This is a genomic window from Streptomyces sp. ACA25, from assembly GCF_028200735.1.
Lineage (GTDB): Bacteria > Actinomycetota > Actinomycetes > Streptomycetales > Streptomycetaceae > Streptomyces.
In genome coordinates, this window is record NZ_JAQKPV010000018.1 from 1 (window position 1) to 56841 (window position 56841).

Here is a 56841-nt window from a genome sequence, read left to right on the forward strand (position 1 = left end):
AGGAGTTGTTCGCACCTTCCGGCGCGAGCCCCACCGTAGAGGATCTTCGCCCGAATTCAAAATCGTCCGCCGACTGCAAATCAGCAGCCGAAAGAGACCCTGACGGGAGAACTCTCGAAGTGGTTGCCACCGGAGGGGGCAAAAATTGCCACTGGGCTTCGGCAGCCCCGCGGCAACCCGGTCAACTATACGGAGGAGGTCCGGCACCGTCAAACCAGCTCCCGCCCCGGCGTCAAGAGGACACCAGGGGCGCCCGAGTGCGCCTCCCCCGCGCATCGACCGGCCCTCAGCTGCTGCGGGTGCTCCCCGGCTCGGGCCGGGGAGCGGGCAGGGTGAACTCCGCCCACACCGCCTTCCCTCCCTCGGGCAGCCGGCGGGTGCCCCAGTCGCTGGCGACGGCCGCCACGATGGAGATGCCCCGCCCCGCCTCGTCGGCCGGCTGCGCCTGGCGACGGCGCGGCAGGTGCTCGTCGCCGTCGGTGACCTCCACGATCAGCCGTCGGTCGGTGCGGCGCAGCCGGAGCCGCATGGGGGCCTTTCCGTGCTGGACCGAGTTCGCGACGAGCTCGCTGGCAGTGAGCACTCCCAGCTCGCGCAGCTCGTCGGGGAAGCGCCAGCTGGCGAGCACCCCGTCGGCGAAGGCCCGGGCCCGGGGGGTGGCTTCCACTCCGCCGAGCAGTTCCAGGGCCGCGCCACGGAAGAGCAGCGCCTCCTCCGGTGTCCGCTCGGGGTTGGCCAGGACCAGCACCGCGACGTCGTCGTCGTGCTCCTCGGTGATACCGAGGGCACGGAGCAGCCGGTCGCAGATGATCCGCGGGCTGTCGACGGACCCGGCCAGGGCGGCTTGCAGCGCGTCCAGCCCGACGTCGATGTCGGCGTCCCGGCGTTCGACCAGCCCGTCGGTGCACAGCACCGCGCTGGCGCCACGGGGGAAGGGCAGGGTGCCGGAGTCGTGCACCCAGCCGCCGGTGCCCAGCGGTGGGCCGGTCGGCTCGGCGGCCCGGAGCACCGTGCCGTCCGGTTGTCGTACGAAGATCGGAAGATGCCCGGCGGAGGCGAAGACCAGAGTGCTCTCGTTCGGGTCATGCACGGCGTAGACGCAGGTGGCGATCTGGCTGGCATCGATCTCGGCCGCGAGCACGTCGAGCAGTTGGAGCACCTCGTGGGGCGGCAGGTCGAGCCGGGCGTACGCGCGCACGGCGGTGCGCAGCTGCCCCATGACCGCCGCGGCGCGCACCCCTCGGCCCATGACGTCCCCGATCACCACGGCGGTGCGGCCCGCGCCCAGCGTGATGACGTCGTACCAGTCTCCGCCGACCGCCGCCTCGGTGCCGCCCGGCTGGTAGATCGCGGCCACCCGCAGGTCATCGGGCTGTTCCAGCTCCTGGGGGAGCAGACTGCGCTGCAGAGTGACGGCGGCGGCGCGCTGCCGGCCTTCGCTCTCCCGCAGCCGCTCCGCCGAGACCACCTGGTCGGTCACATCGGTGGCGAAGACGAGCACCCCCCGGCCCGCCTCCTCGTCACTCACCTTCAGCTCGACCGGGGTGCAGGTGAAGGTGAAGAAGCTGCTGCGGACCTCGCCGACCACCCGCCGGGACTTCAGCGTGCGGGGGGTACCGCTGCGCCGCACCTGGTCCATGAGCGGCAGCAGACCCAGCTCGACGAGTTCGGTGAGCGCCGCCCGGGCGGGCTCGCCCGCCGTGCGGGCACCGAACACCCCGGTGTAGGCGTCGTTGACGTAGGCGACACGGTGCTCCGCTCCGTGCACGACGGCCACGGGGGTGGGGACCTGACCGAGCAGCTCATGGACGGCTGCGACATCGACGCGGCGGACGGAGGCCAGGGCCTCGGCGGCGTCAGGGAGCTCACCGCGGGCCGCCGGTACGGCGCGGGTTCCCGGCGGGCGGGCGCCCGCGGCCTGCGGGGAGGGCGTGCCGTTCTCCGACCGGCCGGCTGCGGCAGCGTTGCGCCTCTGCGTTCCGGGCAGCCGGAGGCCCCAGCGCGTCAAGTTCACAGCGATCCGTTCCGATCCGGTTCATGTCTGATGTTGTTGCGGCCGGCCGGGGCACCCCGCCCGCTCCAGGTGCGGCCGCCGGGGTCCTAGGATCCGCCGGGCCGGCTGGGTCCGTCAGGGCGCTGGGCGGCGCCCGCGGCGGACTCGAACTCGGCGCGGGGGTGCTCCAACGAGCCGAGGGAGACGATCTCACGTTTGAAGAGCCCCGCAAGGGTCCATTCGGCAGCCACGCGCGCCTTCCGGTTGACGGTGGGCACCCGGCTGAGGTGATAGGTGCGGTGCATCAGCCAGGCCGGGTAGCCCTTGAGCCGTCGGCCGAAGACCCTGGCAACGCCTTTGTGCAGTCCGAGGGAGGCGACCGAACCGCGGTAGGAGTGCCGGTAGTCGGTGAGCGGCCGGCCGTTCAGCCGGGCGACGATGTTGTCGGCGAGTCTCCGTGCCTGGCGCACGGCGTGTTGAGCGTTGGGGGCGCACAGCGGCAGCCGCCCGTCGGGGCCGGGGTCGTCGGCGCTCAGGTCGGGGACGGCAGCGGCGTCCCCGGCGGCCCACTCGTGGGAGGCGCCCTCGACGCGGAGGTCCGGGGTGCAGCGCAGCCGCCCGCGGTCGTCGAGAGGAAGTCCGCAGGAGGCGAGGACGGGGTGCGGCTTGACGCCGGCGGTCCACACCAGGGTCCGGGTGCGGTGCCGGGAGCCGTCGCTGAGCGCCACCACCCGGTCGGTGCAGGAGTCGAGGCGGGTTTCGAGCCGCACGTCGATGTTCCGGGCGCGGAGTTCCCGGAGCGCGTACCGGCCCATGCTGAGCCCGACCTCGGGCAGGATGCGGTTGCTGGCCTCGACGAGGAGCCACTTCAGTTCCCGCGGGTGGATGTTCGGGTAGTAGCGGCAGGCATAGCGCGCCATGTCCTCCAGCTCGGCCAGCGCCTCCACGCCGGCGTAGCCTCCGCCGACGAAGACGAAGGTGAGGGCGGCGTCGCGGACATCCGGGTCGCGGGTGGAGGAGGCGATGTCGAGTTGTTCCAGGACGTGGTTGCGCAGCCCGATGGCCTCCTCGACGGTCTTGAATCCGATGCCGTGTTCGGCGAGGCCGGGGACCGGGAGGGTCCGGGACACGGAGCCGGGGGCGAGCACCAGCTCGTCGTACGGGATGCGGTTCGGCGGACTGCCCGCCTCCTTGCTCCCGAGGCTGCAGACTTCGGCGATCCGGGCCTTCGGGTCGACCGCGGTCAGCTCGCCGGGAAGGAATCGGCAGCTCTTGAGCACCCGGCGCAGGGGCACCACGACGTGGCGGGGCGAGATGTTGCCCGCGGCGGCCTCGGGAAGGAACGGCTGGTACGTCATGTACGGCTCGGGGTTGACCACGAGGATTTCGATGGCGCCGCGTGCCAGCTCGCGCCGGAGTCTGTGCTGGAGGCGCAGCGCCGCGTACAGGCCGACGGAGCCGCCGCCGGCCACGAGGATGCGGGTGGACCGTTCGGCCTTGGCCGGGTGTCCCGCTGCTTGTTCCGCTGCTTGTGCCGTCACCTGACCATGAGGCACCGGGCGGGCGGCATTTGTCCACAGCTTGTGGCCGGGGATGCTCCGATCGGGCGGTCGGCTCGCGAAGTTCGTCCCCTTCTCAGTGCCGGGGGCCTGAACTATGTTCGTCTGCGGGGAGAGGTGGGCTGCACCTCTCCGAAGGGTCGCCGAGGCGTCTCCGGGGGAGACGGCGGTACGGGGGGAAGCACACATGTGGACACAGCAGAAACCGGATGCACGACAGGAGCCGGCCGCAAGCGGGCCGGACCGCCCGGGAGAGGCGTCACGGCGGCTGCCGCGGCAGTCCTCCCGCGCACAGCCGTTACGGGTGGACGCGCAGCGCAACCTGCGGCATGTGCTCAGTGCGGCGCGGGACGTGTTCGCCGAGCAGGGTTACGACGCGCCGATGGAGGAGGTCGCCCGCCGCGCCCGGGTGGGGGTGGGGACCGTCTACCGGCGGTTCCCCAGCAAGGAGGCGCTGGTTCAGCACATCGCCGACGAGGAGACCCGGGTGCTGACGGACCGGGCATGGGAAGCGCTGGAGTCGGAGCCGGAGCCCTGGGGTGCGCTGGAGTGCTTCGTGCGGGCGTCGGCCGCTTCCGGCACCGGCCGGCTGCTGCCTCCGGAGCTGCTCACCGCCTGCGCGGTCGGTGGTCCGGCGGACCGGGTCCCGCAGCAGCGGGGCACCGAGGGGGCCGGCTCCGCGCAGCGGTCGGACGCGCGTGAGCTGCTTGCGGTGATGGAGCGGCTGGTGGAGGGGGCTCGGAGCGCCGGGGAGCTGCGGCCGGACGTGCTGGTGGGCGATGTGGTGCTGGTCATCGCGACCATTCCGCCGGCGCTGGGCGAGGCGCGGCGTCAGTCGGTGGCCTCGGCCAGATTGCTGGAGATTCTGTTGCAGGGGCTGCGGCCCGCCGCACGGTGACGCCCGGACGAGTGGTTCTCGCGTTCCCCGGACGAAGGCGCGTCTTTCGTGTGGCACGCTACGGGCGTAGCCGGACAGCGACAGAGGGTACGAGGGCTTTGCCGCCATGAGCGTTGAGGAGCAGGACGGTTCCGCGAGCCCGGGCCGCCTGGCCCGGAGCGGCCGTGCTGCGGGGGCCTCCGGCGGTGGGTTTCCCGGTCGGCACGCGGCCCCCGCGGGGGGCGCGTTCCCGCGGCAGCGGGCCCCGGTCCCGGACCGTTCCCTGGTGGCGGATCTGGCGCTGGTGGACCGGATGCGGGTGGGTGACGCGGCGGCGTATCAGGAGCTGTACCGGCGTCACGGCTATGCCGTGCGCCGTTACGCGCGCCTGTGCTGCCGGGATGTGGAGTCGGCGGGCGCCCTGACGGACGAGGTGTTCTCCGCGACCTGGCGTGCGGTGCGTGGCGGGGCGGGTCCGGAGACGGCGGTGCGGGCGTACCTGCTCACCTCGGTGCGGTGGATCGCCGCGGGCTGGGCGGGTACTCCCCGGCGGGAGCGCCTGGTCGAGGAGTTCGCGGAGTTCGCGGTGACGGCGGTGGCAGCGGTCACCACGGGGCGGGCGGATGGAGTTGCCGGGCGGCACCGGCCGGTGCCGCCGCGCCCCCTGCTCCGCTTCGGCGCGGGCCTGGCGGGCCCGGGGGCCCCGGTGGCTCAGGTGCAGGCCATGCTGGAGGCCGAACGGTCGATGATCGTGCGGGCTTACCGCTCGCTGCCGCAGCGCTGGCAGACCGTGCTGTGGCACACCGCCGCGGAGGACGCCTCCGCGCAGCGGGTGGCGATGCTGGTGGGTTTGACTCCGGAGGCCACGACAGGTCTCGCGCACCGGGCCCGGGAGGGTCTGCGGCAGGCGTACCTGCAGGCGCATGTGAGTCGTGCGCTGGCGGCGGGCGGGGACTGCGCCCGCCATGCTGATCAGCTGGGCGCTTTCGTCACCGGCGGTCTCCGGATGCGGGTGGCGCGCGCCCTGTGCCGGCATCTGGCGGAGTGCACGGCGTGCGGCGCGGCTGCTGAGGAGGCCGGTTCGCTGGACATCCGTCTGCGTGCGGTGCTGCCGGTCGCGGTGATCGGCTGGCTAGCCCCCCGGGCCGCTCCGGGGTCGGGTGCCGGTGCGGGGTCCGGTGGGTCGGGCGGTGCCGGTGGGCGTCGGCCGGCGGGTGGGGGCGGGCCGGCGGCCGGGGGTCTGGCAGCCGCGGTGAAGGCCGGGCTGGCGGCGACGGTGACGGTCGCGGTGACCGCGACGGTGCTGGCGATGGCGCTGCTCGGGGGTTCGGTGCCCGGGCAGCAGAGCCAGTCGCTCGAACCGCCGTCCGCGCCGCCCGGTCCGCGGTCGCCGCTTCCGGAGACCGGGCAGGGCCCGGAGCCCGCCGCGCCTCGGGAGGAGCCGCCCGCCGCCGTGCCGGAGGGTCCGGTTCCGGGGGCTTCCGGGCCGGCCGCGGAGTCCGTTCCGGAGGCAGTGCCGGAGCCGACGCCCGGTGACGGCCACGCCCCCGGTTCGGCTTCCGGGGGCGAGCGGGAGCCGGAGGCGCTCCCTCCTGCTCCGGCCACGGTTCCGGTCCCGCAGCAGGAGCAGCGGGAGTGGGAGCGGGATGATGCGACGACCGGTCCGGTGCCCGGGGCGCCGCCGGAGGGTCCCGCTGAGGAACCGGGGCGTGCCGCGGAGGACGCCGCGGGGGTGACGACGTATGTGGTGGCGGAGCTTCCCCGGGTCGCGGTGAGCGACGGGCGGCAGCCGGCCGTGCGCAGCGGCTGGCTGTGGCAGCGTCATGGCTTGGCCATCGGTGGCCGGCACTACGCGCATGGGGTGACGCTGACGGCCCGGACCTCGGTGTCGATCGACCTCAACCGCGCGTGCACGTCCTACCGGGCCCGGGCGGGCATCGACGATCTCAGCACGGACGCGGGGGCGGCGGTGCTTTCCGCGTGGGGGGACGGGAAGCTGCTGTGGCGGTCGGAGGTGCTCCGCAGTGGCGAGGCCGCGGTGCCGCTGCACGTCCCGCTGGCGGGGGTGCGGACACTGCGGCTCGACGCGCGGCCGCACGGCGTGTGGAGTGCCGCGGCGTTCGCCGATTGGGCGGAGTCGGAGATCAGCTGCCGCTGAGGGCGTGCCACCCCACCGGGGTCGGGGCAGCCGGCGCGTCACAGCTGACGACAGGTCAGGCCTGACGGCGGTTCAGGGGCTGACGCCGCTGCTGACCGCGCGCGGTTCGCGGTTGCCCTCGCCCGTCCAGCAGGAGCCCCGGCGGGCCATCAGCCGGCGCAGCCACACTTCCATGGAGACGAGCTCGGCCAGTCCGTCGAGCGGCAGCGGTTCGCCCTGGGCGGCGGCGCGGAGCGCCCTGCGGACGACGCGGGCCTCGATGAGGCCGGCGTCCGCGAGCAGCGGTGCTTCGAAGAGGTCGACGAGGTCCCCGACGGCCAGCCGCAGCCCGGCCTGCACCGTTTCGGCCTGCTGCATGCGGTTGGTGGCGCCCCAGCCGGGGGGCAGCTCCCGGACGCCGGCGCTGTGCAGCACGGCGCGCAGCACGTCCGGTCGTGCTCCGGGCTGGACGCGCAGCGTTTCCGGGAGTGCGCGGCAGGCCCGGACCACCTGGTTGTCGTAGAAGGGTGCGTGCAGCCGCTGGTGCCGGGCTTCGGTGGCCTGCTGGAAGATCCGGTGGTCGGCGGCGTGGTGGGCGAGGGCGGCGCGGGCGCGCAGTACGCCGGGGCGGCCGGTGGCGTGCGCGGACCGCGGGCTCAGGGCTGCTCCTTCCAGCCGCATCGAGACCTCGGCGAGGGCTTCTCCGGTCAGCCAGCGGGCGGCGGGGCCGGGGCGGCTCCAGGCGAGGGAGGCGAGGGAGGCGCCGAGGGCGCCGTCGGTGAGCGCCGCCGCGTCGTCGGGGGACTCGCGCAGTCGCACGGCTGCTCCGGCCAGGCCCTCCGGGTAGGGGGTGCGGGCCAGGCGGCGGGCGGCGCGGTAGACGGTGAAGGGGACGAACATGGTGGACCGGCCGTTGCCGCTGGCTTTGGCCAGGGCCCGGACGGGGCGCAGCAGGTGCCGGCGGTGCCGGTCGAGCAGCAGGTCGGCGAGGCGGGCGGGGTGGGCGTCGAGGACCTGCCGGGCTCCATTGCCGATGAGGTGGTCGGTGCTGCCCGCGGCGAGCCGGTGCCGGTGCCGGGCGGCGCTGACGAGGCTGGGGCCGGGTTCGTCGGTGAGCGGGCCGCTGTCCAGCTCGGCGTAGGGGAGGGTGGTTTCGTCGCCGGTGACGACGATGTGGTGCAGGCGGGGGTTCGCGGCGATGGCGCGGGCCCGTTCGAGCTCGGCGAGGCGGGCGGTGTGGGCGGCGGGGGTGCCGGCGGTCAGGTCGTTGAAGGTGACGGCGAGGAGCCGTTCTCCGGCGAGGGTGTCGCCGGTGCCGAAGACGGTGCCCGGTTTGCCGGGCAGCCCGGCGGCGAGGAGGGCGAGGGTGCCGGAGGCGGTGCCGCCGGACAGGTCGGCGCCGACGCCGGGTGCGGGTTCGGGGCCGGACCGGGCGGTGCGCCGGTCGGCGGGCCCCATGCCGGGTACCGGTCCGGGGTCGGGTGCGGTGTGGCGGGGGGCGGCGAGCCGGGTGCGGACGGCGTCGACGAGTGCTTCGCGGACACCGGCGACGGCGGCTTCGCGTTCGACGGGCGGGGCGGCGACGACGAGCGGGGTGGCGGGCTCGTAGTCGACGATGTCGCGGCTGCCGCCTTCGCGCAGGACCAGTGCGTGGCCGGGCCGGACGCGGTGGACGCCGGAGTAGGGGGTGCCGTCTCCGAGCGCTTCGGGGGTTTCCGGGCAGGCGAGGACGGCCGCGAGGTGGGGGATGTTGAGCTGGGCCTCGGTGAGGTCGGCGAGCGGCAGGGCCGCGGTGGCGTAGGCGGTGCCGCCGGCCCAGGGGGTGTGGAAGACGGGGCGGCTGCCGGCGAGGTCGGCGGGGATGGCGGTGCGGCGGCCGAACCGGGCGACGGCGGTGTAGCTGCCGGGCCAGGTGGTGAGTTTGCGCAGGGCTCCGGCCCGGGCGGAGATGAGGGAGCTGCGCAGCTGGGCGTCGTCGGCTCCGCAGTAGCCGAACACGGCGAGGTGGGTGTCGCCGTCGGCGTGCACGAGGCGGATCTCGTCCGGGCGCCAGTCGCCGACCGCCCAGAGCGGGTCGGGTCCGTCCCAGAGCGGCTGGGCACCGAGCGGCTGAACGTCGCGCAGTGCGCCGGCGGTGGCTCCGCACCATCCCACCAACCATCGCATCGCCGCCTCCCCTATGGAAGATCTAGCCCGCAGGTCACGCGGGCAACCACCTGGTGCTGAGGCCATGCTGCCACGGCACGGGCGGGAACGGTGCACACCGGGGGGGCAGTTAAACGGGCAGGACGAAGCGGCCGGTCCGGCCTCCGGCGGCGGGAAACCGGCTCTTTCCGGCCAATGTCCGTAGGGAACAGGGCCGTCGTGCGGTTGCGTGCCGGCGGGGGCGAAGTCGGGTTCCAGGAGGTGCTGCTCACTTCGCGGGCACCTCTGTCACCAGCGGGGACGGCGGTGGCGGCCGGCTCCGGCCGGTCGGCGGCCCGGTGCGGCGGGCCGACCCACGCGGCTCTCATCCAAGGCCTCCGCCGCTCACCGGCACAGAGCGCACGCGGCGGCGCACGGCCACATGCCCGGAGCACAATCCACTTCCGGCCGGGCGCGTCGCACTGGTGGACGAATGCGGGGCGCCCGGGACGCCGGGACAGCACGGGAAGGTACAAGTCCAGCCATCCGGGGTCGAACCTCTTAACGGTCAGAACGTGCCGAACTACGCTGGGTTCACGGAAGTGCGGAAGGTTCTGTGCCGGGCACGGGGTCGCCGTCGGTGTGTGTCAGGGGTGCGCGCATGTCCAGGGAGCCACGCGGGCCGAACGAAAAGCTCGGTACCGTCCTCGCCCTCGCGGGTATCAGCAACGCCGGACTCGCCCGCCGGGTCAACGATCTCGGCCGGCAGCGGGGGTTGACGCTGCGCTACGACAAGACTTCCGTCGCCCGTTGGGTCACCAAAGGCATGGTGCCGCAGGGCTCCGCCCCGCATCTGATAGCGGCAGCCATCGGCAGCAAGCTCGGCCGGCCGGTCCCGCTGCACGAGATAGGGCTGGCCGACACCGATCCGACGCCCGAGATCGGCCTGGCGTTCCCCAGGGGCGTGCCGGCGGCGGTGCGGACCGCCACCGAGCTGTACCGGTTGGACTCGGCTCCCGGCCGGGGCCTCTGGCAGACGCTGGCGGGCTCGTTCGCCGTCAGTGCCTATGCCACGCCGGTCTCCCGCTGGCTGATCTCCCCCGCCGACGCCACGGTGGCGCGGGAGACGGCCGAGGGCGACGGGCCGCCCCGCGAGGGAGCCGCCCGGGCCGGGTCCGGCGGCGCTCCCGGCACGGGGCCGGCGGGTGCTGCGGGCTCCGACACGGAGCCGGGGGCGGCGGCCCACGGCCCAGGGGCCCGGGTCGGGCACAGTGATGTGGCGAAGCTCCAGGAGGCCGCCGTGGAGGCCCGCCGCTGGGACTCCAAGTACGGCGGCGGTGACTGGCGTTCCTCCATGGTGCCGCAGTGTCTGCGATCGGACGCGGCACCACTGCTGCTGGGCAGCTACAGCGAGGAGGTGGGGCGCTCGCTCTTCCGGTCGACGGCCGAGCTGACCCGGCTGGCCGGCTGGATGGCGTTCGACACCGGCCACCAGGAGGCCGCACAGCGGTATTACATCCAGGCCTTGCGGCTGGCGCGGGCGGCGGCCGATGTGCCGCTGGGCGGCTACGTCCTGGCCTCCATGTCGCTGCAGGCCACCTACCGGGGCTTCGCCGACGAGGGCGTCGATCTCGCCCAGGCTGCCCTGGAACGCAACCGCGGGCTCGCCACCGCCCGGACCATGAGCTTCTTCCACCTGGTGGAGGCGAGGGCGCAGGCGAAGGACAACGACGCGGTGGCCTGTGCCGCGGCGCTGTCCGCCGCGGAGAGCTGGCTGGAGCGCTCCCGCCCGGGTGACGCGGACCCCAGCTGGCTGGAGTTCTACGCCTACGACCGGCTCGCCGCGGATGCCGCGGAGTGCTACGCGGACCTGAAAATCCCCGGGCAGGTGCGGCGCTTCACCGCGCAGGCGCTGTCCGAGCCGACCGAGGAGTTCGTGCGTTCGCACGGGCTGCGGCTGGTGGTCGCGGCGGTTGCCGAGCTGGAGTCCGGGAACCTGGACGCGGCCTGTGCGGTGGGGGCCCGGGCGGTGGAGGTGGCGAACCGCATCTCCTCGGCACGGACCACCGACTACGTGCGCGACCTGCTGCACCGGCTGGAACCGTACGACAACGAACCGCTGGTCCAAGAGCTCCGGGAGGCTGCTCGCCCGCTCCTCGTCGCTCCGGCATGATGTCGCACATGACAGGGGCACGCACCAGAACACGGCATGGCTGACTCCGGCAGCCTCTCCGGGGCGTCCAGGGCGTCCGGGTCCGCCCGACGACCCGTGCCGGGCGGGCGGGCCGGGCGCCCCCGGTACGACTGCGACGTCCTGGTGGTCGGCGGCGGCATCGTGGGGCTCGCCACCGCTCACGCGCTGCGCGCGGCGCGGCCCGGCCTCGCGGTGACCGTGCTCGAGAAGGAGCCGGGGCCCGCCCGGCACCAGACCGGCCGCAACAGCGGAGTGATCCACAGCGGGGTGTACTACCGGCCCGGCTCGCTCAAAGCGCGCTTCGCGGTGACCGGCGGGGCCGAGCTGGTCTCGTTCTGCGCCGAGCACGACATCCCGCACGCGCTGCCGGGCAAGGTGATCGTCGCCACCAGCCGCGCGGAGCTGCCGCGGCTGGGCGAGCTGGCACGGCGGGCCCGCAGCAACCGGGTGCCGGTGCGCGAGCTCGGCCCCGCCGCGCTCGCCCGGCGGGAGCCGCACGTCCGGGGCCTCGCCGCACTGCATGTACAGAACACCGGGGTGTGCGACTTCACGGCGGTGGCGGACCGGCTCGGCACCATGACGGACCTGCGCGGCGATTCCGCGGTCCTGGCGGTCGACCGTCGCCCCGGCAAAGGGGTCGCGGTGCGCACCGCCCGCGGTGAGGTGCTGCGCGCCCGGGTCATGGTCAACTGCGCCGGCCTGTACAGCGACCGGATCGCCCGCCTGGCCGGGGACGACCCGGGGCTGCGGATCGTGCCGTTCCGCGGCGAGTACTACACGCTGCGCCCGGAGCGCGCCGAGCTGGTGCACGGGCTGGTCTACCCGGTGCCCGACCCGGCGTTCCCGTTTCTCGGTGTCCATCTCACCACCGGTTGGGACGGCCAGGTGCACGTCGGTCCGAACGCGGTCCTGGCGATGGCGCGGGAAGGCTACCGCTGGAGCACCTGCCGTCCGGGGGAACTGGCGGAATCACTTGGGTACCCGGGTGTGTGGCGGCTGGCGGGCCGGCACTGGCGGGCGGGTGCCGGGGAGCTGCACCGTTCGCTGTCCCGGCGCGCCTTCACGCGGGCGGTGCGCCGCCTGCTGCCGGCCGTCACCGAGTCCGATCTGCTGCCCGCGCCCGCCGGGGTGCGCGCGCAGGCGGTGCTGCCCGACGGGACGCTCGCGGACGACTTCCGGATCACCGAGGGCCCGCACACCGTGCACGTCCTGAACGCTCCCTCCCCGGCGGCCACGGCCTGCTTCCCGATCGGCCGTGAGGTGGCGGACCGGGTGCTGCGGCAACTGTGAGCCACGGCCGTCCCCGCCCCGGAGTGCTCCGGGGCGGGGGCGGCAGGGTGGGAGCAGGGGCGGGGGCGGCAGGGTGGGAGAGGGCGACGGGCACCCGGGCGCGGCACGTAACATCGAGGCACTGTGTCTGACAAACCCACCATGTTCCCGCCCGGCGGCGGCCCGTCCGCCGACCCGGCCGGTGCACGCCACGAACGCCGCATCCGCAGCTTCCAGCCCCGCCGCAGCCGCGTCACCTCCGGCCAGCGTGCCGCCCTGCTCGAGCTGTGGCCGCGCTGGGGGCTGGAGATCGACGGCAATTCCGTGCTCGATCTCGACGAGCTGTTCGGCGGGCTGCCCGTGGTCCTGGAAATCGGCTTCGGGATGGGCGAGGCGACCGCGGAGATGGCCGCCGCCGACCCGGGCACCGGCATCCTGGCCAGTGACGTGCACACTCCCGGGCAGGGCAATCTGCTGCGGCTGGCCGCCGAGCGCGGTCTGACCAACGTCCGGGTGGCCAACGGCGACGCGATCATCCTGCTGCGGGAGATGCTGCCGCCGGCCTCGCTGTCCGGCGTGCGGATCTTCTTCCCGGACCCCTGGCAGAAGCAACGGCACCACAAGCGGCGGATCATCCAGCCGGAGTTCGTCGAACTGGCGGCCACCCGGATGGCCCCGGGCGCCCTGCTGCACTGCGCCACCGACTGGGCGCCGTACGCGCGGCGGATGCTGGAGGTGCTGACGGCCAGTGAGTCCTTCGTCAACACCGCGCCGGACGGCGGTTTCGCGCCGCGGCCGGAGTACCGCCCGCTGACCCGCTTCGAGCGCCAGGGCCTGTCCAAGGGGCACGAGGTGCGTGATCTGATCTTCCGCCGGACGCCGTAACGGCCGGCCCTCAGTGGCCGGGACCGGCCGTGTGACCTGTCGGCACCGTGCGTCACGCCGTACAGTCGATCGGGTGCACCGGCAGGCTCCTCCGGATACCCTCTCTCCTTCTCCTCCGCGCCGCTCCGCCCCCTCCGGTGCCGCGGCGTGGTGGCACCGGCACGGCTACGTCCTGCGGGCCCTCGGAGTCAGCGCGGCCCTGGGGTTGTGCGGGGTGCTGGTGATGATCCTGGTGCGTCAGGAGACCGGGCCGGAGGGCTTCCTCGTCGGCCTCGGCCTGGCGCTGCTGCCGCTGCCCCTCCTCCTCGGGCTGTTCCGCTGGATCGACCGCGTGGAGCCCAGACCGTGGCGAAACCTGGCCTTCGCGTTCGCCTGGGGCTCCTGCGCCGCCACCCTCATGGCCCTGGTCGCCAATGGGCTGGTGGTCGGGTGGCTCACCGGTGACACCGCGTCCATGGCCCCGTCGCGGGCCGACACCCTGGAGCTCACCGTGGTCGCACCGGTGATCGAGGAGAGCGCCAAGGCCGCCGCCATCCTGCTGCTCTTCCTGCACCGGCCGGGCGCCTTCGACGGGGTGACGGCCGGGCTGGTCACCGCAGGCGTCACCGCGACCGGCTTCGCGTTCACCGAGAACATCCTCTACCTGGGGAGTGCCTTCGCCGATGACCGGATGCTGGGCACCCCCGCCATCGACTCGGCCACCGCCACCACGTTCTTCGTCCGCATCGTCATGGCTCCGCTGGCACATCCGCTCTTCACCGCCCTGACCGGCGTCGGGTTCGGGCTCGCGGCTCTGCTGCCGGTGCGCCGGAAGGTGTGCCGGGTGCTGCTGCCGGTGACCGGACTGGCCGCCGCGATGGGCCTGCACTCCGCGTGGAACGCCTCCACCTCGCTGGCTCTGCTGGGTTTCGGCGCGGTCTACCTGCTGCTGATGCTGCCGCTGCTCGGCCTGCTGGGCTGGCTGGCGGTGTGGTCGCAGCAGAGCGAGTTGCGCGCCATCCGTGACACGCTCCCGGCGTACGCGGAGGCAGGCTGGCTCGCCGAACCCGAACCGCACGCCCTGGGCTCCCTGCGCTCCCGTGCCCTGGCCCGCCGGCTGGCCCGCCGCGACCACGGCCCGGCCGGGGCCCGGGCGGTCGCCGGCTACCAGTCGGCGGCGACCTCACTGGCCCTGCTCCGGCGCCGCGCGGACCGCGGGGTGATCGTCCCGGACTTCACCGCCCGGGAGATGGACCTGCTGCTCCGCCTTCGGCGGCATCAGCCGTTGGCGGCGGGGCCGACCATCGCCGCCGCGCTGGCCGAGGCCCGTCCGCACATCCCCGCCCACTGGTGACGCGCCGAGGACCACCCCCGGAGCCGACCGGACACCCGGCACACCCGGCACACCCGGCACACCCGGCAGGCTGCCCGCACCATCCGGGCGGACGGCATCCTCACAGGTCGCGCAGCAGGTTCCGCATCCGGCCGGTCTCGGCGTTCTGCTGGGCGGCGATCTCGGTGGCGAGCTCGGTGACGGCCTGTTCCCCGCTCTCCGCCAGCACCTCCGCCGACATGTGCACGGCCCCCTCGTGATGAGTGATCATCAGCTCCAGGAACAGCGTGTCGAACGCGGTGGAGCGAGCCGCCCCGAGCGCCTGGAGTTCCTCCGGGGTGGCCATCCCCGGCATCCCCTCGTGTGCCGCCGGGCCTTGGCCGTGGCTGTCATCGCCGTGGCCGTCGTCGTCACCGTGGCCGTCGTGCTCGCCGTGCTGCTCCAGCCAGGCCTCCATGACGGCGATCTCCGGGTCCTGCGCCGCCGCGATCCGGGCCGCCAGGCGCACGACCCGCTGATCGTCCGCGTGCCGCTCGGCGAGAGCGGTCATCTCCAGCGCCTGCCGGTGGTGCACGATCATCATTTCCATGAAGGCGAAGTCGGCCGGCCCCGGAGCGGTCCGCCGACTCTCAGCGGTGTCCCGCACCTCCTCCGGCGACAGCGTCCGCGCCTCTTCGCCGGGCTTGCCCGGGGCGATCACGGACGCCGCCCCGTCCACCGTTCCCGATGCTCCATCGGAGCTGCATCCCGCGAGGAGCGCCGTGACGAGCAGGGTGCCGACGTACAGTGCTGACGTCCGGGCGAGCTGACGGTCTGTCATGCGACCTCCTGGAGCGCGGGCGTTCCGGCGGGTTCCGGGCCGGGTCCCGCCCGAAAGTGACTGTTGTTGTGTACATGCATAGTCAATACTGATGGGCACCGTAGCAACTCCGTTTGGAACCCACAGGATCCCAGGAGGCACCACCAGTGACGTCGTTGCACAGACCCCGGCGCCGACGGCTCGGCGCGGTAGCGGGCGCTCTCGGGCTGCTGGCCGCACTGCTGGCCACCGGCACGGCCAACGCCACCCCCGGCACCGAAGACCCCCCGGCAACCGAGGAGATCACGGAAAACGACCGGAAAGCGGTTGAAACCGCGATCGCCGAGGGTGACATCCCCGGCGTCGGGGAGATCGTCCACAGCAAGAACATCACCCATCTGGCGAACGTGCCCAAGGGATCCCTGACGGGCACCAACTCGGACCTGGCGTTCCAGGGCCGGTACGCCTTCGCCGGCAACTACGACGGCTTCGTCATCTACGACATCCGCCGCCCCGCTTCACCCCGCGTCGTGACCGAGGTGTACTGCCCGGGCGCGCAGAACGACATCTCCGTCCACGGTGATCTGCTCTTCCTGTCCGTGGACTCCTCGCGCAGCGACGACTCCTGCAACAGCACCGCCCTGCCGGCGACGCATCCGGAGGCGTGGGAGGGCATGCGGGTCTTCGACATCAGCGACAAGACCGCCCCGCGCTACGTGGCCGCCGTCGAAACCCCCTGCGGCTCGCACACGCACACCCTGGTGCCGGACCGCCGGGACATCTACATCTACGTCTCGTCCTACTTCCCCCACCCCACCTACCCCGACTGCCAGCCGCCGCACGACGGCATCTCGATCGTGAAGGTGCCGCGCAAGGCCCCGGAGCAGGCCGAGATGATCAGCTTCGAGGTGCTCTTCCCGGACGGCGGATACCCCGGCTCCCCCGGCACCGCGACCAGCGGCTGCCACGACATCACCGCCTACCCCAAGCTCAAGCTGGCGGCCGGCGCCTGCATGGGTGACGGCATCCTCATGGACATCTCCGACCCGGCGAAGCCCCGGGTCCTCGACCGCGTGCAGGACCCCGAGCACTTCGCGTTCTGGCACTCGGCGACCTTCAGCCAGGACGGCAGCAAGGTCATCTACACCGATGAGCTCGGCGGCGGCGGCGCCGCCACCTGCAACGAGCGCACCGGCCCCGAGTACGGAGCCAACGGGATCTACCACATCACCGGAAAGGGCGACCAGCGGAAGCTGGACTTCCAGAGCTACTACAAGATCCCCCGGCACCAGGCCGACACCGAGAACTGCGTGGCGCACAACGGCTCGCTGATCCCGGCGAAGGGACGCGACATCATGGTCCAGTCCTGGTACCAGGGCGGCGTCTCGGTCTGGGAGTTCACCGACTCCGCCAGCCCTGAGGAGATCGGCTTCTTCGACCGCGGGCCCGTCTCCGACGAGCGGCTGACCTTCGGCGGCACCTGGTCGGCGTACTACTACAACGGCTACATCTACTCCAACGACCAGGCAGGCCTGGACGTCCTGCGGATCACCGACCGCCGGACGAACAGCGCCCGGAGTGTCTGGCTGCACGAGCTGAACGCGCAGACCCAGCCCAGCTACCGCTGACGGCGAAGTGTGCGGGAGCGCCTCCCCCTCGGGGCGGCGCTCCCGCACACCCGCCGCCCCGGCCCGCGTGACCTGCCGCAATCCTTGTCGGCCACCGCCGCCCGGCCGACCGGAGCAAGCACCTGACACGCTCCGGCTTGTCACACCCGTCCGCCATGCTCTCCGGCATGAACGAGAACGACTTCTGGCAGCTCATCGAAGCGTGCAGTTCCTCCGGCCCCGACCCCGAGGGCGACGCGCTCGCCGCCGCCCTGACCGCCCGCCTGGCGAACGGCCCGGTGTCCGAGGTCGTCGGCTTCGCCGAGCAGCTGGCCCTGATCCTGTACCGGCTGGACCGCAGGGAACTGGGCGAGGACCTGTCGGGCGACCAGTTCCTCTACACCCGTGCCGCAGTCGTCGCAGCCGGCCGTGAGGAGTACGAGGCCGTACTGCGAGACCCAAAGCGCTTCCTGCCCTACGCCAACAATCTCGTCTGGGCCGAGGCACTGCTGTACGTGCCCGACGACGCGTACGAGCAGCTCACCGGCGAGGATTGGGACCGCAGCACCCGATACAGCTACGAGACGGGCTCCAACGCCGCCGGATGGGCCGACGCATAGGCGCCGGCGGTCGTTCCCCGGTGGCGATCGGCACACCGGGCAGCGGCTGCTCCGGCAGGAGTCGGCGAAGCCCTTACGCTGCCGACAGCACCCGGTGCCCGGTCGCGACGCACCGGACGCTTGTGTCAGGCGGCCGTCGCCACGGGTGCCGCGTCGCCCTGGTCCGTGAGTGCGCGGTACCGGGTGCAGGCGTCACCGGCCTCCTCCGGACGGCCGTGCCGTTGCACTGTTGTCTGCCCCAACAGCCGTCGCGAACCCGTCGATGCAGCACGACTTAACTGACGAATTCGCTCCGGCATCCGGTAGCTTCACGAGTTATCTGGGATGGGTGGGGCCTGGTTTCAACTCCCGTGGGTAACACTGACTCCAGCCGCAGCGATGAGTCAACGACGGTCCAGTTGACACAACGTTACAGTTGGCAGCCTGACAGAAACCGGGGCCACAGGACCTACACCTCGTGCTTCAACAGCTCGTCGAGGGCCCAGTCAAGGAGCTGGGGTGACGTGGGGCGAGGTGATTTCGGGCGTGCCCCTGCTGCTCTTCGCACCCCTGTTGGTCTGCCTGGCACTTCTGTGGTGTCTCAGCCGTCGCCTGCACAGCTGGGAGAGGACCACGGTGCGGCCCCTCGCTCTGCACGACGCGGGCTGTCTCGCGGCAACCGCCGCCTGCGCAGCGGCCCTCAGCCTGCTGGCAGGCCACATCACGGACAGCGGACTCACCTCCGCGGCAGGGCGCAACGTGCTGTTCCTGACAGGGACCGCGCTCCTGGTGTGGGCGTTGGCAGGCCCCTACGCTGCGGGGATGGCCCCGGTCTGCTGGGTGATGGCCGTGACGCTGTTCGGGTATTCGGGGCCACAGGGACGGTCGTGGTCGGTCATCGCACTACCGGCCGACCACCGAGCGGCCGCCGTCGTCGCGGTCCTCGTCTTCGCCGCAGGGCTGGCGTCGGTCCCCGGTACGTCACGCCATGCTGTGCCGAGCGCGGGGCCAGCATGAGACACACGCACTGCCGCTCCCCCGGCCGTGACGAGGTTCTCGGTGGCATGGTGGTGGACCGCGCCACTCCGGCCCGTCGTCTCAGGCGGCCGTGGCCGTCGCCGCGGGTGCCGCGTCGCCCTGCGCCGTGAGTGCGCGGTACCGGGTGTAGGCGTCACCGGCCTCCTCCGGGCGCCCGATCGCCACGAGCGACTGCGCCCGCAGCAGCCAGGCGTCCGCGGAGCGGCTGCGCAGCGCCATCGCGGAGTCCGCGACCCGGCGGGCCAGCCGCTCCTCCCCCGCGTCGAGCGCCCTCCGCCCCACCCGCAGGAGAGCGGCGAACGAGACGTCCGGATCGGGCTCCGGCGCGGTGTGCTCGACGACCAGAGTCCCGATCGCCGCCACCAGCCGCCCCCGTTCCGGGGTCTCCGGCTCCTCCCCGAGGGCCGCCACGTACCGCGCGCACTCCCGCACGCAGGCCGTCAGCAGATCCTCGGCCCGTGCAACACTTCCGGGCCGCAGCCCCACCAGTCCTGCCCAGCGCTTCGTCATGCCACCAGCCTGCCCACGCCCGGCGCCGCCGCCGTAACCCGCAAGCACCCGGCAGGTGAACGTTCCCCGACAACCCGGGCCCGAGGGCCGTGACGGGCGGGTGGTCGGCCCGTCAGTCGTCGAAGCCGTGGCGGGAGGCCTCGATGTGACCGAGATACCGGTGGGTCCAGTCACACAGTCCGTCGATCGTCACTCGCAATGCTTGGCCCGGCTCGGTGAGGGTGTACTCGACGCGCGGCGGCACGACCGGGTACACCGTCCGCTCGACCAGGCCGTTGCGCTCCAGCATGCGCAAGTTCTGGGTGAGCATCTTGTGGCTGATGCCCTCGGTCTCGTCCCGCAGCTCACCGAAGCGCAGGGTGCGCTCCCCCAGAGCCTCGATGATCAGAAGGGCCCACTTGTTGGCGACGTCCGAGAAGATCTCACGAGCCAGTGAGTCGGCGCGCCTCAGGTCCGCTTCGTCGGGCGATCCGCTGAACTGCTTGGTCACCTTGAGGTCCCCCAGTCACTGAAAAGTGCGTTCTTCCATGTCAGCGACCACTCTCTTACGGTTCTCAAGTAACCACAAGAGAGCAAATGAGTGGCAGCACGCACTCATGACAAGGAGGCACCAGCATGCCCATCACCCTCGTGAACCCCAACGGACTGCCGAAGATTGATGCCTATCAGCAGGTGTCGATCGCGACCGGCTCGAAGTTGCTCTTCATCGCTGGCCAGGTCGCCTGGGATGCCGACGGTGTCACGGTCGGCGAGGGTGACCTCGCCGCTCAGGTCGAGCGGTGCTACCTCAACATCGGCACCGCCCTGGCAGAGGTCGGTGCCTCCTTCGATGACGTGGCGAAACTGACCGTCTACGTCGTTGACTGGACCCCTGACAAGATGCCCTTGCTCATGGAAGGAATCACCCGGGCGGCCACGAGGCTGGGCGGCAACCCGGCGCCCCCGGCCACCTTGCTGGGCGTTGCGGCGCTGGACGTACCTGAGCACCTGGTCGAGATCGAAGCCACCGCAGTCATCGAGTGACCAGGCCCTCTTCGGTGGTGGCCGGCAGCTTGCCACCGAGCGCGACCGGACCCGCTCCGTCGCCTTCGTCCGATAGGCCGGCCACCTGCACTCCGACGACGTCGAACTGTGCGGCTTCGTGCCCATGGTCGGCCAGGACGGCGAACACCACGGGACCATAGACCCAGGTGTCCCCGTCACCCTGTACGGGGACACCAACCAGGCCATCGACCCGGCCGCCCTGAACAACGTCTTCGACCAGCATGCATTCCACCTCGTGACGACCTCCTGAGCACGTCCAGCTCGTATCACGCTGCCGAGCAGCGACCCCCGAGGCGGACAGCACCGTGAAGGGGCACCGGGTCTGCCGGTGCCCCTTCTCTCGCTCCACGGCGAGCGGCCCGGCGATGTGGCAACTTCTGGCCAAGCTCCGGACACCGTGGCAAGTGACACGCACAGGTCAACGCAGGCACTCCCGCACGGCGGTGATGAGACGGTCCACGCGGTCATCTGCCCCGCTGCCCAGACGGTTGGTGACGAAGCCGAAGCCGACCCCGTACGCGTCGTCCCCGAAGGCCGTGCTGCCGCCTGCCCCGTCGTGGCCGAAGCTTCGAGGGCTGAGCAGTCTCCACTCCGGCGGGGAGTCGATCATGAAGCCGGTTCCGAACCGCCGGCCGAGGTCGATGCCGTCCCGCCAGGACGGCCCGGAGGACTGCTCCCGCACGGCGTCGGTCAGCGTCTTCAGGGTGAGCAGGCGGGTGCCGGTGTGCAGGCCGGTGGCTGCCGCCGCGTGCGTCGCGGCCAGGCCGCGCGCGGTGGCCACCGCGTTGCCGGCCGGCAGCTCGGCGGCCAGCAGGCTGGGGCTGCCGTAGCCGTACTTGCTGTCGGCCCCGGGGAAGTCGATCACCCCGTTCATGGTGAGGGCCCGGGTGAACAGGGTGTCCGGACCGGGCAGGGGCAACGGCTCCACGGGCTCCTCCAGCCGGGCCACCCGACCGGCCTCCTCGGGCGGCAGCCCGATCCAGGTCTCGATGCCGAGCCGGTCGCCGAGGAGCTCCCGGAAGTAGACACCGGGCGTGCGGCCGGTGACCCGGCGGATCACCTCACCGGCCAGCCAGCCGAAGGTGAGCCCGTGATAGGCGTGCGCACGGCCCGGTTCCCAGAACGGCGTCTGCTGCTCCAGCGCCTCCACGACCGGCGTCCAGGCCAGCACGTCCTCGAAGGTCAGCACCTCCTCCACCACGGGGAGTCCGGCCCGGTGGGTGAGTACCTGACGTACCGTCACCGCTTCCTTGCCGTGGCAGCCGAACTCCGGCCAGTACGAGGCGACCGGGGAGTCGAGGTCGAGCTGCCCCTCCTGCGCGAGATAGTGGAGCAGCATGCTGACGATGCTCTTCGCGCAGGAGAACACGAGCACCGCCGTCCCTTGCTCCCAGGCCCGTCCGGTCCGGCTGTCGGCGACCCCGCCCCATAGGTCCAGTACCGGCTCACCGTCCACGAACAGCGATACGGCGCCGCCACCGCGCCCGTCCTCGGGAAGGACCGTGGCGAACACGTCCGATACCGGTTTGAACTGTTCACTGACCCACCCCTGAACCCGCATGCTCTCCACCCCACGCTTCTCGTTGTCCGCGTCCGCGATGGACACCAGCAGCCCGCCGCCCCACCCCTGTGCACACGGCCACCAGTTGTCTCTCGCGTACCCGCAGATCCCCCGCGAGGAACAGGCGTGGTCCCTATTGCGCCGTCGTTCGTTACCTGGCCGCCGGCGAAGGCCGACGCTTCAGCGCAGCTCGGCAGCGCGCCGCACCAGCTCGGCCGCACCGGCGGCCTCCGGGATGCGCGCGAGACGGGCGCGCATGTCAGTGATCGCGTCGCGCACCTTGACGGAACGAAGACCGTTAGCGGAGTCGAGAAACGCGGTCCATCCGCAGGGCACCCAGATCGGCCAGCACGATCGCTCGGGTGCGTCGACGGTCCAGCCCGTGCTTTTCGAGCGCCAACCGGAGATGCTCCTCGGCTGCCGGCAAGTCACCGAGTCGGGCCAGAATCATTCCCGATTCGTTGGCCCACCGCCCGGTGCTGTAGTGCCCGGCCCAGGAGAGTCCGGGGGCGGCCGGTTCGCGTTCGATGGCCTTCGCTGAGGCCGCCAGGGCAACGGTCGCGGTGGGACGGGCGCCGTCCAGGGCAGCGGCAAGGGCCAGGGTCGCCTGGTAGTAGGCAGTCGCGCGCGGGTCCGACAGATGGCGCGCGCGATGGACGCATGCTTCGGCCAACCGCATCGCTGCCGCAGGATGCCCGAGGTCGATGGCCTGAACAGCCATGCCGCGCAGAGCGGTGGCTGCCACCTCAGCGTGACCGGCCTCCGCAGCCAGTCGGTAGGAGTGGGCGTAGTAGTGCTGGGACAGCCCTTGATTGCCCTCATCACCGGCCATCCAGCCGGCCAGATGAACCAGCTCGGCAGCTGCAGTGAACAGTTTCTTGCCGACTTCCGCGCGGTAGTCGCCGTGCAGCCAGGTGGCCACGTCCTCGGTCAGGTAGCGCACGGCCAAGTGCCTGGCGTGTCCGCCGCCGAGCTCGGCGGCGGCATCACCCAGGGCCTTGGTCATGCTGCGGATCGCTGAGACTTCGCCCTCGCCGACGCTGACTGCGCCACGGGCAGGAGTACGTGTCCGGCGCACGATGCTGTCCAGGTCGGGGAGGGCCAGCGCGCCGAGAGCGTAGGCGCTGGACGCCTGGACGAAGTGCCGTCGATCCATGTCGCTCCTCGCCAACTCGATGACCGAAACCACGGTATCGCCGGTATCCCCGACGCTTCCTGCCATTCGGTGTGCGGCCATGGCCTGTTGCAGCTGCTCCGGGTCCAGCCGCAACACCTGCATCAGCCAGGGAAGCCAGTAGTCCGGTCCACGGGTTCCACGCTCCATCGGTGAGTGCAGAGGCAGGCAGTCAATACGAGCTACGTTCGCTGCTGCTTGGGTCGAGCTCGGCCGGGCGCGAGACCGGACCTCACCTCGTACTCCCCGAGCTGTCCGCATAGTTCGGGAGAGCGTTCCACGACGCCACACGTACCTTTGCGAGCCTTCGGAGGTATGCGAATTCCAGTGAGTCACGCAGCAGTGCCTGCTCGTGGAATTCCTGCCGCAACTCCGTTGCTACGCCAGACAGCCTCTGCACGATCCATCGCACAGCCTCCTGCGAAGCAAGACCTGGCCTCGGCATCACCTCTCGCCAGCGCACAGGCGCAGAGGATAGGGAAAGCCCTGAAGTGAGTACGAGGGTCAGGAGAAAGCTACCGTCTTCACCGTGCTGGATCGGCGAGAGCTCGTGCACGGAGATTCCTGGCAAGAGACCGAAGTGCTGGGCAGCCGTGACCACATGGAGTAGGTTTCCGCCGTCGGACCAATCCCAGCCCTCGGCTCCCGCTTCTTGGATGACCTTGGCGAACAGGGCGTTTGTCGGCTCCATTACTCCACATCCTTCAGCTCGGCTTCGAACTTATCCTGCGCACAATTCAGCGTGCCCTCAGGATCACGACCATGTGCACGGAGCCAGTGCAGAAGGTCAGCGATCAGATCAATGGCCGCCATCTCAGCGACTGCCGTCTGCAAATTGTTGCTCACCGTCCCGGTACGCTGGGGGCAACGGCTGTAGAGCGCCAGCAATCCTTCTGTTTGCGTGACGCGCGTACCTCCCACGTGCCCGTGCGGCTCGGTCAAACCGGTGGCCATTTCACACCAGACGCGCTTTCCGTCGCCGGTGAGGATGACACCCCACCGGTCAGCAAGAGTGTCAACGAGTTGCATTCCACGCCCAGACTGCTGCTCGTCCGTCGCGTCGAGGAGTACGGGCAAGGCACGCGGGTCGTGGTCCCGCACAGCCACCCGCAGGTAGGTGCCCTGCATGCTCAACTCCAGCGTGATGGGGGCGCCGTCACACACGTGCACGATGACGTTGGTCACCAGTTCACTCACTAGGAGCGTTGCGCGATCGACCACACCGGGGAGCCCCCAGGCGGTCAGCCGTTCGGCTACCTCTCGGCGCAGTTGGGGCACCTCGTGAGGGGTCGCCAGGAGCGACACCTGCCAGGTACCTCTGTCAATCCCGCATGAGCACATGGGCCGCAGCTCCCTCGGTCGTCGGCAGTCGTGTCGACCTGACACCCATCACTCTGTGCGCCGGGTCAGCTACTACAATGACAGAGAGAAGTTCCGTGATGTAACTTCTCACGGCTCTCGTTCGGGTGAATGTCGCCGGCTCTGCCTGACGGGCCCGCCTACCCTGAGGGCCGCCACCCGACAGGCGCCCACCCGGAGGAAACCGCACGATGTCCACCAGGACCACCACTCGACGTCGCCAGCTTGGTTCAGTTATGCGCAAGTTGCGCGCCCGTTCGAAAATGACACTGGAGGAGGCCGGGCAGATCGTCGACGTCTCCAAGGCGACCATCAGCAGGTACGAGACACAGGAAGGGCCCGTCAAGTGGCCCATTATTGACGCCCTGTGCATGGCCTACGGGGCAAGTGATGCTGAGCGTAGGGCTGTCGTCGCGCTGGCCAAGGATGCGAAGCAACAAGGATGGTGGAGTTCCTTCGCTGACGCCGTCCCAGAGACCTTGAACCTGCTGCTCACTCTTGAGGACGAGGCGACTCGAGAAGATCACTTCGCCTGCATGTACATCCCTGGCCTTCTGCAGATCCGCAGCTACACAGAAGCCATCCAGCAGGCGAACGAGAGGCGCCTTGCACCGGAGGAGCTGCGGAAACTCGTCGACATCCGCATGAAGCGTCAAGAGATCTTGACCCGTGAGAGCCCACCGCATCTCTGGGCGGTTCTCGACGAATCCGTGCTTCGACGTGTCGTCGGGTCAAAGGCCGTGATGCGCGAGCAGCTCGCCCACCTACTGAAATGCTGCGAGTCGACGAACGTCACCCTTCAAGTACTCCCGTTTGCGAAGGGCGCCCACACGGCAGCCCTGGGGAGCTTCGTGATCATCGGCGGCGTGGAGCCACCCCTGGATGTCGTCTACGTAGACTTCCACACGGGTTCCCTCTTCCTGGAGAAGGAAGTAGAACTGACACGCTACCGCCTGGCCTTCGACTACTTGCGAGCCCAAGCGCTGGATACCGAGGCGTCGTCATCGATGATCGAGCGGGCGAGGGAGGACATGAAGTGATAAGAGCGCAAACCAACGCACAAGCTAGCCAGTGGTTCAAGTCATCACACAGCGGGGGTAATGCCACTGAATGCGTCGAGGCGGCTCGCCTGCCCGACGGGCTGATGGTGCGGGACAGCAAGGCATGCACCGGTCCGGTCGTCGGGTTCTCGGCCGCAGCGTGGTCGGCTTTCGTCTCACACCTCACACGACTGGACTGAGCCACGATCTGAAATGAGGGGAGATGCACAGCGTGCTTGCGGTATCCAGTGACGAGGTGCACCGATGGCGCAAGAGCTCACAGCAGTGGGGACGGACACTCAAGAATAGGCCCCCTTACCAGCAACGATAGCGAACTGCAACTGGAGTGCTAGACGACCGCGACGGTTGCAGCAGGTGAACGTTTGGATTCGCCGTCCGCGTCCCGTCTATACCCACTGGTGGACCACGCGATCGATTGGGGCAGTCCGACCCTCCACATGCGGTAAAAGGAAAGGGTCCCTTCCTGCTGAGTAGCAGAAAGGGACCCTTTCACTCCTGTGGCGGCGCCAGGTTTGCGCCTGGGAAGGCAGAGCCGGCAGGCTTACACTTCTGCGCGGCAACGAAGGCGTGACCTGAGCGACAGCTCCACAGATGCCTCAACGTACGCATGCCGTTGGTCTTTCGCGGCGCCGCCGTGCTCCCTCTACTCGTCGATCCGGTCCTCCGCCACTGCGCGGATGAAGGCAACCAGATCGGGTTCCTGAGGAGGTCTACGCGTCGGATGCCGGGCAGCGAAGATCGAGTAGCACAGGGTCTGCCGGGTTCGTCATCGCTGGGTCTCCTGGGAGGCGGCATGCTTCGCGGATTCACCACGTTGCGGCACGATGCCGACTGAGGTGTGGCTCCGTGCGGATCGGCGGTGCTGGATGGTGGCTCGCAACTCTGCGGGGGTTGGCCAGGGCGCGCGGCGATGGATCATGCGGTGGCAGTTTGCGCAGATGAGTGCGAGGTCGCTGAGCTTCGTGCGTCCTTCCCCAGCTTCGTGCAGGGGCACGACGTGGTGGCATTCGATGTAGCCGGCGCCACGCTCGCCGTAGACCTCCTCGAAGTCGAAACCACATACCTCGCAGGCGACACTTCCTCCCCTCCGTAGAACCGCGTCGATCTTCTTCTTGCGCAGGCCCTTGTTCCGTTCCCTTGCCCTGTGCCGACGCAACAGCAGGCGTCCTTCGGGCGCGCTGAAATCGTCGTCAGGCTCTTCGTCGTCCGGCTGAGCGAGGGACTGAAAGTCGCCCGTGGTGATTCCTGTCCATATGAGGCGTGCAACATCTGACATCCGTTCCGGTCCTGCAAGGAACTCGTGCAAGACCTCGGCATCAAGTGCACCGCCGTTGGTGGGCTTGCCGCGGTAGTCAGGGTGCCGGGTAGCGATGTCGAACGTCTTGCGGGCTACCCCGTTGGGATTGCGGAACTTATCGTTGCGGTCCGCGTCAGCGTGGATGGGCAGCAGCTGAAGCAAGGCAGACAACTCGGTGACCCGGCTGTCCTGCGCGTCCAGACCTCTCCAGCCGTTCGTCATGACCAGATGGCAGGCAAGGATGACTTCGTCGCGTGCCCAGTTAGGGTTCTTGACGGCCTTAACTTGGAAGCCAAGGCGCTTCAACCAGGTGACGGCATGGTCCTTGCCCCCCCGGAACTCGTCAGGAGCTAGTGCGCGCCTCTGGGCCCACTTATGCGCTACCCCGGCGATCGCTTTCGAGCTGTACTCCCGCCCGCCGTACACCAGGACGTACGAACGAGCCTCCCCGAAGCCGTACTTCGACAGGAACGCCTCGCGCCCTAACTCATCATGCTCGGTGACTGCCTTGAGTACTGATTCTCGTGTGATCGCTCCAATGCGCATAGCTGAAGGCTACGACTGACAGCGTGGCGCTGACCCAGAACTTGCACATCTCCAGGGCGTGCTGCCTAGCCCCCTTCCTGAGGCCAGGCAGCACGCTGGGGTCCCTCGCCCACAGCGCAAGTGACAGCCGGTTGCCACACGCAACATCGCGCCAGGTGCCCCATCGAGAGCGGTTGCCGACTCTGTGAGTCAGGCCAACCACTTACGCCCTACGATGCTCACATGAGCGAACACGAGGTCTCCTCCGCCCTCCCCTCCGGAGACTCCCGCCGACGATCCTGACGCCGTAGTCGACGAGAGTTCCACGGATAACGACACAAGCGACCTTGCTCAGGTGGGTACAGCGAGGTGAACGCACACGTTCAGATTGTGCTCGCGTCTACGACCATGCGAGGGCCCTCACTCACAGCGAGGATGAAATCCTGATCACGGACCTTTCACAAGACTCAAAATTCTCCACTTAGGGAACTCTACGTGACAGCGAAGATTACCGCAGCCAGAAAAAACTTCCACGATGAGCTCGTCAAGAGAAACACTCTCTCCCTCTCGTCTGATGATGTAGCTTCAAACGCCGACAGCAGTCAAAGAACTAGCGTGGGCATAGCGCTGAGTATTGCACAGGTTCTCTCCGCCCAGGTCATCCCGAAGAAGCTCACAGGGCAGCGAGTCGGAAAACAGTTCGAGGAGGCAGTGGAAGGGTTTCTGAAGAAGACGTTTCCTCTTCTCCAGTCTCTTCGCCCCGGTAAATGGGCGGTGGAGAATGTTGGCGGCTCGCGCGCCGAGTACCAGATTTCCAGGTACGAACCCTACGGCCACCTAGCTGATCTGGCTAACGCGATCCGGAAAGACCGAAACCTTGCCTCGGTACTTGGCAACTCTTATGAGATCAGCCCTGACATCCTGGTACTCCGCCTCCCTGAATCGGACGAAGTAATCAATCGTGATCTGCATCTCGTAGATGCGAAGTCGGCCAAGAATGCCATCATCAGGGAGGCTAATCAGAGCCGCCCCATCGTCCACGCTATAGTCTCATGTAAGTGGACACTTCGCAGCGATCGCGCCCAGAATGCTCGCTCGGAGGCTCTAAATATAATCCGCAACCGAAAAGGACGCACTCCCCATATCGCAGTGGTCACAGGCGAGCCTTCCCCGTCCAGATTGGCGTCTCTGGCACTCGGTACAGGAGATATTGACACCGTTTATCACTTCGCTCTTCCAGAGCTGATTGAGGCAGTCATGGGAACCCAGAACGATGAGGCAATCAACATGCTGTGCACACTGGTTACCGGGAGGCGGCTGAGGGACATCAGTGACTTGCCACTTGACCTGGCGATCTAGAACCGGTACCGCTGCGAACACCTCAATGGACGCAGTAGCTAGCTGATACGGGAGCGCATCTCAGCGAAGCGTACGTGCCGCTCGTGGCCTTCTTGTCCTACGAAGCCCTTGAAGCCCACGAGCCGGTACGCGCGACCGCCAAGCTGGTCATCCTCGTCAATTACAAAGTCCCTGGCGAGCATGGCTATACGCCGCTCGAAGGTGGGGGGATCAATCTTCTCTCCGGCCAGCTTCACCAACTCTTTCTCTGTAAGCGGAGCTGGCGCGCCCTTCAAGGCTAGGTAGAGCCGGTCATGCATGACCTCGTCCTCCACCTCGGACAGTTCCTTTGGCTGGCCCTTGCGCTCCAGCGCGTTGGCAATCGATCTACCGACCGCCCTGGCCACCGGAGGGGGGAAAGCGTTGCCGATCTGCCGATACGTCGCCGTCTTGCGTCCTGTGAATTCCCAGGCATAATCCGGCTCAGGACCCCAGCCCTGGAGGCGCTCAACCATTTTCGTGGTGAGCTTGGGCAGGAAGTCAATAGGGTGCGACTCGCTGGGTGGGGCATCGGCAATACCCATCGCGTCTACACCGAGTGCACGCCAAGCGGCCTTGGCGCGAGTCGGACCAAGATCGGCTCCGCCGTGCTTTTTGGAGCCACCTACGACAGTGGGCGCAATGTCGTTTGCCTTGTCTCTCCAGACACGAGCGCCCGGCCATCCATCTGCCGCCATAAGGTCAAACAGTGCTGTCCCAACCGTGCCCTGATAGGGTGTCTTTTCAGGCCACTCGAACCACGGAGCATCTTCATTGCGCAGCGCGACTAGAACGAAACGGGGACGCAACTGCGGTACACCGTAGTCACTAGCGTGCAGAAGCTTCCAGTCGGACCAGTAATCGAGCTCCTTTAGCCGGTCCCTCACATGCTGGCGATACGCAGAGAAACGCGGCATTGAAAGCCCTCGCACATTCTCCAATAGGAGAGCCCTTGGCTGCATCCTTCCGGCAAGCTCAACGGCCCAAGCGAAAAGGTCCCGCTCGTCGGTGGCGCCGAGCTGCTTGCCAGCGATAGAGAACGGAGGACAGGGAACCCCGCCAGCGAGCAAGTCGATGTCGGGGAACTCCTTGGGGTTCCAGGTGCCCTCGTCAGCCACGTCGCCGTGCCGCACGTCCCAGTGCCCGCGGTTCTTCCTGAGGGTGTTCACCGCGTTCTCGTCGAGCTCGACGGCCAGCTTATGGCCGAAACCTGCCAGCTCCAGGCCGAGCGACTGGCCCCCAGCGCCCGCGCAGATCTCCACGGCCGACAGATCAGCCACGCTCGTACCTCCAGGTCGTGATTGCACAGGTCTACCATCCTGACGCATGAAACACCGAGGGTCTGACAGTGTTGGTTACGGTGTAGCCAATGGCCCTCAACAGTGACCCCACACCGTCGATGCCGCCGACTGCCGGCCGCTCGCGCAACATGGCTGCGATCAAACGGCGGGACACCAAGCCCGAGCGAACCATCCGGTCCTTGCTCCACAGCGCAGGGAAGCGGTACCGCGTCGATTTCCGCCTGGAGTTGAGGAGCGCAAGGCCGCGGCCAGACATCGTCTTCACGCGCGCGCGAGTGGCTGTCTTCGTGGACGGGTGCTTCTGGCACTGCTGCCCCGAGCACGGTCGGCAGCCCGGCGTCAATGGCGGCTACTGGGGACCAAAACTAGCGCGCAACGTCGCCCGGGACAGGGCCGCCGACGAGGCCCTGACAGCCGCAGGGTGGACAGTCGTCCGTGTGTGGGAGCACGAGGCTCCGGAGGAGGCCGCAGAGCGCATCATCGCGGTTGTCGACGCCGCCGGCCCCGCTAGTCCAGGTACCCGAGCTGGGTGAGGGGTCCCTGTAGCACGTCCTCTTCCTGTGCAACATGATCTGGCCATCGCCACTGCTGTAGGCCAGCACAGAGCTCTAAGGCGAGAGTCCGTCCCTGGGCGCCGCCCGGGAGCGGCCACCCTCGGTGTGGGCGGTCATCGGAGAAGCTGCTCTGTACCAGCAGGTGGGCGGGCCGGAGGTTATGCGCGAGCAGGTGGACCACCTGCTCACTCTCTCGGCGCGCCCCCACGTGACGCTGCAGGTGCTGCCCTTCTCGGCGGGGGCTCACCCGGGTGTCGACGGAGCTTTCACCGTGCTGTCCTTCCCTCCCCAGGACGAGCAGGACGTCATCTTGGTCGACGCCATGACGAGCAACCTGTACCTGGAGTCAGAGCAGCAGACCAGCCGGTACGTGCTGGCCTTTGACCACATCAGGGCCTCCGCTCTGGGCATCCCCGAAACGGACGAACGGCTGCGTCGTATGCTCCAGACTTACACGGGAACGCCTGACTGATGAGGTGCGTCATGATCGCTTCTGACCTGTCTTCCCCCTGGATAAGGAGCAGTTACAGCGGTACTGAGGCCAACTGCGTGGAGGCCCAGCACTGCCCCGGTGCGATCCAGGTCCGCGACTCGAAGGCTCTGGCTTCCCAGTCCCTACGATTTCGGAGCGACGGCTGGACCGGCTTCCTGCACGAGCTAAAGGCCGGACGACTGTAAGCCTCGGCGAGCTCTCCCAGCGGGACAGCTGAGCCGGCCCGGCCGGGGACGTGGACCGGGCCACGGCGGATGCGTTCGCCGAGAAGACGGGGTTCGACCCGCGCCGGGAGGAGACGCCCTACGACTACTTCACGGTCCGGCCGGAGCGGGTGCAGGCGTGGCGTGAGGTCGAGGAGCTCGCCGGTCGTACCCTCATGCGCGGGGGCGAGTGGCTGGGCTGAGCCACCTCACCCGGACCTCGGGGCGCAGGGTCGGCATGCCCCGGGTGCGGGCTTCTCGCCGGCGGCCCGGAGCGGAGGTGCCGGGGCCGGTCCTGCGCTCGCCCGGCGGTTTCCGGGGGACACCGGTGACGGTGGTCCGGCCCGGTGATCCGCCCGGGAAGGCCCTCCGTGGGCGAAACTGGGGCACACCGGACAGGAAGGACAGTCGTGGAAGCAGCGGAGTGGGACCAGCGGTTTGCCGAGAAACCCTGGGCGTGGAGCGCGGAGCCCAATATGTGGGTGACCAGCGAGCTGAGCGAGGAACCGCCCGGCCGGGCGCTGGATCTGGGGGCGGGCGAGGGCCGGAACGCGGTGTGGCTGGCGAGCCGGGGATGGCAGGTGGACGCGGTCGACTTCTCGGCGGTCGCACTCCAGCGCGCCTCCGAGCTGGCCGGCTCCCATCGGGTGGCCATCCACACCCACGTGGCGGATCTGACGCTGTTCGTCCCCCAGGCGGAGGGGTACGACCTGGCGCTGCTGTGCTATCTGCATCTGGAGCCGGAGTCCATGGAATCGGTGCTGCACCGGGCGGTCACCGCCGTCCGGCCCGGCGGCACGCTCCTGCTGGTGGGACATGACGTCAGCAACCTTGAGCACGGGGTCGGTGGCCCGCAGGACCCCGACGTGCTCACCTCGGTCGCTCTGGTCACGGAGGCGTGGGAGAAGCGGGCCGAGATTCTGTTCGCGTCGGTCGAGCGGCGGGAAGTTCGCGGGGAGGACGGGCAGTCGGCCTGGGCGCTGGACACCGTGGTGCGGGCCAGGCGGCACTGAGCCCTGCGGGCGGCGGTAGCGGTCCGGCCTCCGGCGCCGCGCCGGCGGCCCCCGTGGACGTCGGTGCGGCGCCGGAGTGGTGACCGGCGGCGCAACGACGTCCGCAGGGGGCCGGGGCACGGGGCCCTGGCCGCTGAGGGCCGCGCCACGGGGCCAGGAGCGGCGGCTCCAGCGCTACACCGTGCAGACGGGGTCGGTCTCCGGCAGTTCTCCGGAGACCAGGTACTCCTCCACCTGGCTGTCGACGCAGGCGTTGCCGTACTCGAAGGACACGGCGTGGTGGTAGGCGCCGTCGAGGGTCACCAGCCGGGAGCTGTCCCACCGCTCGCGCAGGGCCAGCGCTCCCCCGTGGAAGGTGCGGGTGTCACCGGTGGCGGAGACCAGCAGGGCCGGTACGTCGTTGTCGATGACGGTCGGTGCCTCGACCGGCCGGTCCCAGAACGCGCAGGGGGTGATGTTGTGGGTCAGCGCCCCGAAGAAGGGGGCCGCCTGGCGCGCCCGCAGGCTGTCGCGCCAGTAGACGCCGGGGCTCCGGGGAGCGGCCACGTCTCCGCAGAGGATGGCGGTCTGCACGCTGCCGTAGTGCGAGCGGGTGCCGGTCAGCAGGAATTCCAGGAGTTGTTCCAGGAGGGGGCCGGGGTCGGCCGGCTTGCGTTCCGCCGCCCGGTGCAGCACCTGGAGGGACTCCGCCATGGCGACCCGGGCCTCCTCCAGGTCACTGACCACGAGGTTGAGGAGGAGGGACGGGAACACGTGGTCGTCGACCCGGTAGCCGTCCCCGACCCGGAGGGGCTTGCGGGCCGCGGCGTCCATGATTCCTTGCAGCGTGCCCAGGACCTCCTCCTGGGTGCTGCCGAGGCCCCACTGGCCGTCCCGTTCGGCGGCCCAGCCGGCCCACTCGCGCAGCGCCTCCTCGTTGGCCTCGGTGGCACCCTGCAGCAGGCGGGGATGGTAGCCGGAGGAATCGGTAACCCCGTCCAGCACCATGCGGTCGGTGCGCCCGGGAAACATGGCGCTGTAGACCTGCCCCAGGTAGGTGCCGTAGGAGTAGCCGAGGTAGGACAGGCTTTTCTCCCCCAGCGCCACGCGGATGACGTCCATGTCGCGCGCCGTGTTGCGGGTGGTGGCGAACGGAAGGACCTCTCCTTCGGTCCGGCTGCAGCGCTTGGCCAGGTCGCGCATCGCGGCGGCGTCCCGAAGGAAACCGAGGGGGTTCTTCCCGCTGCCCGGTGAGGAGACCCAGTGGCCGACCGGCCAGCCGCAGTCGAGCGGGGTGCTGCGGCCGACGAACCTCGGGTCCATGCCGATGAGGTCGTAGGCGCCTGCCACCGCCTCGGACGCTCCCATGTGGAGCACCATGTCGAGGCCGGTGCCGCCCGGGCCGCCTCCGTTCAGCAGCAGCGGGCCCACCCGGGCCGCGGGGTCGGCGGCCTCCAGCCGGGAGATGCTGACGGTGATGGTCCGGCCGTCGGGTTCCGCGTAGTCCAGGGGCACCAGAACCTCCGCGCACTGGGCGCCGGATGCGTCCAGGGCCTGCCCCACCACGTCGTCCGGGTCCTGGGCGCAGCCGGTCCAGTCGAGCTGCTGCTGGTGGAACCGGTCCAGGCCGGCGGAGCCGGCCAGGTCCGGGCCGGCCGGTGCGGCGCCAGGGCCGGTTTCGGTGGCCGCCGGGGCGGACGGGGTGAGGGTGACGGTGACCAGCAGGGCCGCCGCCGCGGTGGTCGTCCGCCGCTTCCATGCGCGTGTCTTCATGACCACGAAGCTACTGACGGGCCGGGCCCGGCTCACGCCGCTTGGCACCCGTCTTTTCCTGCTGCCAAGCCCCTTGCGCAGGAGGAGGGTTGACAAGTATGGGCGAACAGCACTGTGGTGACCTCCGTGACGCGGAAGGGAGGTCACCACGGTTCCGGCCGGTGGTGCGCGGCCGCCTTCTCCGGCTATCCGGCTGCACGCGTCCGGCAGGTCATCCGGTCTTGCGTCGGGCGAACCGCTTCTGGCCCTGGGCGCCTCTCAGCTCCTTGACCGACTGCTTGCCTTCCTCGTGCGCCTGCCGCGCCTGGGTGCCCTGGCTCTTGCGGGCGAGGGCCTCCCGGAACTTCCGTTTCGCTGCTTCCGCGGCGGTCTCGTTCTCCGGTTCCGTGGCGGTCTTGTTGTCCGCTTCCGCGGCGGTCTTCTTGTCCGGTCCATCAGTCATGCGTACCTCCTGGGCACCATTGCCGGGCTGCTTCATGCTGGTCCAGTGTCTCCTGCCCGGCAAGTCACTTTCCGCATGCCCGGCCGCACCCGCGTCGGGTAGGGGCCCGGGGGCCGTCAGCCGAGCTGCCATTCCTGGTTGCGGTATTCCAGGATGCGGGGGTGCATGAGGGTGCTGGGGAGGGCGCCGTCCTCACGGCGGTCGAGCGGGAAGACGGTGGCGGCGTGCAGCACCTCGTTGTCCAGGAAGCGCAGCTCAGGGGTGTCGGGGGCGAGCCGGGCGGGCGGGGCGTCGGGCAGGCCGGCCAGGATGAAGCCCCAGTTGCCGAAGCTCGGCACGTCCACCTGATAGGGGGTGGTGGCGTATCCGGCCTCGCGGATGCCCGCGTCCACGGACCAGAAGGTGCGGGGGGCGAAGAAGGGTGATCCGGCCTGGACGACGAGGCGCCCCTCGGGGGCAAGGGACTGGGCGATCAGGGTGTAGAACTCGACGGAGTACAGCTTGGCGGTGCTGACGTCCTTGGGGTCGGGGACGTCGACCAGGACGGCGTCGTAGGAGCCGGGCGATTCGCGCAGCCAGCTGAAGGCGTCCTCGTTGACGACGGTGACGCGGGGGTCGGCGAGCGCGTCGTCGTTGAGCTTGACCAGCGGGCCGTAGGTGCGGGCCAGCCGGGTCATGGCCGGGTCGAGGTCGACGAGCACGACCTCCTCGACGTCCGGGTAGCGCAGCGCCTCGCGCAGGGCGAGGGCGTCGCCGCCGCCCAGGATGAGAACCGAGGACCGGTTGCCGGAGAGGCCGGGGTGGACGAGCGCCTCGTGGTAGCGGTACTCGTCGATGGAGGAGAACTGCAGGGCGCCGTCGAGGAAGAGCCGGAGGTCGGCCGCGCCCCACAGCCCGGAGGTGCTGGTGACGACGATTTCCTGGTAGGGCGTGCGTTCGGCGTGCACGATCGGGTCGCGGTAGAGCTGCTGGCGGGCGGTCACCTCGAAGGTGTCGGCCAGGACGTAGGCGGCGGAGAGGACGGCGAGCACCGCGGTCATGCCGGCCAGCAGGGCGGCCCGGACCCGGCGCCGCATGCTGTGCCGGAAGATCCACAGCACGACGACGACGCCGGCCACCGCGTTGACCGCGCCGACGATCAGCGCGCCCTTGATCTGGCCGAAGAACGGCAGGAGCAGGAGGGGGAAGCTGAGGCCGCCGAGCAGGGCGCCGATGTAGTCGACGGCGAACATGTCGGCGACGGCCCGGCCGGCGTCCTGCTGCCGGATGCGTTGCAGCATGGTCATGAGGAGCGGGATCTCGGCACCGATGAGCGCCCCGATGACGAAGGCGATCACCACCATGGCGGAGGTGTAGATGTTGAGCCAGGCGAAGGCGGCGTAGAGCCCGAGCACCGAGAGGCCGCCGATGAGGGCGAGCAGTCCCTCGACGACGGCGAACGCGCCGACGGCCCGGCGCTGGAGGGGCTTTGCGGCCAGGGAGCCGACGCCCATGGCGAAGACCATCACCGAGAGCACGATGGAGGTCTGCAGGACCGTGTTGCCGATGAGGTAGCTGCCGAGGGCGACGAGGGCGAGCTCGTAGACCAGGCCGCAGGCGGCGCAGACGAAGACGGCGAGCAGGAGGAGGAAACGGGCCGGGCCGGGCCGGGCGATGGGTGCGCCGCCGGCGGCGTGGGTGCCGTCGCCCGTTCCGTCCGGCCCGCCGCTGCCCGGGCCGTCGGGCCCGGCGGCGGGGGCGGCGGCGGCCTCGGCGGCGGGGGCCCGGGTCGCGGGGGGCTCGGTGGCGGGGGCCTCGGTCTCCGTGCTCATGACCCGGCTACGACAGGGCCGCGACGAGCATGATGGCGGTGGCGATGTAGAGGGCGCCCTGGACCCAGGCGGCCGGGTGCGGGCGGCCGTTCTCGTCCTCCATGACGGTGGCGCCCATCTTGCCCGGGGTGAGGATGCCGACGACGGCGAAGACCAGCGTCATGACCACGACGCCGGCCATCCCGTAGAGCAGGGTGCTGATGAGGCCGTAGCCGAGCCCGCTCTGGAACTCACTGGCACGGATGGCTCCGTGGACGACGATGCCCACTCCGAGGAGCTGCCCGCTGAAGACGATGGCGGCACCCTTGTTGCGCTCGGACCAGATGACGCTGGTGAGCCGGCGCGGGGTCACCAGGTCCAGCGCCAGGTAGCCCAGCACCATGACGGCCAGGCCCACCAGCCCGTAGAGCAGGACGATGCCGGTCGACTCGAAGATGTCTGCCACGAGGGTGCCTTTCAGTGGTGCCGGGGTGACGGGGGTGACGGGGGTGACGGGAGGACGGGGTGGTCGGGGTGGTCGGGGGACGGGGCGGGTGCGGGGTTGCTACTTGCCGGAGCCCGGGCCGCCGCCGCGGAAGCCGCTGCCGCCGCTGCCCCCGCCGCCTCCGTAACTGGGCGCGGGCCAGTAGCTGCCCACGTGGGTGTTCCACCGCTGGTGGCCGCGGGCGTAGGTTTCGATCTCGATCCGGCTCTTCCGGGCACCGGAGAGGTGGTCCGGGCTCACCTGGACGATGTGGTCGCGGTAGCGCAGGTAGACGTTGCCCCCGCTGCTGCGGCGGGAACGCGGTTTGCGGTGGTCGGCGATCTGCCCGGCCACCACCGCCGGAGTCCCCTCGCCCAGGTAGGCGCTGCCGGAGCGTTCGTAGGTGTCGGCGATCCAGCTGCGCGGGACCTGTCCGCCGCTGGAGGAGCAGCCGACGAGCAGCACCGCGGACAGGAGGGCCGTCAGTGTCAGCGTCCAGCGCTTCATGGGAGCTCCAGTCGGGTGCGGGTCGTGACGATCTCGCATGTCTGCGGGTAGGTGTGCCAGGTGGACCAGCCGGGCTCGCCGCCACTGAGCGTGGTGAGGCCGGTGAACGCGTCGGGGGAGCCGGGGAAGACACCGCACAGCGAGCCGGGGCGGTCGTCGAGGGCGGCGCGCAGCCGGGCGACCCGGCGGGTGAACGCGGCGGGCGGGTAGCGGTGGATGTGGGAGGTGAAGGTGTAGCCCCAGCCGTCCAGGTCCTCCCGGAAGCGGGCCGGCAGGGGGCCGGGCCGGCCGGGGAGGCAGGCGACGGTTTCCCGTACGGGCCCGGCGAACACCTGGTGCGAGGCGCCGAGCAGGCGCAGTTCGGCGGTGCCCGCGCCGCCGGGCAGGGGTACGTCGGTTACCGCGAGCGGTTCCTGCGCCGGCAGCCCCAGGGCGAAGGACAGCTGGTGGGCGCCGGTGTCGAGATAGGGAACCGCGAGCGGTACGGCATTCACTCGTCCCCGCTCGGATAGATGACGAGTGTGCCGTTCGGGACGCGTTCGCCGAGCGAGGCCTCCCACTTGCCTCGGCCCTGGCCGCCGACGAAGCGCTCGAAGGCCAGGCTGCGGTCGCCGGGGCCTTCGTAGTCGGCGTATTCGACCTGGCCCTGGGTGTCGAGGCCGGTGGTGCCCTCGGAGCGGTAGGTGGCCATACCGTGCTCGGTGCGGCGGTAGGTGACGCCGTCCACGGTGAGGGACTTGTCGCTGGGCGTGAGGGTGTCGTCCTCGTGTTCCGTCCAGAGGATGACCTCGAGGTCGGGATCCTCTTCGACGGAGAGCCAGCGGCGGGTTCCGGCGGGGCCGTCCATGGCGTCGAGGAAGTGCTCGGACCAGGTGAAGCCGCCCTCGGTGAGGCGCAGTGAGCCGCGGACGAACAGCCGCTCGCCGAGGTACTCCACCATGTCGCCGGCCTTCAGCGCGCGGGGGTCACCGGCGGTGTCACCGCCGGGGGCGAAGGGGTCGGCGGGCGGCAGGGCGGGCGACTGGGTCTCCTGCCGGTTGCGCAGGGCCAGCCAGGCCAGCACGGCCACGGCGACGACCAGCAGAGCGATGACCACGTACATGTGCATACCCCCGTCGGTGGACACCAGGGTCGGCGACCGCGAGCGAGTATGGCACAGGCGTTCGCTGCCGAATACGTCGGCAGGGACCCGTTGTTCCACGGTGTTCTGAAGGCTGTGACGCACCGGGAGCGCCCGTGGTTCCCCGCCCCGCCGCCCCAGGACGGGGACGGCGGGGCGCGGGGCGTGCGGTGCGAGGCCGGGGCTTACGGGAGGGTTCCCCGGCCGCGGCTCAGTACAGGGTGCCGAGGGCGGCGGATTCGAAGTGCTTGAGCTCGCCGGTGCGTCCGGTCAGGATCTTCGCGGCCCAGTCGGGGTCGCCGAGCAGAGCGCGGCCGACCGCCACGAGGTCGAACTCCTCCCGCTCCAGCCGATCCAGCAGGCCGTCGATGGCGGCGACGCCGCTTCCCTCTCCCCGGAAGGCCTTGATGAACTCGCCGTCGAGGCCGACGGAACCGACGCTGATGGCGGGCTTGCCGGAGAGCTTCTTCGCCCAGCCCGCGTAGTTGAGGTCCGAGCGCTCGAACTCCGGCAGCCAGTAGCGGCGGGTGGAGCAGTGGAAGGCGTCGGCTCCGGCGTCGGCGAGCAGGGTGAGGACGGCTTCGAGTTCCTGGGGCGACTCGGCGATCTTCGCGTCGTAGCCGCCGATCTTCCACTGGGACGTGCGGAAGATGATCGGGAACTCGGGAGACACCGCGCGGCGGCAGGCGGACACGATGTCCGCCGCGAACCGTACCCGGGACGCGAGGTCACCGCCGTAGGCGTCGGTGCGCCGGTTCGTGTGTGCCCAGAGGAACTGGTCGATCAGATAACCGTGCGCGCCGTGCAGTTCCACACCGTCGAAGCCGTGGGCCTCTGCGGCGGCGGCTCCGGCGGCGAAGGCGCCGATCACGTCGTCGATGTCCGACAGGGTCATGGTCCGGCCCTGCTCCGACCCGGTCAGCGGTATCCCCGAGGGGCCGACCCGTGGTGCGTCCGGGACCGGCGGTGCGCCGGCGGCGCGGTTCATCCCGACGTGCCAGAGCTGCGGCACGATCTTCCCGCCCGCCCGGTGGACGGCGTCCGCCACCTCGGTCCAGCCCTGGAGCGCGTCCTCGCCGTAGAACCGGGGGACCCGGTCGCTGGTGCCGGCCGAGTCGTGGTCGACGTAGGTGCCCTCGGTGATGATCAGGCCGACTCCCCCGGCGGCCCGGCGCGCGTAGTACTCCGCGACGTCCGCGCCCGGCACGCCGCCGGGGGAGAACTCGCGGGTCATCGGCGCCATCGCGATCCGGTTCCGGAGCGTGAGGCTGCCCAGGGAGAAGGGGCGGACGAGGATGTTCTCGGCGCGCGTGGCCGCGCTGCTGGATACCAAGGCATGCACCTGACGTGTTGGGTGACCGCGTCCCGGAGCGGCACGGTCCGCCCCGGGGCAACCTCCCCGGGCCCCTCACGCATTCCCGCCCCGGCCGGCGGTCGGCCGGTTTCCGGGGCGGGCGGGGGCGAGGGCGCCGACCGGGACGGGGCGCCTGGGTGTCCTGGCGGAGTTCCGTCGCGCCTTCCCCCTGGTACGAATCCTCATCGTTGCAGCTCAGAGGGGGACTCTCGCTCTTGCCGATCATGATGCAACAGGCTCCTGGACGAGACGCGCAGGCTGAGGGCTCTCCCGGTGCTACCCTGGTACCAAAATAGGTACCGGACGGGAGTTGATCATGCCTGCACTGAACGTCACCTTCACTGAGGAGGAGATGGCCACGCTCCGCGACCAGGCAGCAAAGGAGGACGTCAGCTTGAAGGCCCTGGCACACGATGCCATCTTGGCCGAGGTCCACCGGCGCAAGGTGACCGCGGCAGCCATCAGGACTGCCCGCGTCTCCGCAGGCCTGAACAAGCGCCTCGCCACCAAGTAAGGGGCTCTCGACATAACCGAGTACCTGGACGCCAACGACGTCATTCAGATCGCGGAGATCACACTTGGTGGTCGCGTCGGTGTACGCGACTGGGGCCTTCTGCAAAGCGCCGTGGCACGTCCCCAGTCCTCTGTGTTCGGCGAAGATGCCTACCCGGCCGTCTTCGAGAAGGCGGCTGCGCTGCTGCACTCCCTCTCCAGCAACCACAGCCTGGTGGACGGGAACAAGCGCACCGGGTGGGCATCGGCCATCGTCTTCCTGGACATCAACGGACACCCGTTGAAGGAGCCGCTGGACGAGGACGCAGCTGAAGAGTTCGTGCTGGCAGTGGCCCAATCGCACGTGCCGAATCCGGAGATCGCCAGTCGCTTGCGGGGCTTCGTCCAGGCTTGAATCTCTTGTGCGCCCGGCAGACTCGAAAGCCTTGACGCTGATTGATCTTCGGCCGGCGGCTCGTTGCCGTCGGTACCGGATACCCCGGCGACCAAGGAGGCCATCGCCCGCCCCGGCCGGCGGTCAGCCGGTTTCCGGGGCGGGGCAGTCGGGGGGCGCTGCGGGTCAGATGGAGACGCCCTTGCCGCGCAGCCAGGCCAGCGGGTCGACGGCGGCGCCGCCACCGGGGCGGACCTCCAGGTGGAGGTGCGGTCCGGAGGAGTTGCCGGTGGAGCCCACCCGGGCGATGACGTCTCCGGTGACGACCTCGTCACCGGCGGACTTCAGCATCGTCGAGAGGTGGGAGTAGGAGACCTCGGTGCCGTCCTCGAGCTCGACGATGACGCGGTAGCCGTAGGAACCGGCCCAGGCGGCTTCCTTGACGACCCCGGTGTGCACGGCCTTCACCGGGGTGCCGGAGGGGGCCGAGAGGTCGGTGCCGGTGTGGTTGTTGCTCCACATGGTCCCGCTGTCACCGAAGTTGGCGGTGATGCGGTAGTCGCTGAGGGGAGAGATGAAGCTGGCGCGCAGCTTGCGGATCCGCTCCTCTTCCTCCTTGCGCAGCCGCTCTTCCTCGGCCTTGCGCTTGCGCTCTTCCTCGATCCGCTCGGCCTCGGCCTTCTCGGCGGCGGCGGTGGCGGCGGCCTGTTCGGCGGCGGCCTGTTCGGCGGCGTCGAGCGCCTCGGCCCGCTCCTCGGCCTCCTGGCGGTTCTCCTGGCGCTCGGCCTGCTGGAGCAGGCGGGAGCGGAGGGCTTCACCCGCGTCGCCGGTGGTGGCGTGCGAGGCCTGGGTGACGCCGGGGCTGTCGCTGACCGTGAGGCCGGCCGCGGTGAGGGGAGCGGCGGTGATGACGTGGTCGCCGGAGGAGTTGCCGAGGAGGGTGTTCAGACCGGGCACGTGGTCGGGGATGGACTTGACCTTGTCGGCCGCGGCACCCACGCCGGGGACGGCGGTCGCGTCCTCGTTGGCCGAGGTCATGCCGCCCGCGCCGACGGCTGCGATCACACCCACGCCCAGAACGGCCCGGCTGCGGGCGATGGTCCCGCCGCGCTGCCGGCTCACCCGGTGCTTGCCCCGGACCGGGCGGACCGTGTCCGCGCTCGGGTTCCACTCCCCGTAGGTGTCCTCGGCGGGCTGTTCCGGTCCGAAGACCACCTGCTCACCGGCTCCGTACATTCCGTACGGCTCGTACGTTCCGTACGCTTCGGCCGGCTCCGGGGGTCCGTAGGGCTCGTAGAGGTCGGTCGAACCCTCGCCGGAGGCATACCGCTGTGACGCCACGGGGGCGCTCTCCTTTCCTTCCTTATCGCCTACCGGGTTAGCTGACGGGTTCGGAGCAGGAAGGTCTCCTACGGACGACTGACAGGCTGCCAGCTGTCCGATTCACCCCAATGAGTGGGTCCCCGGTTCCTTGGTGCTGAGATGCCGCACGTGGCGGATTCGGCGATGCAGCACGGCGCCGCCCTTGTGACGGCAGTGACGCCCGCGCTGCTGTTATCGAACGTTAATAGACTTGACCCTGGGATTCCAAGTGGCTGCGCCAAAAATAGGCAACACTTGACCAGGCCATTTGCGCTTCAAACCTGGCAAAACAGACGAATTTTGTACCCGTCGACTCAACATCCAAAACTGACACTGCGTCAATCGTTATGCGGAGCGCCTCCTTCCGCTTACCCTCGGTCATCCTCGAGGGGATGCGGGGCACTCACCGGCTCCCGTCCCGCCCGCGCACTTCCCGGCTCGGTGTCCTCCGGGTCCTCCGGGGGGCGCTGCACGGCCATGATCACCATGTCGTCGTGGACCCCTCCCCCGGAGTAGGCGCTGACATCCGCGATGAGGTGCTCGACCAGCTGTTCCGGTGCGGCGAAATGCCGGCCGCGCAGTCCGCGGGCCGGGTCGTAGAACTCGCCCCGGGCGTCCCGCGTCTCGCTGACCCCGTCCGTGTACAGCACCAGGTGGGCACCTGCCGGGAACGGCTCGGTGTCCGGCCGGTCCAGCTCGGTGCCGAGCCCGGTGAGACCGAGCGGAAGCGCGAAGTCGGTCGGTTCGAGGCTGCGCACCGAGCCGTCCGGCCGCAGCAGCAGGGGCGCGGGGTGGCCGCGGTTGACGAGGCGCAGCTCTCCCGGCGCGTCGGCGGGAACCTCGGCCAGCACCGCCGTGGCGAAGCCCTCGAGCCGGGCCGGCCCGTCCCGGCTGCGCTTCTGCCGGCTCAGAGCGGCGTCCAGGCGTGCCGCGATCCGCTCCAGCCGCGCCTCGGTGTCCGCGGCTTCCCGGAAGACGCCGAGCAGCAGCACCACTTCCTCGATCGACTGGAGCCCTTTGCCCCGGACGTCCCCGATGAGCATCCGGGGCCCGTACGGGGTGTCCAGCACCGCGTGGAAGTCACCGCCGACGAGCACATCCACCTCGGCGGCCTCGTACCGGGCGGCCACGCGCAGCGGACCGGCCCGGGCCGGCAGCGCGGGCACCACGGCCCGCTGCACCGCCTCGGCGGTGCTCCGGGCGGAGGCCGCCTCCTCGCGCCGCCGGGTCACCGTCCGGTTGAGTACCAGGGCGAGCACCGAGATGAGGGCCGTGGTGGTGACCGTCATGAGGCCCTCCGCCCGGCCGGGGCGGTCCCAGAAGAGGATCAGCAGGGTGACGGCGACGGTCGCGGCGACGCCGTAGGCGGCGGTGACCCGGAAGGTCCGCAGCGGGGCGGCGACCAGTGGCACGGCCACGAACAGCGGGGTGAAGGTGATGTGCGCGGAACTCACCAGGTCGATGGCCACCCCGAGCACGAGCAGTACGGCGGGCAGCCAGCGGACGAGGCCGCGGTACCCGCCGCGAAGGCCGGACTCGGATCGGTGCACGGTCCCAATCTGCCGCGATCGGCGCACCGGGGCGAGTCGAGCGACGCGTCGAGGGGAACCACGGCGGGAAACCGGTCCGTCCGGGCCGCAGTGGCGGCCCGGACGGACGGGCGGGACGGGCCCGCTACCCGGCCGGTCGGCTGAAGGCGAGAGCCGCGGAGCTGAAGGGGGAGACCTGTGGAGCACCGCACGACCGGCCGGACGTATGAGTTGCCGCTGTCAGATGAGCCCGACCTGCATCGCCCGGACCCCTGCCTGGAAACGGCTGCGGGCGTGCAGCGCGTTCATCGCGGAGGCGATGTCGTTGCGGACCGTCCGGACACTGCAGCCGAGCCGCCGCGCGATGGCCTCGTCCGTCAGGCCTTCGGCCAGCAGCCGCAGCACGATCTCCGAGCGCGGGCGCCGGGTGATCTTCGCGCAGGCGGCACGGTTCGCCGTGTGGCGTGCCACCACCCCGCGGTCCCACAGGCGGTCCGTGAGCGCGGTGAGCCGCTTCAGCTCCTCGGGTGCGCGGACGACCCGGACCCGGTCCTCACCGTCGGCCAGGACCGCGACCACACCGTCCATGATCATGCCCCGCACCGGCACCGGATCCACCGAACGCGGCGGTGCGCCCTGCTCCGCCAGCCACTGCGCGTGGGCGGCGGCCGGCGGTGACTGGAACACCGAGGGCGCCCACACCGACCGGACGGCGGCACCCCGGCGCATCGCCATGTCGGCGATCGGCCGCGAGAGCTCGAAGGCGCCGTCCATGCCGCCGCCCCGGTCCCCCGGAAGGAGGAAGGTGACCGCGTGCTCCACCTTGATGATCATCCGCTCGATGAGAGCGGTGATCTGGTCCCGCCCGTCCCCGCTGTTCCGCGGATCGAGTCGTTCGACGGCCCGCTCGTGGAGCGCGATGAAACGCTCGACCTCCACGGGACCGGGCTGCACCGCGCCGGCCTGGCGCATCCGCTTGGCCAGCAGCGTCGGGAGCGCGACGCAGGGCTCGACGGCCCGCACGGCTCCCGCGTCATCGCCGGAGCCGGTGACCAGCCCGTCGGCCCGCAGCCCGTTGATGATCTCGACAATGTCGCTCTTCGGCCGGCCGAGTTCCCGGCTCAGCTCCTCCGGCCTCGACCGCGGCCCCTGCAGTAGCTTTCGATAGACGAGCTCGGATCGCTTGTCCAAGCCCACACCGCTCACGGTTTCCGTCACGACCCAACCTCGCCGAAATTCGCCTTGTGGGTGAATGCTCAACCAGCATTGTTGGCTACAAGGTAGTTCTGGCGGTCCGTTTGCAGCCACCCTTGAGACCCGGCGTGACAGCTAGGTGCCACCGGGGGAAAAAGAACCTCAGGAAAAGCTCAACTGGACGGGAGAACCGGCCAGTACGCCCCGTGCTACGGAATCGTTAAATAACGGCGGACCGAGACGCAGGGGGCGCCGAACAGCCGGCCGTCGGTGGCGGAGGGCGGCGGCGCGCGGACCCTGCCGCCCCACCGGGACCGGGCACCCGGCGCCCCCGTGGCCTCCGGCGCGGGCGCGCGGGTCAGCCCTGTGCCGGACCCGGGCCGTACGGCGCATCGCCGGCCGCGGGGCGACTCCGGCCGCCCGGCGGACGGGCACGGCAGCGTCTCATGCTACGCGCGTCAGCCAGCGGAGTCGGAAGCGGCCCCCGTCGGTGATCCCGCTCAGATGAGCCGCACCCGGCACCGCTGCCGCACCCGGCTCCTGCCCCGGCCGACGGACACCGCCAGGGAGCAGTGGGCTGGACCCACGGGCCGGCGTTCTCCCTCCCGACGCACCGGGCGGGAGAACGTGCGCGGGGGGGGAGGGACCTCATCCACCCGAGCAGCGGCAGCCCTCGGTAGCGGTCACCTGCCCCGCCTCCTCCATTGCCGGTGGGGCAGTAATTGCCTCAATATAGTCAGCAAGAAGTTCGACCCAGCGATCGCAGGCGAACCCGGGTTCCGGCAATTCAGGGGAAGTATTCCCCCGAAGTTTGAATGAATAGGATTCCGGACTCTCACTCATCCTTGACCTCCGTGCGCGCATTCCTTCGAACTGGTAACCGCTGCTCCGGAAAACGACGGAGGCTGTGCGGGACTTCCCTTCGCACGCTTCCGGCAGAAGTGCACGCACGGGCATGCCGCGTACACGGGTGAAGCGGGGACAGGGACAGGAACAGAGGGATCACCGTCTCATTCCGCTCCGCTCCCCCATCGGTCGGGTCCGGCGGCACCCGCGAGGCTCCGCGGGGTCCGCGTTGACAGGACAAACGGCCCCCGGTGTGCGGCAGTCCGCGCCACCGCGGGCAGCCAGGCACCGGACGGCCGGCCCGGACCAGCCTGTCAGCGGGCAATCGCGGTACGCAACGGATATGGCAGCTTGGCGCCAAGGGCGCTATGCGCCGGAATTACTCGGACCGCGAGTACCGATATGGAGACTCAGTGACTGAACTGTGCCTTGAGCACTCTGACGGAAAGCTGCCGGACGGGCCGGACCGCCTGGGCCGGCACACTGCTCCGGAAAGAGACTCGCGGCCCGCCCGCACCCCGGTGCCGACCGTGCGCCGACGCCTCTCCCGCCCGCAATAGCCCGGCCCGAAGGCGATCAGCGGCCCCCGTGGAGGCCGGCCCGGCAGCGTCCAACCCGGCAACTATCGCCCTCCGGAGGAAACACACAGTGGCCATCGCACTCCCCGGAGTTCACAATTGCTCCACTTCCGCCGGGCCGCGGGGGCGGTTCCGGAACTGCGCAACGGGGGTGAGTGAGCCATTTCGGGTGGCATTCAGCTGCGGGGCCGCGCCGGTTCCGGTACCACGCCCCGGCAGCAAGCTGCTGGTCCGGGGAGGCAACCATGGCAGGAGCGGGTCGTCCGGCGCGGTCTACCGCTCCAGCGCTGCCCCGGCGGTGGCCGTGCGCTGCGGCCCGGTGAGCAGCCCGAGCTCCGCGGCGCGCACGCCGGCCTGGAACCGGGAGCGGGCCCCGAGCATGGTCATGATCTCAGCGACGTAGCGCCGGTAGGTACGGACCGACACCGACAGGTCCCGGGCCGCCACCTCGTCGGTGACGCCCCCCCGGAGCTTCTCCAGAATGCGCCGGGTGGTTTCCGCTCGGGCCCGCCCACCGAAGCTGAGGTGATCCGGCACGAGCACCGCGTTCCGCCACACTCCGGAGAACAGCGTGCGGAGGGTCTGGATGACGGACTGCGCCCGGATGACGGACGCCCGGCGGCCGGCCGCCGACTCGGCGCTCACCAAGGCGACGCGGTTGTCCACCACCACCGCGGTCAGGGCGGTCACGCGGGCGACGCGGACCTCGCTGGTCCCGCTCCGTGCCCGGTGGGGAAGCAGACCCCACTCCAGCGTGGACTGGTTGCACAGGACCCGGACGTCGACGTCCCCGGCCTCGTCCGCCAGCAGGTCCGCCAGGGCCGAGTGCACCGCCCGGGTGGGCGCGGCTTCCGAGGCGAGGACCACATCAATGCTGCTGCCGGCCTGCCCCATGAGGTCGGCCGCCGCGGTGACGAGTGCGTTGCCCTCCACCTGGACCTCGGTCACGAGCGCACGGCTGGACAACCGGCTGCGGTGCTTGGCCACGGTCTCTTCTATCAGGGAGCGGACCGCCAGCAAGGACTGCTCCAGCTCGTCCCGGGTCTCCACGCCGGCAGCTGCCTCGTCGGCCGGTGTCTCGCCCGCACAGGGCCCCGGCACCAACGCCTCGGGCAGCTCGCTCACTCCGTGTCCTTCCGTCTTGCTCACTGTGGCAGTTTCATTCGGGATCCAACAGGCCGAGCTCCACCGCGCGCACTCCGGCCTGAAACCGGGAGTCCGCTCCGAGGGCCCGCATGATCTCGGCCACGTGCCGCCGATAGGTCCGGAGCGACACCTGCAGCTCCCCTGCCGCGGCCTCGTCCGTCTGACCGGCACGCAGCCGTTGCAGCACGCGCTGCGCGCGGGGCTTCCGCAGCTGTTCGCTGAGGCGCTGGTAGCCCACGGGCGACAGCGCCGCGTTCCAGGCGCCGGCCAGCAGCAGGTCCAGGGTGCGGACGGTCGCCGGATCCTCCGTGATCACGCCACCGCCCGGCGCGTACTCGTCCTCACTGCGCATGATCGCCACCCGGCAGTCGGCGATCAGTGCCTGCTGCACCTGCCCGCCGGAGACCCGCAGGTCGCATGCGGAGCCGGCCCCGAGCAGCGACCACACGGCCTCTGTGCCCAGCACACGGTGGGAGCACAGCACCCGCACCATCACCCCGCGCCGGCTCGCCCTGCACATCTCGGGAAGGACGATTGCCGCGCAAGGGCAGTCGTCCACGCTCACCGGGGTGGAAAAAGTGAGGGAGTACTGGGCGCTGTCGATGACCTTCCGGACCAGGTCCAGGGCCGGCTCCTGCTCACTGGGCAGCGGGGCGAGTGACCGCTGCTCCGGGCCGCTGCGGTGGAGGGAGACCGTGTGTTCGATGAGCTCACGAGCCTGAAGGAGCGACTGCTCGACCGCGTCGTGCCGGTCGGCGGCGCTCCTGCCCGCCTGCGACACACCCGCCATGCTTCCCCCTGACTGCTATTCCCTCACGAAGACAGATACGCCAAGGCCAGTTGTTCACTGCTAAATAAAAGGCCACCCGGACGCAAGGGCATCTCTGACCTCACCCCTTCTTCGGCAGCAAATTGCGACTCCGGAGCGACGCGCTTCGGACGGTGAGAACGTCAGGTACTGCCGGGGGGAGACATTAGTTCGCTGGTCGGGATCCAGTCAACGACTGGTATACACATTCCGCACAACACAGAGTGAATTCCCGGAGCTCCAGCAGCAGCAGCCGAGGGAATCCCAAACCTCCGGTGGCAGCAAACTGCAACCTGGCAACCGCGTGGCAACAACCGACCACAAGCTTCTGACTGTATGCAGCTGATAGTACACATGGCGTGATAACCCTGGGTCCTCGTGGCTTGTTCCTGCCATTCTCCGGCGCCAGGACGCCGAACGGGAGTGGGTGACACCCGGGTTCCGCGCGGTACCGGTCCTGCGGCACCCCGCCACACGGCCTTGACGCCGGCGGCGACGGCCTGTCAGCCGTGGCGCTCGCGGCCCGCCCGGTCCGGGGGCGGTCAACGCCCGGCAGCCGTCCCGCTCACCGCCTTCTCCTCGCGGGGCCCGGGGCCCGGGACGCTCTCCGCCGCGTGCGCCCGGACGGGAGGCAGCGCGGTCCTGAGCGGTACCTCCTTGACGCAGATGATCATCACGAGGGCCAGCAGGGCGAACGGCGCCGCATACAGGTAGATGTCCCCGATCCCGTGCCCGTAGGCGTTCTCGACCACCGCGCGGACCGGGGCCGGGAGCGTACTGAGATCCGGGATGGCGTCACCGCCCCCGGAGTTCGCGGGAACCCCGAGCGCGGCCATGCCCTCCCGCGAGTAGGCGGCGATGCGGTGGCCGAGCGCCGCACCGAGCACCGAGACGCCGATCGCGCCGCCCAGCGACCGGAAGAAGGTGACCACTGAGCTGGTGACGCCCAGGTCCCCGTCCTCCGCCTGGTTCTGGGCGGCCAGCACGAGGTTCTGCATCAGCATCCCGAGCCCGAGTCCCAGGGCGGTCATGCCGAGTGCGGTGTACCAGTAGGGGGTGTCCGACCGCAGCATGCCGAGCATGCCCAGTCCCCCGGTGATCAGCGCGCCACCGGACAGCAGCCAGATCTTCCAGCGGCCGGTCCTGGTGATCAGGATGCCGCTGCCGGTCATCGCGACGAACATGGCGGTGACCAGTGGGATGGTCAGGACCCCGGACATCGTCGGCGACTTGTAGTGCGCCAGCTGGAAGTACTGGCTCAGGAAGACCGTGGAGGAGAACATTCCGACGCCGACGAACAGGCTCGCCAGGGAAGTGAACAGGATCGTCCGGTTGCGGAACAGCCGCAGGGGCATGACGGGCTCGGCGGCCCGGGACTCGACCACCAGGAAGACCAGGGCGGAGAGGAGCGCACCGCCGATCAGCAGGACGGACGTCCAGGACAGCCAGTCGAAGACGCTGCCGGCCAGCGAAACCCATATCAGGAGCAGCGAGGCGGCGGCGGCGATGAAGAACGCGCCGGTCCAGTCGATCCGCACCCGCCGCTTGACGACCGGCAGGTCGAGGGTCTTCTGCAGCACTATCAGAGCCACGACGGCGAACGGCACGCCGACGTAGAAGCACCAGCGCCAGCCGAGCCATGGGGTGTCCGTGATGATGCCGCCGAGCAGCGGTCCGCCGACGGTGGCCACAGCGAACACCGAGCCGAGGTAGCCGCTGTACCGGCCGCGTTCCCGGGGAGCGATCATCGCGGCGATGACCACTTGGGCCAGGGCTGCCAGCCCGCCCATACCCAGGCCCTGGACGGCCCGGAAGGCGATCAGGGTCCCGGCGTCCGGAGCCAGACCGGCGCCCGCCGATGCCAGCACGAAGATCACCAACGCCAGCTGGACGAGCAGCTTCTTGCTGAAGAGATCGGCGAGCTTGCCCCACAGCGGGGTGGACACCGTCATGGTGAGGAGCGTGGAGGTGATCACCCAGGTGTAGGCGGTCTGACCGCCGCCCAGCTCGGAGATGATCTGCGGCAGCGCGTTGGTGACGATGGTCGAGGACAGCACTGCCACGAACATGCCGAGCAGCAACCCGGTGAGCGCCTTCATGATCTGGCGGTGCGTCATCGGGGTGGCCGGTCCGGTGACGGTGCCGGGTTCGCCGCCGCCCTGAACAGCGCTCCGGTGGGACGTGGCCATGCGGGTTCCTCTCCTTCACGCGGGCGTTCGGCGGGCACACCTGCGGGGCGGTGTGGCGGTAGGCGGCGCGGCGGGCGGTCAGTCGGCGGGGAGCCGCCGGCCCACGTCCGCCTGCATCCGGGCCAGCAGCGACACCAGCAGGCCGACCTCCTCGTCCGGCCAGCCGCTCAGCGCGGTGGAGAGGGTGTCCACGTACCGCCGGGAGATCATCCGCAGTACCTGCTCACCCTCGCCGGTGAGACGCAGCAGACGGGAGCGCCGGTCCGTCGGGTCCGGCTTCCGCTCGACCCAGCCGCGCTCCGCGACATGCGTCACATGCCGGCTGGCCACCGACATGTCGACGCCGAGCAGCTCGGCGAGCCGGTTCATCCGCATCTCCCCGTGGTGCTTCAGCAGAGCGAGCACCGCGGTGGGCCCGGCCGGACAGTCGTGCGGCAGCAGGCGTGCCAGGCCGCGCTGCATGGCCGCCATGCAACGCAGCTGACGTGCGAGCTCCTCGTACTGGCTTCGTGCAGCCACTGCTCTCCCCGGAAAACTTGCTTCGGACAACTACATATATACATGCATGCCCAATGCAAGCAAACCGGAGGGGTGCGGGTGACCGCCTCGGGCCGACGCTGTCCGGCCGGCGACACCGCCCCTCGTCAACCCTGAGCGTCAGCCCGGTAGGCCGGACAGGCTCGCGGGGCGCCCGGGCGGTCCTCTGTGACCCGACGCACCCCCGGCACACCGCCGCAGGCGGTCCCCGACGGCTGCCCGGACGTCGGGAGCAGGCAGGTCGACGGCACGCTGCCGCAGCCGGGCACGGACGCCACTCCTACGGCGGTGATCCGGATCCAGCCGCAGGTGAGACGCGCAGGTCGGGCGAACGTGCGGCTGCCTCACCGCCTGGCTCCGAGGCGAGCAGTTCTTCACCCGACGGCCAGATCGAGAGAGCCACCGACGCAAGGTACGCGCCGCGCGCACGAATGCGGTGCTCGTCCCAGGAGTCTTCCCAGTTCTCGATAGTTGCTGTCGGCGGCCTGCGGAGCAGTGTTCCGTGGGTGAGGCGAAGCAGGCTGTGTTCTCCGATCCATTGCTTCTTGTCCTCCCATCCCATGTTGCCGAGCGCCGGGTTGAGACGACCGGTGACCAGAGTCAGGTTTCCCAGTGTGTGCACCAGTTCATGGCGCTCCGATCCGTCGTTCTCGTCCTCCACCAGAACAGGCCAGTTCTCCTCCCAGCTCTGTGGCATGACATGCTCGATGGTGAGCTTCGCCCCGAAGTGTTCACCCGCCGGTACAGTCAGCTGCTCCGTGTGCCCGGTTCGCAGCTCATCCTCCAAAGCCTCCAGGAGAATCCGCGCGGTGCGCCGATACAACCGCACATACAGTGGGTCCACCTCCAGCGCGGAGCGGAACTCAGAATCAGCGGGCCAGTAACGATGGTGCCCCTGAAGACCTTCGATGGCACGAATGACCTCCGCATCCGCTTGCGTCGGATTGCGTGCCGCCGCGGCGACAAGTTCACGGAAGACGTGGTTGTAGTCCCGATTACTCAAGTTGAGCGAGGCGCGCCTGATGATGTAGCTGTCCACCGCCCTGATGGCCCGCTGCCTGCGCCATGGCGGCAGGACATCATCCCCCAGCCCGTAGAGAAAAAGCAGCAGCGGCATCTGCGTCGAAGACTGCATGACCTTCATGCGATACAGGAATCGGCCTTCCACACCATGCGACGGCGCCTCGTCCAACCGATCATAGATCTCGGCGTACCTCGCCAGCTCGGCGAATACCCGTTCGGTAGGAATATCGACGTCACGCAGCCAGCGTTCGAATTCCTTGAAAAGTGCGGATGAGTGAAATTCGCGACGTGTCCGCATGACGAGCCAATGCGTCAGGAAAACATCGAGACGGCTTCGCGTAATACGCCCGGTGGTCTGCTCCACCCGCCATTCGCTTTCGTCGAACGGCGCCCAGTACGCCCGGTAGAGCTTGTCCACATCTGCGCCGGCGTGTTCAGCATCCCGGAAGAGCAAGTTCTTGACCAGGTCGGCATGCTCAAGTGGAGTGCCACGACTGTTCAGTGTCTCGAACACGACCTGAGCATCATCGTGCTCTTCCAGGTCGATGATGACGAGTCGGAGTTGTTCCCTTGCCGTCTGAACAAGAGCGCTGAGACGCTCCAAGGGCTGCGTCGCATCACCCAGCCATTTGTCCACTTCGACCTCGAAGTACCTGACCGCCCTGGCCATTTGGGAATGAGAATCCGAAGCTCCCGTCATGACTGCAGCGAACTGCGCCCTGTCCGCATTCGTGGGCCAAACCTTGTACAGGTGATCCGGATTCCGGGCCCGGTCGAATAAGTCTTCATCGTTCTCCAGAAACTTGCTCAACAACCTCACAGCTCGATCATGTGACCTCGCGGATGCACAACGACGAACGGCATAGAGAAAAAGCTGAAGCGTAGTGAGTCGCTGTTGCCCATCAATCACTTGACGAGTTTCAAGGCTGGACGAAGGATACTGCATCTCCTCGAACACCACGGCTCCGAGAAAGTGTGGTGCCGGCGACTCCCCGGTTTCCGCTGCGCGCTCAACACGTTCTACGGCCCGGCGAATATCTTCCCACAGGGCAGCCCAATTATCGTCTCTATTCCATACATAAGGCCGCTGGAACAGGGGCACCATATACCGGACGTCCCTGCCGAAGATTCGCCTCAGGTCAACCGTGTCTGCCCGCACGGGCATACCCCCTCGCTCACGCCGTTCTCGGTCACTCACCGAATGATTGTCCGGCGCAGGATAGTCCGATCCACCGATCCGTCGCCCGGCATTCAAGAAACTGGTCAGTGAAGTCCCCCGGCACTCCTGTACCGGGTGCTTCTGACGTGGAAACGCGCCCGCTCCCCCGGGATGGTCGCCGTGGCACAGAACGACCGTCCCGGCCTCCGCTTCGGGGTCGGCTCCATGACCGACCTCAAGATCACCGATGCATCGGTGGCGGGTGTGCCCGCCTGGGCTGGCGCCGACCGGATGGGTGACGGCGTTGCTGCACGACGCCGGGCTCGGGGACACCTTCCGTGCGCGATCGCCGCGCGAGGTCCGGCCCACGTCGTCACCCTGCGGCCGAGCACCGGCCGAGCCGGCACTCACCACCCACGCTGCTGTCCGCCGGCGCCGCAAGTACACCGTGAGCGCCGAACGCGCCGAGGAAATCGCGCGCGAGAACCTGTTCCCCCTCGCCGGGGACGAGGCCGGCGAGACGCTCATCGCGCGCGCCGACGCGGTCCGGCAGGGCGACTTCGTTCTCGCCTGCTTCCCCGAGAGCGCCACGGCAGACACCCCCACGACGGCAGACGCCATCCCGCGCAGCGAGCCGTACACCGCCAACCCCGCCCCCTACAACCCACCGTGCTGCCAGGCGTGCGAGATCTACACCCTGGCCGGCCGTCTCCTGCTCGGCATCACCGGCCACGGGAGAATCGGAGGGATGTCGTGATCACCTCGTACCGGGACCGCCGCCCCGCCCCCGCCCCGACCGGAGACGGGAACGCCTGGCACTTCGGGCCCTGCTGGCTGTGCCCCGACCACCGGTACACCGCGGTTCTGTGGCTCGGCCCGGTGATCGCCGTCGGCCACGTCGAGGCCCCGCTCTACGCCTGCGAACGGTGTATCGCGCGGCTCAACGACATGGTGTGGGACTACACCGACGCCGCCGACGACGCCCCCACCATGCCCGACGGGCGCCGCGTCCCGCTGCACCTCCCCCGCGGCGCCGAGCAGCCGCGCACCAGCGGCCACGGCTGGCACCGCCGCCCCCGAACCCCGCTCGGGCGCCGCCTCCGCGACCTCGTCGCGCTCCGGCCGCGCACCGACGCCCCGCAGACGTCCGCCCCCTGCCGAGGTGACCATATGAACGGCTCCCCCGCACCCGTTCACCCCCTCGGCAGGGGCGCGGACCCCACCAGCCCGCGGGCCAGCTCCGCGTCAGCCGGACGGACCGACCCGCGCCAACTGCCACACAGCCCTCATCCACAACCGGCACCATGAGACGCCCGCGGCACGAACGTGCCCTACCGGCTGGATTCGAGGACATGCATACAACTGCCTTCACCATCGACCATCCCGCGTGGGCTACCGGCCCCGGCGAGCAGCCCGCGCGCGTCGTCCTGCACCAGGGCGAGCCCTGGCTCATCTCCTGCGACGGCGCCGAGCTGCACCGCCAGCCGCTCACCGACACCACCGTCGAGGCGCCGTCGATCGGCCACGCTTTCGCTACCGACCTACCGGAACACGCCGAAGCGGCACCACTCGTCGCCGAACTCGCCACGCTCGGCACCGTCGCCCGCGTGCCGAACCCCTGGCTGTGGGACGCGATCACCACGGCAGTCCTGCGGCAGGTCGTGCGCGCCGAGCAGGCCCGGAAGGTGTACCGCCGCTGGTCTGCCACCCACGGCCGCCCGCTGGAGACCCCGGCCGGAGCCTTGTCCCTGGCCCCCGATCCCGCGACCGTGCTCGGCCTGCCCGACGAAGCGTTCGCCGCTACCGGAACCAAGTTTCACCGCACCGCGCTGCGCGCCGCCGCCTCGGCATACACGCTGCGACACGAAGAGTGGGAGCAGCTCCCGGCCGATGACCTCGTCAAAGCCCTCGAAGAGGTCGAGCGCATCGGCCCGTGGACCGCTTCAGCCGCCGTCGCCGACTACACCGGCGACTTCTCCGTCTACCCGCACGGCGACCTCGCCGTGCGCACCTGGGCCCGCCGCGCCGCCCCCGGCCTGACGCTCCCGCAAGGTGACCGGGCGTTCGCTGCTCAGTGGCGGCGCTGGACCGACAACGACCGCACCCGGCTGCACACCCTGACCCTGTTCGCACTCACCTGGGGAAGCCATGTCCGAACAGCACACACCGCCCCGCCCGACTGACCTCATCGCCGGCGCTGACCCGGCTCGCCCGCTCGATGCCCTGTTCGTCAACGCACCCTTACGCGACTACGCCCAGCGCCCCCGCGTCAACGACTACACCCTGCCCGTGCTCGGCATGGCCTACATCGCCACCTACGCGAAGCGGGCAGGCTTCAACGTGGGCGTGCTCGATGCCGAGGCGCACGGGCTCGGCATCACCCGGACGAGCGAGCTCGTCGACTCTGCCCGTCCCCGGTGGGTCGGTATGAACCTGCTCGCCCCCACCTACGAACTGTCGGCGCAGATCGCCGCCGGCCTCGCCGATGACATCGCCCTCATGGTCGGGGGACACCACGCCAAAGCGATGCCACAGCACGTGCTCGCCGATCCCCGCATGAGCCGCCTTGGCACGCGCGCAACCAGGTGGGAGCCGCCGCATGACCCACCCCGGACGATTCATCACCCTCGACGGCCCCGGCGGGGTCGGCAAGTCCACCACCCTCGCCACGCTCGCCGGCCTGCTGCGCGAACAGGGCGAAAGCGTGCACACGACGACCGAGCCCTCGACTCGCCCCATCGGGCAGTTCACCCGCGCCAACGCCGACCGCGTCCACGGGCACGCACTCGCCTGCCTGGTCGCCGCCGACCGCTACGACCACATCCGTCACGAGCTACGGCCGCACCTCGACCGCGGCGACACCGTGCTCTGCGACCGGTACCTCGCCTCGACCCTCGTAGTGCAGCGCCTCGACGACGTCCCCGAGCCCTTCCTGCTCGACCTGAACGCCGACATCATCCTGCCCGACCTCGCCGTCATCCTCACCGCCGAACCGGCAGTCATCACCAGCCGACTGCGCGAGCGCGGCGCGCACCACCGATTCGAGCGCGACCCCGTCATACCCGCCCGCGAGGTCGACCTCTACCAGCAAGCCGCACGCACACTCCGCGGCATGGGCGTGGCCGTCCTCACTCTCGACAACGGCGCCCTCACACCTGAGCAAGCCGCCGAACAGATCCGCGGCGCCCTGACCTCGCCGCCCCCGCGGACATCCGGCGATGCCTCAGCGACCACAGGACCCACCTGACCGAACCGCGCGCACTCCCGCGCACCGGCCATGCCCGCCAACGGGCCGCTGCTAACGTCCGGCGCACCGTGCCAGCGAACTACATCCCCAGCCACGACTACGGAGCACACCCCATGGAACACCTCTGGCCCACCATCGACCGCCTCGTGCAGTGGCTCGACACCGAGACCGAGACCACACCCGAGGTCGCCCGGCTGCTGCGCGTGCTCAAGATCAGCGAAGAGGCCGGCGAAGTCGCCGAGGCGATCCACGGTGTGAGTCGCTCCAACCCACGCAAGGGCGCCAGCCACACGTGGGAGGACGTACAGAAAGAGCTCTGCGACGTCATCCTGACGAGCATGGTTGCCCTGCGGACCATCACCCCGGACGCCGAGAAGGTGTTCGCCGAACGACTCGACCACATCGCGGAACGGTCGCTGACGTCCTGACCCAAGCGCTTCGCCCAGCGGGCGACAGCGCGACGACATCACACCCCGACGGCCGTTGCACCGGCCGTCGGGGCACACGCCAACAGCTTTCCAGACCCGGACTTCGCGGGTCGCCGTTTCAGGTCTGTGGCCAGCGGGTTGTCCGATGTCGGTGTCGAGGAGTTCGAGGAGGTGGAGTTGGACGCCACGGGTGATCTGGACGGTGGGCGGGTCGGTGATGTGGCCGATTCGCAGGGTGAGTTCGCCGAGGTGGTAGAGGATCATGCGGCCGGTGGGGCGGACCCGACGGTTGTCGGGGTCGAGACCGGCCATGCTCTGTTCCGGCCCCAGGGCCCGTCTGACTTGCCGCTCGATCAGGCAGAACACCAGCAGGGCCAGGCAGATGACCTGGATCAGGGCGGCGACGCGCCGGTTGTGCTGGACGAAGACCGGCGCGACCGCGAGCGGCCCCTTGAAGTCGTGGTAGCGGCGCTCGACCGCGCCTTGGCCCTTGTAGTGGATCAGGACCTGGCCTGGGTCGGCTTCCTCAGCGGGCAGCGAGGTCAGCAGCGCGTACCAGCCGTCGACCGCGGCCTCGGCAGTCGGGACGTCCTCA

At 70.0% G+C, this 56841-nt stretch carries 53 protein-coding genes, 2 pseudogenes and 1 riboswitch (1 of these 56 only partly in view); of the genes and pseudogenes, 26 read left to right on the forward strand and 29 right to left on the reverse strand.

Features of this window, described 5'->3' with window-relative positions; genetic code table 11:
* Positions 1 to 286: 286 nt before the first annotated feature.
* Positions 287 to 2014, reverse strand: a complete 1728-nt coding sequence (locus PJ985_RS21600) for an ATP-binding SpoIIE family protein phosphatase (protein ID WP_271685558.1) — start codon at positions 2012 to 2014, stop codon at positions 287 to 289.
* A gap of 86 nt (positions 2015 to 2100) precedes the next feature.
* The gene (locus PJ985_RS21605; protein ID WP_271685559.1) at positions 2101 to 3534 is read right to left on the reverse strand and encodes an NAD(P)/FAD-dependent oxidoreductase; all 1434 of its coding nucleotides are present in this window, start codon (positions 3532 to 3534) and stop codon (positions 2101 to 2103) included.
* A gap of 322 nt (positions 3535 to 3856) precedes the next feature.
* Between PJ985_RS21605 and PJ985_RS21610 the strand changes: the two genes are divergently transcribed.
* Both PJ985_RS21610 and PJ985_RS21615 read left to right on the forward strand, forming a co-directional pair.
* Positions 3857 to 4450 carry a TetR/AcrR family transcriptional regulator gene (locus tag PJ985_RS21610; protein WP_443033561.1) on the forward strand — a complete coding sequence of 198 codons (594 nt, stop codon included), beginning with the start codon at positions 3857 to 3859 and terminating at the stop codon, positions 4448 to 4450.
* Positions 4451 to 4715: 265 nt separating this feature from the next.
* Complete coding sequence (locus PJ985_RS21615; RefSeq protein WP_271685560.1) at positions 4716 to 6587, forward strand: NPCBM/NEW2 domain-containing protein; 1872 nt, start codon at positions 4716 to 4718, stop codon at positions 6585 to 6587.
* 72 nt (positions 6588 to 6659) lie between these two features.
* On the opposite strand, the gene PJ985_RS21620 is transcribed toward PJ985_RS21615, so the two are convergent.
* Positions 6660 to 8732, reverse strand: a complete 2073-nt coding sequence (locus tag PJ985_RS21620; protein WP_271685561.1) for an asparagine synthase-related protein — start codon at positions 8730 to 8732, stop codon at positions 6660 to 6662.
* 619 nt (positions 8733 to 9351) lie between these two features.
* Between PJ985_RS21620 and PJ985_RS21625 the strand changes: the two genes are divergently transcribed.
* The 4 genes from PJ985_RS21625 (at position 9352) to PJ985_RS21640 (ending at position 14371) form a co-directional block, all read left to right on the forward strand.
* On the forward strand, positions 9352 to 10863 hold the full coding sequence (locus PJ985_RS21625) for a hypothetical protein (protein WP_271685562.1): 1512 nt from the start codon (positions 9352 to 9354) through the stop codon (positions 10861 to 10863).
* A gap of 36 nt (positions 10864 to 10899) precedes the next feature.
* Positions 10900 to 12174 carry an L-2-hydroxyglutarate oxidase gene (lhgO, locus tag PJ985_RS21630; protein ID WP_271685563.1) on the forward strand — a complete coding sequence of 425 codons (1275 nt, stop codon included), beginning with the start codon at positions 10900 to 10902 and terminating at the stop codon, positions 12172 to 12174.
* 141 nt (positions 12175 to 12315) lie between these two features.
* Positions 12316 to 13038 carry a tRNA (guanosine(46)-N7)-methyltransferase TrmB gene (trmB, locus tag PJ985_RS21635; RefSeq protein ID WP_271685606.1) on the forward strand — a complete coding sequence of 241 codons (723 nt, stop codon included), beginning with the start codon at positions 12316 to 12318 and terminating at the stop codon, positions 13036 to 13038.
* 73 nt (positions 13039 to 13111) lie between these two features.
* Positions 13112 to 14371 carry a PrsW family intramembrane metalloprotease gene (locus PJ985_RS21640; protein WP_271685564.1) on the forward strand — a complete coding sequence of 420 codons (1260 nt, stop codon included), beginning with the start codon at positions 13112 to 13114 and terminating at the stop codon, positions 14369 to 14371.
* Between the two features lie 100 nt (positions 14372 to 14471).
* Here the strand turns inward: PJ985_RS21640 and PJ985_RS21645 are convergent, their stop codons facing one another.
* The gene (locus PJ985_RS21645) at positions 14472 to 15170 is read right to left on the reverse strand and encodes a DUF305 domain-containing protein (RefSeq protein ID WP_271685565.1); all 699 of its coding nucleotides are present in this window, start codon (positions 15168 to 15170) and stop codon (positions 14472 to 14474) included.
* 146 nt (positions 15171 to 15316) lie between these two features.
* Between PJ985_RS21645 and PJ985_RS21650 the strand changes: the two genes are divergently transcribed.
* From PJ985_RS21650 to PJ985_RS21660, 3 genes are all read left to right on the forward strand, one after another.
* Positions 15317 to 16777 (forward strand): LVIVD repeat-containing protein, encoded by a 1461-nt coding sequence (locus PJ985_RS21650; RefSeq protein WP_271685566.1) that lies wholly within the window; start codon positions 15317 to 15319, stop codon positions 16775 to 16777.
* Between the two features lie 167 nt (positions 16778 to 16944).
* Positions 16945 to 17376: a DUF4240 domain-containing protein gene (locus PJ985_RS21655; RefSeq protein WP_271685567.1), complete on the forward strand. Its 432-nt coding sequence runs from the start codon at positions 16945 to 16947 to the stop codon at positions 17374 to 17376.
* A 498-nt stretch (positions 17377 to 17874) separates the two neighbouring features.
* Complete coding sequence (locus PJ985_RS21660; protein ID WP_271685568.1) at positions 17875 to 18372, forward strand: hypothetical protein; 498 nt, start codon at positions 17875 to 17877, stop codon at positions 18370 to 18372.
* Positions 18373 to 18453: 81 nt separating this feature from the next.
* On the opposite strand, the gene PJ985_RS21665 is transcribed toward PJ985_RS21660, so the two are convergent.
* Together PJ985_RS21665 and PJ985_RS21670 are read right to left on the reverse strand one after the other, a co-directional pair.
* Positions 18454 to 18903, reverse strand: a complete 450-nt coding sequence (locus PJ985_RS21665) for a hypothetical protein (protein WP_271685569.1) — start codon at positions 18901 to 18903, stop codon at positions 18454 to 18456.
* A 112-nt stretch (positions 18904 to 19015) separates the two neighbouring features.
* Positions 19016 to 19393, reverse strand: coding sequence for a winged helix-turn-helix transcriptional regulator (locus PJ985_RS21670; RefSeq protein WP_271685570.1), 378 nt, complete (start codon positions 19391 to 19393; stop codon positions 19016 to 19018).
* Positions 19394 to 19518: 125 nt separating this feature from the next.
* On the opposite strand from PJ985_RS21670, the gene PJ985_RS21675 reads away from it, so the two are divergent.
* Positions 19519 to 19926 (forward strand): RidA family protein, encoded by a 408-nt coding sequence (locus PJ985_RS21675; protein ID WP_271685571.1) that lies wholly within the window; start codon positions 19519 to 19521, stop codon positions 19924 to 19926.
* Here PJ985_RS21675 and PJ985_RS21680 read toward each other — a convergent pair.
* From PJ985_RS21680 to PJ985_RS21695, 4 genes are all read right to left on the reverse strand, one after another.
* Complete coding sequence (locus PJ985_RS21680) at positions 19916 to 20170, reverse strand: hypothetical protein (protein ID WP_271685572.1); 255 nt, start codon at positions 20168 to 20170, stop codon at positions 19916 to 19918. The two genes, PJ985_RS21675 and PJ985_RS21680, sit on opposite strands and share 11 nt — an antisense overlap.
* A gap of 195 nt (positions 20171 to 20365) precedes the next feature.
* Complete coding sequence (locus PJ985_RS21685; protein WP_271685573.1) at positions 20366 to 21553, reverse strand: serine hydrolase domain-containing protein; 1188 nt, start codon at positions 21551 to 21553, stop codon at positions 20366 to 20368.
* Positions 21554 to 21806: 253 nt separating this feature from the next.
* Positions 21807 to 22832, reverse strand: coding sequence for a tetratricopeptide repeat protein (locus PJ985_RS21690; RefSeq protein ID WP_271685574.1), 1026 nt, complete (start codon positions 22830 to 22832; stop codon positions 21807 to 21809).
* 540 nt (positions 22833 to 23372) lie between these two features.
* The gene (locus tag PJ985_RS21695) at positions 23373 to 24023 is read right to left on the reverse strand and encodes an ATP-binding protein (RefSeq protein ID WP_271685575.1); all 651 of its coding nucleotides are present in this window, start codon (positions 24021 to 24023) and stop codon (positions 23373 to 23375) included.
* A 209-nt stretch (positions 24024 to 24232) separates the two neighbouring features.
* Here PJ985_RS21695 and PJ985_RS21700 point away from each other — a divergent pair, with 209 nt between their 5' ends.
* A complete protein-coding gene (locus PJ985_RS21700; protein ID WP_271685576.1) occupies positions 24233 to 25081 on the forward strand; it encodes a helix-turn-helix domain-containing protein in 849 nt (282 codons plus the stop codon).
* Positions 25078 to 25281: a DUF397 domain-containing protein gene (locus PJ985_RS21705; protein WP_333909883.1), complete on the forward strand. Its 204-nt coding sequence runs from the start codon at positions 25078 to 25080 to the stop codon at positions 25279 to 25281. Before PJ985_RS21700 ends, PJ985_RS21705 begins: the two co-directional genes overlap by 4 nt.
* Positions 25282 to 25868: 587 nt before the next feature.
* Here PJ985_RS21705 and PJ985_RS21710 read toward each other — a convergent pair.
* Positions 25869 to 26945 carry an HNH endonuclease gene (locus PJ985_RS21710; RefSeq protein WP_271685577.1) on the reverse strand — a complete coding sequence of 359 codons (1077 nt, stop codon included), beginning with the start codon at positions 26943 to 26945 and terminating at the stop codon, positions 25869 to 25871.
* A gap of 474 nt (positions 26946 to 27419) precedes the next feature.
* On the opposite strand from PJ985_RS21710, the gene PJ985_RS21715 reads away from it, so the two are divergent.
* Entirely contained in the window at positions 27420 to 28283 is an 864-nt protein-coding gene (locus PJ985_RS21715) for an NgoMIV family type II restriction endonuclease (RefSeq protein WP_271685578.1), read from the forward strand.
* Between the two features lie 38 nt (positions 28284 to 28321).
* Here PJ985_RS21715 and PJ985_RS21720 read toward each other — a convergent pair whose 3' ends face one another.
* Entirely contained in the window at positions 28322 to 29581 is a 1260-nt protein-coding gene (locus PJ985_RS21720; protein ID WP_271685579.1) for a DNA cytosine methyltransferase, read from the reverse strand.
* A 119-nt stretch (positions 29582 to 29700) separates the two neighbouring features.
* On the opposite strand from PJ985_RS21720, the gene PJ985_RS21725 reads away from it, so the two are divergent.
* From PJ985_RS21725 to PJ985_RS21745, 5 genes are all read left to right on the forward strand, one after another.
* Positions 29701 to 30135, forward strand: coding sequence for a very short patch repair endonuclease (locus PJ985_RS21725; RefSeq protein WP_271685608.1), 435 nt, complete (start codon positions 29701 to 29703; stop codon positions 30133 to 30135).
* A gap of 94 nt (positions 30136 to 30229) precedes the next feature.
* Positions 30230 to 30628 (forward strand): DUF5753 domain-containing protein, encoded by a 399-nt coding sequence (locus PJ985_RS21730; RefSeq protein WP_271685609.1) that lies wholly within the window; start codon positions 30230 to 30232, stop codon positions 30626 to 30628.
* A gap of 11 nt (positions 30629 to 30639) precedes the next feature.
* Complete coding sequence (locus PJ985_RS21735; protein ID WP_271685580.1) at positions 30640 to 30834, forward strand: DUF397 domain-containing protein; 195 nt, start codon at positions 30640 to 30642, stop codon at positions 30832 to 30834.
* 50 nt (positions 30835 to 30884) lie between these two features.
* The gene (locus PJ985_RS21740; RefSeq protein ID WP_443033562.1) at positions 30885 to 31055 is read left to right on the forward strand and encodes a hypothetical protein; all 171 of its coding nucleotides are present in this window, start codon (positions 30885 to 30887) and stop codon (positions 31053 to 31055) included.
* 207 nt (positions 31056 to 31262) lie between these two features.
* Positions 31263 to 31865, forward strand: a complete 603-nt coding sequence (locus PJ985_RS21745; RefSeq protein ID WP_271685581.1) for a class I SAM-dependent methyltransferase — start codon at positions 31263 to 31265, stop codon at positions 31863 to 31865.
* A gap of 174 nt (positions 31866 to 32039) precedes the next feature.
* Here PJ985_RS21745 and PJ985_RS21750 read toward each other — a convergent pair whose 3' ends face one another.
* The 8 genes from PJ985_RS21750 to PJ985_RS21785 form a co-directional block, all read right to left on the reverse strand.
* Positions 32040 to 33617 carry an alpha/beta fold hydrolase gene (locus PJ985_RS21750; protein WP_271685582.1) on the reverse strand — a complete coding sequence of 526 codons (1578 nt, stop codon included), beginning with the start codon at positions 33615 to 33617 and terminating at the stop codon, positions 32040 to 32042.
* Positions 33618 to 33828: 211 nt separating this feature from the next.
* Entirely contained in the window at positions 33829 to 34059 is a 231-nt protein-coding gene (locus PJ985_RS21755; RefSeq protein WP_271685583.1) for a DUF5302 domain-containing protein, read from the reverse strand.
* 116 nt (positions 34060 to 34175) lie between these two features.
* Positions 34176 to 35870, reverse strand: a complete 1695-nt coding sequence (locus PJ985_RS21760; protein WP_443033563.1) for a polyamine aminopropyltransferase — start codon at positions 35868 to 35870, stop codon at positions 34176 to 34178.
* A gap of 7 nt (positions 35871 to 35877) precedes the next feature.
* Entirely contained in the window at positions 35878 to 36315 is a 438-nt protein-coding gene (locus PJ985_RS21765) for a DUF350 domain-containing protein (RefSeq protein ID WP_271685584.1), read from the reverse strand.
* Between the two features lie 99 nt (positions 36316 to 36414).
* The gene (locus PJ985_RS21770) at positions 36415 to 36840 is read right to left on the reverse strand and encodes a DUF4247 domain-containing protein (protein ID WP_271685585.1); all 426 of its coding nucleotides are present in this window, start codon (positions 36838 to 36840) and stop codon (positions 36415 to 36417) included.
* On the reverse strand, positions 36837 to 37334 hold the full coding sequence (locus PJ985_RS21775) for a DUF2617 family protein (protein ID WP_271685586.1): 498 nt from the start codon (positions 37332 to 37334) through the stop codon (positions 36837 to 36839). The genes PJ985_RS21770 and PJ985_RS21775 overlap by 4 nt, the downstream gene beginning before the upstream one ends.
* Complete coding sequence (locus tag PJ985_RS21780) at positions 37331 to 37948, reverse strand: DUF4178 domain-containing protein (RefSeq protein WP_271685587.1); 618 nt, start codon at positions 37946 to 37948, stop codon at positions 37331 to 37333. Before PJ985_RS21780 ends, PJ985_RS21775 begins: the two co-directional genes overlap by 4 nt.
* Positions 37949 to 38171: 223 nt before the next feature.
* Complete coding sequence (locus tag PJ985_RS21785) at positions 38172 to 39293, reverse strand: NADH:flavin oxidoreductase (RefSeq protein WP_271685588.1); 1122 nt, start codon at positions 39291 to 39293, stop codon at positions 38172 to 38174.
* 337 nt (positions 39294 to 39630) lie between these two features.
* Between PJ985_RS21785 and PJ985_RS21790 the strand changes: the two genes are divergently transcribed.
* Positions 39631 to 39828: a hypothetical protein gene (locus PJ985_RS21790; protein ID WP_271685589.1), complete on the forward strand. Its 198-nt coding sequence runs from the start codon at positions 39631 to 39633 to the stop codon at positions 39826 to 39828.
* 24 nt (positions 39829 to 39852) lie between these two features.
* Positions 39853 to 40221: a type II toxin-antitoxin system death-on-curing family toxin gene (locus PJ985_RS21795; protein WP_271685610.1), complete on the forward strand. Its 369-nt coding sequence runs from the start codon at positions 39853 to 39855 to the stop codon at positions 40219 to 40221.
* Between the two features lie 165 nt (positions 40222 to 40386).
* Here PJ985_RS21795 and PJ985_RS21800 read toward each other — a convergent pair whose 3' ends face one another.
* The 8 genes from PJ985_RS21800 to PJ985_RS21835 form a co-directional block, all read right to left on the reverse strand.
* A complete protein-coding gene (locus PJ985_RS21800) occupies positions 40387 to 41436 on the reverse strand; it encodes a M23 family metallopeptidase (protein WP_443033564.1) in 1050 nt (349 codons plus the stop codon).
* 116 nt (positions 41437 to 41552) lie between these two features.
* Positions 41553 to 41716, reverse strand: a riboswitch (cyclic di-AMP (ydaO/yuaA leader).
* A 214-nt stretch (positions 41717 to 41930) separates the two neighbouring features.
* On the reverse strand, positions 41931 to 43112 hold the full coding sequence (locus PJ985_RS21805; RefSeq protein WP_271685591.1) for a PP2C family protein-serine/threonine phosphatase: 1182 nt from the start codon (positions 43110 to 43112) through the stop codon (positions 41931 to 41933).
* 219 nt (positions 43113 to 43331) lie between these two features.
* Positions 43332 to 44309: a helix-turn-helix transcriptional regulator gene (locus PJ985_RS21810; protein WP_271685592.1), complete on the reverse strand. Its 978-nt coding sequence runs from the start codon at positions 44307 to 44309 to the stop codon at positions 43332 to 43334.
* A 1673-nt stretch (positions 44310 to 45982) separates the two neighbouring features.
* A complete protein-coding gene (locus PJ985_RS21815) occupies positions 45983 to 46834 on the reverse strand; it encodes a LuxR family transcriptional regulator (RefSeq protein WP_271685593.1) in 852 nt (283 codons plus the stop codon).
* 34 nt (positions 46835 to 46868) lie between these two features.
* Entirely contained in the window at positions 46869 to 47645 is a 777-nt protein-coding gene (locus PJ985_RS21820; protein WP_271685594.1) for a helix-turn-helix transcriptional regulator, read from the reverse strand.
* A gap of 560 nt (positions 47646 to 48205) precedes the next feature.
* Complete coding sequence (locus PJ985_RS21825) at positions 48206 to 49852, reverse strand: MDR family MFS transporter (RefSeq protein ID WP_271685595.1); 1647 nt, start codon at positions 49850 to 49852, stop codon at positions 48206 to 48208.
* 78 nt (positions 49853 to 49930) lie between these two features.
* On the reverse strand, positions 49931 to 50371 hold the full coding sequence (locus PJ985_RS21830) for a MarR family winged helix-turn-helix transcriptional regulator (RefSeq protein ID WP_271685596.1): 441 nt from the start codon (positions 50369 to 50371) through the stop codon (positions 49931 to 49933).
* Positions 50372 to 50669: 298 nt separating this feature from the next.
* Positions 50670 to 53099, reverse strand: coding sequence for a DUF262 domain-containing protein (locus PJ985_RS21835; protein WP_333909884.1), 2430 nt, complete (start codon positions 53097 to 53099; stop codon positions 50670 to 50672).
* Here PJ985_RS21835 and PJ985_RS21845 point away from each other — a divergent pair.
* The 6 genes and pseudogenes from PJ985_RS21845 to PJ985_RS21870 all read left to right on the forward strand — a co-directional run bounded on the left by PJ985_RS21845 (position 53020) and on the right by PJ985_RS21870 (position 56246).
* Positions 53020 to 53328: a hypothetical protein gene (locus PJ985_RS21845; protein WP_271685614.1), complete on the forward strand. Its 309-nt coding sequence runs from the start codon at positions 53020 to 53022 to the stop codon at positions 53326 to 53328. The genes PJ985_RS21835 and PJ985_RS21845 overlap by 80 nt on opposite strands.
* Positions 53325 to 53879, forward strand: a complete 555-nt coding sequence (locus tag PJ985_RS21850) for a hypothetical protein (protein ID WP_271685615.1) — start codon at positions 53325 to 53327, stop codon at positions 53877 to 53879. Before PJ985_RS21845 ends, PJ985_RS21850 begins: the two co-directional genes overlap by 4 nt.
* 44 nt (positions 53880 to 53923) lie before the next feature.
* A complete protein-coding gene (locus tag PJ985_RS21855) occupies positions 53924 to 54754 on the forward strand; it encodes a hypothetical protein (RefSeq protein ID WP_271685597.1) in 831 nt (276 codons plus the stop codon).
* Positions 54720 to 55106: pseudogene (locus PJ985_RS21860) on the forward strand (cobalamin-dependent protein); the annotation flags it as partial. The gene PJ985_RS21855 and the pseudogene PJ985_RS21860, both read left to right, overlap by 35 nt.
* 64 nt (positions 55107 to 55170) lie before the next feature.
* On the forward strand, positions 55171 to 55818 hold the full coding sequence (gene tmk, locus PJ985_RS21865; RefSeq protein ID WP_271685598.1) for a dTMP kinase: 648 nt from the start codon (positions 55171 to 55173) through the stop codon (positions 55816 to 55818).
* A gap of 113 nt (positions 55819 to 55931) precedes the next feature.
* Positions 55932 to 56246: a MazG-like family protein gene (locus PJ985_RS21870; RefSeq protein ID WP_271685612.1), complete on the forward strand. Its 315-nt coding sequence runs from the start codon at positions 55932 to 55934 to the stop codon at positions 56244 to 56246.
* A 354-nt stretch (positions 56247 to 56600) separates the two neighbouring features.
* Here PJ985_RS21870 and PJ985_RS23495 read toward each other — a convergent pair.
* A pseudogene (locus tag PJ985_RS23495) lies at positions 56601 to 56841 on the reverse strand (hypothetical protein); its annotated part runs 251 nt beyond the window's last position; the annotation flags it as partial.

What these genes read in the sequence shown, in the direction of transcription:
- PJ985_RS21755 (WP_271685583.1), bottom strand. Translation starts at nt 34,059, where the DNA reads ATGACTGATGGACCGGACAAGAAGACCGCCGCGGAAGCGGACAACAAG.
- PJ985_RS21770 (WP_271685585.1), bottom strand. Translation starts at nt 36,840, where the DNA reads ATGAAGCGCTGGACGCTGACACTGACGGCCCTCCTGTCCGCGGTGCTG.
- PJ985_RS21695 (WP_271685575.1), bottom strand. Translation starts at nt 24,023, where the DNA reads ATGTGCTCATGCGGGATTGACAGAGGTACCTGGCAGGTGTCGCTCCTG.
- PJ985_RS21870 (WP_271685612.1), top strand. Translation starts at nt 55,932, where the DNA reads ATGGAACACCTCTGGCCCACCATCGACCGCCTCGTGCAGTGGCTCGAC.
- PJ985_RS21835 (WP_333909884.1), bottom strand. Translation starts at nt 53,099, where the DNA reads ATGAGCGTCTCGCCGGCCTCGTCCCCGGCGAGGGGGAACAGGTTCTCG.
- PJ985_RS21825 (WP_271685595.1), bottom strand. Translation starts at nt 49,852, where the DNA reads ATGGCCACGTCCCACCGGAGCGCTGTTCAGGGCGGCGGCGAACCCGGC.
- PJ985_RS21680 (WP_271685572.1), bottom strand. Translation starts at nt 20,170, where the DNA reads ATGCTGGTCGAAGACGTTGTTCAGGGCGGCCGGGTCGATGGCCTGGTT.
- PJ985_RS21735 (WP_271685580.1), top strand. Translation starts at nt 30,640, where the DNA reads ATGATCGCTTCTGACCTGTCTTCCCCCTGGATAAGGAGCAGTTACAGC.
- PJ985_RS21625 (WP_271685562.1), top strand. Translation starts at nt 9,352, where the DNA reads ATGTCCAGGGAGCCACGCGGGCCGAACGAAAAGCTCGGTACCGTCCTC.
- PJ985_RS21655 (WP_271685567.1), top strand. Translation starts at nt 16,945, where the DNA reads ATGAACGAGAACGACTTCTGGCAGCTCATCGAAGCGTGCAGTTCCTCC.
- PJ985_RS21725 (WP_271685608.1), top strand. Translation starts at nt 29,701, where the DNA reads ATGCCGCCGACTGCCGGCCGCTCGCGCAACATGGCTGCGATCAAACGG.
- PJ985_RS21645 (WP_271685565.1), bottom strand. Translation starts at nt 15,170, where the DNA reads ATGACAGACCGTCAGCTCGCCCGGACGTCAGCACTGTACGTCGGCACC.
- PJ985_RS21780 (WP_271685587.1), bottom strand. Translation starts at nt 37,948, where the DNA reads ATGCACATGTACGTGGTCATCGCTCTGCTGGTCGTCGCCGTGGCCGTG.
- PJ985_RS21620 (WP_271685561.1), bottom strand. Translation starts at nt 8,732, where the DNA reads ATGCGATGGTTGGTGGGATGGTGCGGAGCCACCGCCGGCGCACTGCGC.
- trmB (WP_271685606.1), top strand. Translation starts at nt 12,316, where the DNA reads ATGTTCCCGCCCGGCGGCGGCCCGTCCGCCGACCCGGCCGGTGCACGC.
- PJ985_RS21800 (WP_443033564.1), bottom strand. Translation starts at nt 41,436, where the DNA reads ATGTACGGAGCCGGTGAGCAGGTGGTCTTCGGACCGGAACAGCCCGCC.
- lhgO (WP_271685563.1), top strand. Translation starts at nt 10,900, where the DNA reads ATGGCTGACTCCGGCAGCCTCTCCGGGGCGTCCAGGGCGTCCGGGTCC.
- PJ985_RS21820 (WP_271685594.1), bottom strand. Translation starts at nt 47,645, where the DNA reads ATGGCGGGTGTGTCGCAGGCGGGCAGGAGCGCCGCCGACCGGCACGAC.
- PJ985_RS21710 (WP_271685577.1), bottom strand. Translation starts at nt 26,945, where the DNA reads ATGCGCATTGGAGCGATCACACGAGAATCAGTACTCAAGGCAGTCACC.
- tmk (WP_271685598.1), top strand. Translation starts at nt 55,171, where the DNA reads ATGACCCACCCCGGACGATTCATCACCCTCGACGGCCCCGGCGGGGTC.
- PJ985_RS21790 (WP_271685589.1), top strand. Translation starts at nt 39,631, where the DNA reads ATGCCTGCACTGAACGTCACCTTCACTGAGGAGGAGATGGCCACGCTC.
- PJ985_RS21690 (WP_271685574.1), bottom strand. Translation starts at nt 22,832, where the DNA reads ATGGAGCGTGGAACCCGTGGACCGGACTACTGGCTTCCCTGGCTGATG.
- PJ985_RS21855 (WP_271685597.1), top strand. Translation starts at nt 53,924, where the DNA reads ATGCATACAACTGCCTTCACCATCGACCATCCCGCGTGGGCTACCGGC.
- PJ985_RS21700 (WP_271685576.1), top strand. Translation starts at nt 24,233, where the DNA reads ATGTCCACCAGGACCACCACTCGACGTCGCCAGCTTGGTTCAGTTATG.
- PJ985_RS21665 (WP_271685569.1), bottom strand. Translation starts at nt 18,903, where the DNA reads ATGACGAAGCGCTGGGCAGGACTGGTGGGGCTGCGGCCCGGAAGTGTT.
- PJ985_RS21750 (WP_271685582.1), bottom strand. Translation starts at nt 33,617, where the DNA reads ATGAAGACACGCGCATGGAAGCGGCGGACGACCACCGCGGCGGCGGCC.
- PJ985_RS21675 (WP_271685571.1), top strand. Translation starts at nt 19,519, where the DNA reads ATGCCCATCACCCTCGTGAACCCCAACGGACTGCCGAAGATTGATGCC.
- PJ985_RS21760 (WP_443033563.1), bottom strand. Translation starts at nt 35,870, where the DNA reads ATGAGCACGGAGACCGAGGCCCCCGCCACCGAGCCCCCCGCGACCCGG.